60 protein-coding genes and 1 riboswitch (1 of these 61 running past the window's edge) are annotated in these 55,622 nt (G+C 46.8%); of the genes, 15 read left to right on the top strand and 45 right to left on the bottom strand.

All coding sequences use genetic code 11. The features are described 5' to 3' along the window. Nucleotides 1-283: 283 nt before the first annotated feature. Nucleotides 284-1,465, top strand: coding sequence for an NO-inducible flavohemoprotein (gene hmpA, locus HU147_RS03125; protein WP_224074845.1), 1,182 nt, complete (start codon nt 284-286; stop codon nt 1,463-1,465). 220 nt (nt 1,466-1,685) lie between these two features. Here hmpA and HU147_RS03120 read toward each other — a convergent pair whose 3' ends face one another. Both HU147_RS03120 and HU147_RS03115 read right to left on the bottom strand, forming a co-directional pair. Beyond that, on the bottom strand, nt 1,686-3,647 hold the full coding sequence (locus tag HU147_RS03120; protein WP_224074844.1) for an iron ABC transporter permease: 1,962 nt from the start codon (nt 3,645-3,647) through the stop codon (nt 1,686-1,688). Next, entirely contained in the window at nt 3,647-4,624 is a 978-nt protein-coding gene (locus tag HU147_RS03115) for an ABC transporter substrate-binding protein (RefSeq protein ID WP_224074843.1), read from the bottom strand. Before HU147_RS03115 ends, HU147_RS03120 begins: the two co-directional genes overlap by 1 nt. A 194-nt stretch (nt 4,625-4,818) precedes the next feature. Here HU147_RS03115 and HU147_RS03110 point away from each other — a divergent pair, with 194 nt between their 5' ends. Both HU147_RS03110 and HU147_RS03105 read left to right on the top strand, forming a co-directional pair. Beyond that, on the top strand, nt 4,819-5,646 hold the full coding sequence (locus HU147_RS03110) for an ABC transporter ATP-binding protein (protein WP_036805584.1): 828 nt from the start codon (nt 4,819-4,821) through the stop codon (nt 5,644-5,646). A 1-nt stretch (nt 5,647) separates the two neighbouring features. Beyond that, a complete protein-coding gene (locus HU147_RS03105) occupies nt 5,648-6,292 on the top strand; it encodes a hypothetical protein (protein ID WP_224074842.1) in 645 nt (214 codons plus the stop codon). Nucleotides 6,293-6,333: 41 nt separating this feature from the next. Here the strand turns inward: HU147_RS03105 and HU147_RS03100 are convergent, their stop codons facing one another. Next, the gene (locus HU147_RS03100; RefSeq protein WP_036805580.1) at nt 6,334-6,705 is read right to left on the bottom strand and encodes a VOC family protein; all 372 of its coding nucleotides are present in this window, start codon (nt 6,703-6,705) and stop codon (nt 6,334-6,336) included. Between the two features lie 144 nt (nt 6,706-6,849). Here HU147_RS03100 and HU147_RS03095 point away from each other — a divergent pair, with 144 nt between their 5' ends. After that, nucleotides 6,850-7,530: a hypothetical protein gene (locus HU147_RS03095; RefSeq protein ID WP_224074841.1), complete on the top strand. Its 681-nt coding sequence runs from the start codon at nt 6,850-6,852 to the stop codon at nt 7,528-7,530. Nucleotides 7,531-7,569: 39 nt separating this feature from the next. Here the strand turns inward: HU147_RS03095 and HU147_RS03090 are convergent, their stop codons facing one another. Then, entirely contained in the window at nt 7,570-8,409 is an 840-nt protein-coding gene (locus HU147_RS03090) for a VLRF1 family aeRF1-type release factor (RefSeq protein ID WP_224074840.1), read from the bottom strand. A 160-nt stretch (nt 8,410-8,569) separates the two neighbouring features. Here HU147_RS03090 and HU147_RS03085 point away from each other — a divergent pair, with 160 nt between their 5' ends. Continuing rightward, nucleotides 8,570-8,878 (top strand): DUF3243 domain-containing protein, encoded by a 309-nt coding sequence (locus HU147_RS03085; RefSeq protein ID WP_036805574.1) that lies wholly within the window; start codon nt 8,570-8,572, stop codon nt 8,876-8,878. A gap of 14 nt (nt 8,879-8,892) precedes the next feature. Here the strand turns inward: HU147_RS03085 and HU147_RS03080 are convergent, their stop codons facing one another. The 4 genes from HU147_RS03080 to HU147_RS03065 all read right to left on the bottom strand — a co-directional run bounded on the left by HU147_RS03080 (nt 8,893) and on the right by HU147_RS03065 (nt 14,255). Beyond that, on the bottom strand, nt 8,893-10,161 hold the full coding sequence (locus HU147_RS03080) for an MDR family MFS transporter (protein ID WP_224074839.1): 1,269 nt from the start codon (nt 10,159-10,161) through the stop codon (nt 8,893-8,895). A gap of 76 nt (nt 10,162-10,237) precedes the next feature. Further along, entirely contained in the window at nt 10,238-12,319 is a 2,082-nt protein-coding gene (locus HU147_RS03075; RefSeq protein ID WP_224074838.1) for an ATP-dependent helicase, read from the bottom strand. A gap of 197 nt (nt 12,320-12,516) precedes the next feature. After that, nucleotides 12,517-12,723: a YwbE family protein gene (locus HU147_RS03070; RefSeq protein WP_220628690.1), complete on the bottom strand. Its 207-nt coding sequence runs from the start codon at nt 12,721-12,723 to the stop codon at nt 12,517-12,519. A gap of 89 nt (nt 12,724-12,812) precedes the next feature. Then, nucleotides 12,813-14,255: a DUF2382 domain-containing protein gene (locus HU147_RS03065; protein ID WP_224074837.1), complete on the bottom strand. Its 1,443-nt coding sequence runs from the start codon at nt 14,253-14,255 to the stop codon at nt 12,813-12,815. A 250-nt stretch (nt 14,256-14,505) separates the two neighbouring features. Here HU147_RS03065 and HU147_RS03060 point away from each other — a divergent pair, with 250 nt between their 5' ends. After that, nucleotides 14,506-15,081 (top strand): hypothetical protein, encoded by a 576-nt coding sequence (locus tag HU147_RS03060; protein WP_224074836.1) that lies wholly within the window; start codon nt 14,506-14,508, stop codon nt 15,079-15,081. Nucleotides 15,082-15,109: 28 nt separating this feature from the next. Here the strand turns inward: HU147_RS03060 and HU147_RS03055 are convergent, their stop codons facing one another. From HU147_RS03055 to HU147_RS02980, 16 genes are all read right to left on the bottom strand, one after another. Further along, complete coding sequence (locus HU147_RS03055) at nt 15,110-16,075, bottom strand: glutaminase (RefSeq protein WP_224074835.1); 966 nt, start codon at nt 16,073-16,075, stop codon at nt 15,110-15,112. A gap of 59 nt (nt 16,076-16,134) precedes the next feature. Then, nucleotides 16,135-16,737, bottom strand: coding sequence for an alpha/beta hydrolase (locus tag HU147_RS03050; RefSeq protein WP_224074834.1), 603 nt, complete (start codon nt 16,735-16,737; stop codon nt 16,135-16,137). A 182-nt stretch (nt 16,738-16,919) separates the two neighbouring features. Continuing rightward, nucleotides 16,920-17,798, bottom strand: a complete 879-nt coding sequence (gene hslO, locus HU147_RS03045; RefSeq protein WP_224074833.1) for an Hsp33 family molecular chaperone HslO — start codon at nt 17,796-17,798, stop codon at nt 16,920-16,922. Nucleotides 17,799-17,863: 65 nt separating this feature from the next. Continuing rightward, nucleotides 17,864-18,088: a DUF896 domain-containing protein gene (locus tag HU147_RS03040; protein ID WP_074508672.1), complete on the bottom strand. Its 225-nt coding sequence runs from the start codon at nt 18,086-18,088 to the stop codon at nt 17,864-17,866. A gap of 21 nt (nt 18,089-18,109) precedes the next feature. Next, entirely contained in the window at nt 18,110-18,592 is a 483-nt protein-coding gene (locus HU147_RS03035) for an RrF2 family transcriptional regulator (protein WP_036805547.1), read from the bottom strand. Nucleotides 18,593-19,302: 710 nt separating this feature from the next. Further along, a complete protein-coding gene (locus HU147_RS03030) occupies nt 19,303-19,836 on the bottom strand; it encodes a chromate transporter (RefSeq protein ID WP_224074832.1) in 534 nt (177 codons plus the stop codon). Beyond that, complete coding sequence (locus HU147_RS03025; protein ID WP_224074831.1) at nt 19,833-20,411, bottom strand: chromate transporter; 579 nt, start codon at nt 20,409-20,411, stop codon at nt 19,833-19,835. Before HU147_RS03025 ends, HU147_RS03030 begins: the two co-directional genes overlap by 4 nt. Nucleotides 20,412-20,422: 11 nt before the next feature. Then, a complete protein-coding gene (locus tag HU147_RS03020) occupies nt 20,423-22,027 on the bottom strand; it encodes a gamma-glutamyltransferase family protein (protein WP_224074830.1) in 1,605 nt (534 codons plus the stop codon). A gap of 42 nt (nt 22,028-22,069) precedes the next feature. Continuing rightward, nucleotides 22,070-23,089, bottom strand: a complete 1,020-nt coding sequence (locus tag HU147_RS03015) for an ABC transporter ATP-binding protein (RefSeq protein ID WP_224074829.1) — start codon at nt 23,087-23,089, stop codon at nt 22,070-22,072. Next, complete coding sequence (locus tag HU147_RS03010; protein ID WP_224074828.1) at nt 23,055-24,068, bottom strand: ABC transporter ATP-binding protein; 1,014 nt, start codon at nt 24,066-24,068, stop codon at nt 23,055-23,057. Before HU147_RS03010 ends, HU147_RS03015 begins: the two co-directional genes overlap by 35 nt. 7 nt (nt 24,069-24,075) lie before the next feature. Next, nucleotides 24,076-25,632: a glutathione ABC transporter substrate-binding protein gene (locus HU147_RS03005; RefSeq protein WP_224074827.1), complete on the bottom strand. Its 1,557-nt coding sequence runs from the start codon at nt 25,630-25,632 to the stop codon at nt 24,076-24,078. Nucleotides 25,633-25,650: 18 nt separating this feature from the next. Beyond that, complete coding sequence (locus HU147_RS03000; RefSeq protein WP_224074826.1) at nt 25,651-26,538, bottom strand: ABC transporter permease; 888 nt, start codon at nt 26,536-26,538, stop codon at nt 25,651-25,653. Nucleotides 26,539-26,551: 13 nt separating this feature from the next. Next, nucleotides 26,552-27,493 carry a nickel ABC transporter permease gene (nikB, locus tag HU147_RS02995; RefSeq protein WP_224074825.1) on the bottom strand — a complete coding sequence of 314 codons (942 nt, stop codon included), beginning with the start codon at nt 27,491-27,493 and terminating at the stop codon, nt 26,552-26,554. A gap of 297 nt (nt 27,494-27,790) precedes the next feature. Next, nucleotides 27,791-28,240 carry an Lrp/AsnC family transcriptional regulator gene (locus tag HU147_RS02990; RefSeq protein ID WP_224074824.1) on the bottom strand — a complete coding sequence of 150 codons (450 nt, stop codon included), beginning with the start codon at nt 28,238-28,240 and terminating at the stop codon, nt 27,791-27,793. A 104-nt stretch (nt 28,241-28,344) separates the two neighbouring features. After that, nucleotides 28,345-28,791 carry a GNAT family N-acetyltransferase gene (locus HU147_RS02985; protein ID WP_224074823.1) on the bottom strand — a complete coding sequence of 149 codons (447 nt, stop codon included), beginning with the start codon at nt 28,789-28,791 and terminating at the stop codon, nt 28,345-28,347. Between the two features lie 83 nt (nt 28,792-28,874). Beyond that, entirely contained in the window at nt 28,875-29,723 is an 849-nt protein-coding gene (locus tag HU147_RS02980) for a pirin family protein (protein ID WP_224074822.1), read from the bottom strand. A gap of 158 nt (nt 29,724-29,881) precedes the next feature. Between HU147_RS02980 and HU147_RS02975 the strand changes: the two genes are divergently transcribed. Further along, nucleotides 29,882-30,205 (top strand): PadR family transcriptional regulator, encoded by a 324-nt coding sequence (locus HU147_RS02975; RefSeq protein ID WP_224074821.1) that lies wholly within the window; start codon nt 29,882-29,884, stop codon nt 30,203-30,205. Then, complete coding sequence (locus tag HU147_RS02970) at nt 30,198-31,241, top strand: DUF4097 family beta strand repeat-containing protein (RefSeq protein ID WP_224074820.1); 1,044 nt, start codon at nt 30,198-30,200, stop codon at nt 31,239-31,241. Before HU147_RS02975 ends, HU147_RS02970 begins: the two co-directional genes overlap by 8 nt. A gap of 536 nt (nt 31,242-31,777) precedes the next feature. On the opposite strand, the gene HU147_RS02965 is transcribed toward HU147_RS02970, so the two are convergent. From HU147_RS02965 to HU147_RS02955, 3 genes are all read right to left on the bottom strand, one after another. Beyond that, a complete protein-coding gene (locus tag HU147_RS02965; protein ID WP_224074819.1) occupies nt 31,778-32,626 on the bottom strand; it encodes a patatin-like phospholipase family protein in 849 nt (282 codons plus the stop codon). Between the two features lie 53 nt (nt 32,627-32,679). Beyond that, a complete protein-coding gene (locus tag HU147_RS02960) occupies nt 32,680-33,357 on the bottom strand; it encodes an SOS response-associated peptidase (RefSeq protein ID WP_224074874.1) in 678 nt (225 codons plus the stop codon). 69 nt (nt 33,358-33,426) lie between these two features. Further along, nucleotides 33,427-34,119, bottom strand: a complete 693-nt coding sequence (locus tag HU147_RS02955; protein ID WP_224074818.1) for an aspartate/glutamate racemase family protein — start codon at nt 34,117-34,119, stop codon at nt 33,427-33,429. A gap of 263 nt (nt 34,120-34,382) precedes the next feature. On the opposite strand from HU147_RS02955, the gene HU147_RS02950 reads away from it, so the two are divergent. The 3 genes from HU147_RS02950 (at nt 34,383) to HU147_RS02940 (ending at nt 36,530) form a co-directional block, all read left to right on the top strand. Next, the gene (locus HU147_RS02950) at nt 34,383-34,814 is read left to right on the top strand and encodes a hypothetical protein (RefSeq protein WP_224074817.1); all 432 of its coding nucleotides are present in this window, start codon (nt 34,383-34,385) and stop codon (nt 34,812-34,814) included. A gap of 120 nt (nt 34,815-34,934) precedes the next feature. Next, the gene (locus HU147_RS02945) at nt 34,935-36,134 is read left to right on the top strand and encodes an MFS transporter (protein WP_224074816.1); all 1,200 of its coding nucleotides are present in this window, start codon (nt 34,935-34,937) and stop codon (nt 36,132-36,134) included. A 204-nt stretch (nt 36,135-36,338) separates the two neighbouring features. Then, the gene (locus HU147_RS02940; RefSeq protein ID WP_224074815.1) at nt 36,339-36,530 is read left to right on the top strand and encodes a hypothetical protein; all 192 of its coding nucleotides are present in this window, start codon (nt 36,339-36,341) and stop codon (nt 36,528-36,530) included. On the opposite strand, the gene HU147_RS02935 is transcribed toward HU147_RS02940, so the two are convergent. Next, on the bottom strand, nt 36,527-36,718 hold the full coding sequence (locus tag HU147_RS02935) for a hypothetical protein (RefSeq protein WP_224074814.1): 192 nt from the start codon (nt 36,716-36,718) through the stop codon (nt 36,527-36,529). The two genes, HU147_RS02940 and HU147_RS02935, sit on opposite strands and share 4 nt — an antisense overlap. A gap of 66 nt (nt 36,719-36,784) precedes the next feature. Next, nucleotides 36,785-37,264 carry a metal-dependent hydrolase gene (locus HU147_RS02930; protein ID WP_224074813.1) on the bottom strand — a complete coding sequence of 160 codons (480 nt, stop codon included), beginning with the start codon at nt 37,262-37,264 and terminating at the stop codon, nt 36,785-36,787. Between the two features lie 94 nt (nt 37,265-37,358). On the opposite strand from HU147_RS02930, the gene HU147_RS02925 reads away from it, so the two are divergent. The 4 genes from HU147_RS02925 (at nt 37,359) to HU147_RS02910 (ending at nt 40,840) form a co-directional block, all read left to right on the top strand. Beyond that, nucleotides 37,359-37,985 carry a YfbR-like 5'-deoxynucleotidase gene (locus HU147_RS02925; protein ID WP_224074812.1) on the top strand — a complete coding sequence of 209 codons (627 nt, stop codon included), beginning with the start codon at nt 37,359-37,361 and terminating at the stop codon, nt 37,983-37,985. A gap of 111 nt (nt 37,986-38,096) precedes the next feature. Beyond that, entirely contained in the window at nt 38,097-39,380 is a 1,284-nt protein-coding gene (locus HU147_RS02920; protein WP_224074811.1) for a hemolysin family protein, read from the top strand. Nucleotides 39,381-39,513: 133 nt separating this feature from the next. Next, on the top strand, nt 39,514-39,873 hold the full coding sequence (locus tag HU147_RS02915; protein ID WP_224074810.1) for a YolD-like family protein: 360 nt from the start codon (nt 39,514-39,516) through the stop codon (nt 39,871-39,873). Between the two features lie 118 nt (nt 39,874-39,991). Next, nucleotides 39,992-40,840 carry a YihY/virulence factor BrkB family protein gene (locus tag HU147_RS02910; protein WP_224074809.1) on the top strand — a complete coding sequence of 283 codons (849 nt, stop codon included), beginning with the start codon at nt 39,992-39,994 and terminating at the stop codon, nt 40,838-40,840. 38 nt (nt 40,841-40,878) lie between these two features. On the opposite strand, the gene HU147_RS02905 is transcribed toward HU147_RS02910, so the two are convergent. The 16 genes from HU147_RS02905 to HU147_RS02830 form a co-directional block, all read right to left on the bottom strand. After that, nucleotides 40,879-41,649, bottom strand: coding sequence for a class I SAM-dependent methyltransferase (locus tag HU147_RS02905; protein ID WP_224074808.1), 771 nt, complete (start codon nt 41,647-41,649; stop codon nt 40,879-40,881). Continuing rightward, entirely contained in the window at nt 41,594-42,619 is a 1,026-nt protein-coding gene (locus HU147_RS02900) for a dipeptidase (RefSeq protein WP_224074807.1), read from the bottom strand. Before HU147_RS02900 ends, HU147_RS02905 begins: the two co-directional genes overlap by 56 nt. Next, nucleotides 42,620-43,342: a gamma-glutamyl-gamma-aminobutyrate hydrolase family protein gene (locus HU147_RS02895; RefSeq protein ID WP_224074806.1), complete on the bottom strand. Its 723-nt coding sequence runs from the start codon at nt 43,340-43,342 to the stop codon at nt 42,620-42,622. It lies immediately after the preceding gene. Nucleotides 43,343-43,494: 152 nt separating this feature from the next. Further along, nucleotides 43,495-45,036 (bottom strand): D-alanyl-D-alanine carboxypeptidase/D-alanyl-D-alanine endopeptidase, encoded by a 1,542-nt coding sequence (gene dacB, locus HU147_RS02890; protein ID WP_440137281.1) that lies wholly within the window; start codon nt 45,034-45,036, stop codon nt 43,495-43,497. A gap of 153 nt (nt 45,037-45,189) precedes the next feature. After that, nucleotides 45,190-45,750, bottom strand: a complete 561-nt coding sequence (ssuE, locus tag HU147_RS02885) for an NADPH-dependent FMN reductase (RefSeq protein WP_224074804.1) — start codon at nt 45,748-45,750, stop codon at nt 45,190-45,192. A gap of 103 nt (nt 45,751-45,853) precedes the next feature. Next, nucleotides 45,854-45,961: riboswitch (SAM riboswitch) on the bottom strand. Nucleotides 45,962-45,980: 19 nt separating this feature from the next. Continuing rightward, on the bottom strand, nt 45,981-46,586 hold the full coding sequence (locus tag HU147_RS02880) for a DedA family protein (RefSeq protein ID WP_224074803.1): 606 nt from the start codon (nt 46,584-46,586) through the stop codon (nt 45,981-45,983). A 16-nt stretch (nt 46,587-46,602) separates the two neighbouring features. Next, on the bottom strand, nt 46,603-47,712 hold the full coding sequence (locus HU147_RS02875; protein ID WP_224074802.1) for an MGDG synthase family glycosyltransferase: 1,110 nt from the start codon (nt 47,710-47,712) through the stop codon (nt 46,603-46,605). 1 nt (nt 47,713) lies between these two features. Continuing rightward, nucleotides 47,714-48,283: a hypothetical protein gene (locus tag HU147_RS02870; RefSeq protein ID WP_224074801.1), complete on the bottom strand. Its 570-nt coding sequence runs from the start codon at nt 48,281-48,283 to the stop codon at nt 47,714-47,716. Nucleotides 48,284-48,513: 230 nt separating this feature from the next. Further along, on the bottom strand, nt 48,514-48,783 hold the full coding sequence (locus tag HU147_RS02865; RefSeq protein ID WP_224074800.1) for a hypothetical protein: 270 nt from the start codon (nt 48,781-48,783) through the stop codon (nt 48,514-48,516). Nucleotides 48,784-48,869: 86 nt separating this feature from the next. After that, nucleotides 48,870-49,793 carry a ribose ABC transporter substrate-binding protein RbsB gene (rbsB, locus tag HU147_RS02860; protein ID WP_224074799.1) on the bottom strand — a complete coding sequence of 308 codons (924 nt, stop codon included), beginning with the start codon at nt 49,791-49,793 and terminating at the stop codon, nt 48,870-48,872. Between the two features lie 13 nt (nt 49,794-49,806). Continuing rightward, nucleotides 49,807-50,751 carry an ABC transporter permease subunit gene (locus HU147_RS02855; protein ID WP_224074798.1) on the bottom strand — a complete coding sequence of 315 codons (945 nt, stop codon included), beginning with the start codon at nt 50,749-50,751 and terminating at the stop codon, nt 49,807-49,809. Continuing rightward, entirely contained in the window at nt 50,732-52,234 is a 1,503-nt protein-coding gene (locus HU147_RS02850) for a sugar ABC transporter ATP-binding protein (protein WP_224074797.1), read from the bottom strand. Before HU147_RS02850 ends, HU147_RS02855 begins: the two co-directional genes overlap by 20 nt. A 17-nt stretch (nt 52,235-52,251) precedes the next feature. Beyond that, nucleotides 52,252-52,638: a D-ribose pyranase gene (gene rbsD / locus HU147_RS02845; protein WP_224074796.1), complete on the bottom strand. Its 387-nt coding sequence runs from the start codon at nt 52,636-52,638 to the stop codon at nt 52,252-52,254. After that, nucleotides 52,635-53,516, bottom strand: a complete 882-nt coding sequence (gene rbsK, locus HU147_RS02840; RefSeq protein WP_224074795.1) for a ribokinase — start codon at nt 53,514-53,516, stop codon at nt 52,635-52,637. The genes rbsD and rbsK overlap by 4 nt, the downstream gene beginning before the upstream one ends. Beyond that, nucleotides 53,513-54,496: a LacI family DNA-binding transcriptional regulator gene (locus tag HU147_RS02835; protein WP_224074794.1), complete on the bottom strand. Its 984-nt coding sequence runs from the start codon at nt 54,494-54,496 to the stop codon at nt 53,513-53,515. The genes rbsK and HU147_RS02835 overlap by 4 nt, the downstream gene beginning before the upstream one ends. 172 nt (nt 54,497-54,668) lie before the next feature. Next, nucleotides 54,669-55,622, bottom strand: the 3' portion of a protein-coding gene (locus tag HU147_RS02830) for a M4 family metallopeptidase (RefSeq protein ID WP_224074793.1). The gene runs 675 nt beyond the window's last position; only the last 954 of its 1,629 coding nucleotides appear in the window; its start codon lies beyond the right edge, outside the window; the stop codon is at nt 54,669-54,671.

Here is a 55,622-nt window from a genome sequence, read left to right as displayed (position 1 = left end):
TTCATGACGATGGTTTTTGACGGGACCAATCATGAGACCTCGCTCCTTCATTTTCTTTTAGTGTACATCGGAAAAGTAGTAAAATAAACAAAAAAACAGGCTGTCGAGAGAGTTTCTCGACAGCCTGAGGAGTTGTCCCAAATTACTTTTGGGACAACTCCTTTATTGTGGCTTTTCTGTGAATTCAAAATGTGTCTAAATTTTAAAGATGTATTTTAAATATATCTTTAACTCTTTTTTAGGAATATAGTAAAGCTATAGAAAACAAAAGGAGCGATTGACAATGTTATCCCAACAAACACGATCCATTATCAAATCCACAGTACCCGTTTTAGCAGAACACGGAACAGCGATCACCACCGTTTTTTACAAGAACATGTTTGAAGCGCATCCTGAACTTTTAAATATTTTTAATCATGCAAACCAGAAAAAAGGACGCCAGCAAGCAGCACTTGCCAACACCGTCTATGCGGCAGCCGTTCATATCGACAATCTTGAAGCCATTCTGCCGGCCGTCGTACAGATTGCCAATAAACACGTAAGTTTAGGCGTAAAGCCGGAACATTACCCAATCGTCGGGGAATATTTGCTGAAAGCCATCAAAGAAGTATTGGGCGATGCCGCAACAGACGACATCATCAATGCCTGGGCTGAAGCCTACGGCGTAATTGCAGATGCCTTCATCGGCGTTGAACACAAAATGTACGAAGAAGCCGAAGCCCAGGAAAACGGCTGGAAGTTCTTCAAAGACTTTATCGTTGCCCGCAAAGTAAAAGAAAGCGAAAACATCACTTCGTTTTATTTAAAACCAGCGGATGGATCGAACGTTCCGACTTACCAGCCTGGCCAATACATTTCTGTACGCCTTTCGATTCCTGGCGAGAAATATTTGTTCAACCGCCAGTACAGCTTATCGCAGGCAGCAAAACCGGACGAGTTCCGCATTTCTGTGAAACGGGAAGCCGACAACGACCCGAACGGCCGCGTCTCTGTTTACCTCCACGAAGAAGTAAACATCGGCGACGCCATTGAAGTCAGCGCACCAGCAGGCGAATTTGTTCTGGATGCCGGCAAGAAATCACCGGTTGCCTTTGTCAGCGGAGGTGTCGGCATCACGCCGATGATGAGCATGTTCGAAACCGTGGCAACGCTCACTCCTGAGCGCCCAACCGCTTTCTTGCACGCTGCGCGCAACGAATCCCTGCATGCCTTCGACCAGGATATCCAAAAATATGCGGCTTCTATGGAAAATGCAGCTTACAAGACCTTGTACTCCGACCAGCCAGACGGCTATATTACCCGCGAAGTATTAAAAGAAATGGTCGATGTGACCGGCGACGTCTACGTATGCGGCCCTGTGCCTTTCATGGAACAGATGATCCAGGAACTGCGCGGCCTCGGCATGGCAGAAGAACAGATCCACTTTGAATTCTTCGGCCCTGCTGTCGCTTTGCAAACCGTTTAAGCAATCAAAAAGCTGTCCGCTTTCTGTAGCGGGCAGCTTTTATTAATTAAGTGATTAAGTGATCATAAAATCCTTTTAAATGATCATAGAACCTGCGTGAACGCTCATAGGATCCTTTTGACCGCTCATAGACTCGAGTTGAGTGATCATAGAACCTGTTCGACCGCTCATAGCCACTTTTAATCCACAAGAAAAGGCCTGCCGCACCGGCAGGCCTTTTCTATTTCATTTTCCGCAGCAAATAAAGCAAGTAAGGAGTTCCGATCAATGCCACAATCAACCCGCTCGGAATGTCTTTCGGCGCAATCAGGATGCGGCCGATAAAGTCAGCGGTCACGAGCAGCAGCCCTCCGATCAAACCGGATGAGAGCATCAGCGGCAAGTGGCGGAAGCCAACAATTCGGCGGGCGATATGCGGCGCCACCAAGCCGATAAAGCCGATGGTGCCTACAATTGATACAGCCGCGGTGGAAATAGCAACGCCGATTACCAGCGCCCACACCCGGGTCGAACGCACATTCAAGCCAAGTCCGGCTGCTACATCGTCTCCAAAAGTTAGCGTATCCAGGCTGCGTGTGATGTAAATGGCGGGCCAGATAAACAGCGCAAACAACAGCAAGGCGAGCTGCACATCGTCCCAGCCTTTCGCGTAGGTGCTTCCCGACAGCCAAACAAGCGCACTGGCCACAGCCAATTTCGCTTTGACGACAAATACCTGCGTTGCGGCCGAACCAAATGCTGAAATCGCAATCCCCATCAACGCAACAAGCATCGGCTGGAAATTATTTTTCCAGGCGGTGATTAAAATAATGCCCAGTGCCAAAGAAGCGCCAAGCGTCGCACCCAGCGGCAAAAAGGCCGGCGGAACAGCCGGGAAAACAACGAGCAATAGCATCGCCCCTGCTCCCCCCATTGAAGTGACGCCAAGGACGCCAGCATCTGCCAACGGATTTCGGAGCACGCCCTGCAAAATAACGCCGGTCAGCGCCAGCATGACGCCAACGATAAAACTTGTCAGAACACGCGGAACCCGGAAATTCCAGACGACTGGCTCCAGCCACGCGAAGTTCCACGCAGTCCCGTTAAAGCTCAGCGCCAATACGGTTATCCCCAGGATTAAAAGGATTAAAATCGGCACCAAAACCGTTAAGCGGACCGGTTTTGTCGTTCCTCCTACTTGGCGGTCGCCGCGTTTCAATGATTTAGCTGTCTTCCATGCCAAGTACAATAGCCACGGGCCGCCGATCAGCGCCGTCATTGCGCCTACCGGAACTTCCTGGCCCGGCTGGATCAAACGGCCCAATACATCGGCACCGATCAGCATGACGCTGCCCCATAAAAACGAATGGATGAAAATCTGCAAATGGCCGCGTATACCCATCATGCGGACAATATGAGGCGCCATCAGCCCAATAAAGCCGATCGGCCCCACTACACTGACAACGGCAGCGGAGAGGATGATTGCCACTCCCCACGCCGCGAGTTTTACTGCCTGGACATTCTGGCCAAGAGATGATGCGATATCTTCTCCAAGCGATAAAATATCCATCGGCTTTGCCAGCAGCAACGATCCGATAAAAAGCACCAGGACCACTGGCGCTGCAAAACGGACCCCTTCCCAGTTCAACTGAACGAGCGTGCCCGATCCCCATAGGAACAAGCCGTTCGTTTCATTCTCAAAAAGAAGCTGCATCGCACCGGTTAAAGAAGAAAATAAAAGCGAAATAATCATTCCTGTCAAAGCCACCCGCACAGGCTCCATCGCTTTGCCTGCGAGCCCCACTACCAAGACAGAAGAAAGGACGGCTCCAAGCAGCGCTGTGATGAAAGGGAAAGCCCCCAATACATTCGGAAAGAAAATCATCGACAGGACGACGAAGAAAAAGGCTCCTGCATTGATGCCCAGCGTCCCTGGAGACGCCAGCGGATTGTTCGTCAAGGTCTGCAGAACCGCACCGGACACGGCCAATGCGCCGCCCGCAACAATTCCGATTGCCAGCCGCGGCAAGCGCAGCGACGTCACGATATCCTGGATGCGGCCTTCGGTCCAGACGCCGGTCAACAGTTCTGAAATTGTGTAGTCTGCCTGCCCTTGCGTCAAATGAATAACTGACAGCGCTATAAGCAGGAAAAAGCCCCCTGTCAGCGAGACAAAGGACTTCTGTTTTAACTTCCCGGGCATTATTGATTCACCATCACATCTGTAATCTGGTCCATTAAGGTTTTCGCTGACAGTGGACCGCCGTATAGCCATGTATCAGCCCCTAGGTCATAGGTGCGGCCTTCTTTTACGAACGCCAGGTTTTCCCATACCGGATTGCCTTTCAGCTGGTTTTCGTAAATATTGTCTTCGTCAGGAACCGTGTATAAATAATTGGCATTCTCATACTTGACCAAGCCTTCTACGTTGAATGTGCTCGAACCGAACACTTCAAACTGATCCGGCTGGTGGACGTTTTTCAGCCCGATCCGGTCTAAAATAATCGAAGCCATTGAATTCGGCGTAAATACCCGGATTTCAGGAGCTTGCGGACCGGTGTATGCCAAAGTCAAAATTACATCTTTGGTCTTCAAGTTGGCAGCTTCAATTTCAGCGGCGCTTGCTTCGTATTCTTTTTCAAGATCAGCCAGGACTTGATCCGCTTCAGCTGTCTTATCTACCGCTTTTGCAATTTCCTTGAACGTTGTTTCCATTTCCTGATAAAGGTCAATGCTTTCATCTTCCGGATACGGATTGAAGATGACCGTTGGAGCAATGGTTTCCAGTTCCGAAAGCATCGCGTCGTGTCGGAAGCTTACCCCGATGATCAGATCCGGTTCAATCGCGGCGATGGCTTCCAGGTTCGGTTCTTGCCGTCCGCCAACGTCTACTACTGTTTCATCCAATTGCGGTTCAATATTCACGTAGTTGCCGTATTCCACGATATCAGCCATTCCTGCCGGCTGAACGCCTACAGCCAATAAGTCTTCAGCATATGTCCATTCCAGCACCACCACTTTTTTAGCAGGTGCATCCAATTTCACTTCCCCGTTCGTTCCGGTAATTGTAACCGGTTCTCCGGCGGCCTCTTCGTTAGTGGCCGTTTCTTCATCAGCAGACGAACAAGCTGCCAGAACCAGCAAAATCATTGCCGTCAACAACATCCATTTCTTTTTCATATAGGTAAGCCTCCCAGCTATTTGATAACCGTTCTCAATAAGTATAATTTTAGTGCTTGTACACTTTATTGTAAAGGATTTTCGTGAAATAAGATGAAAATCGTTCTCATTTATCATGAATTTATGATATAGTAGCCGTAATAAGATTTTGCATTGAGTTCGACTTATGGAAAAAGATGCGGAGGAATTGCACAATGGCGACGGCTGTTCAAACCAACAACTTGTCAATTGGCTATAACGAAAATTTATTATTTGAAAATCTGAATCTATCCATTCCGCGCGGCGAAATTTCAGTATTTGTCGGCAGCAACGGCTGCGGCAAATCCACACTGCTTCGTTCGATCGCGCGTTTACTTAAACCTCAAGAAGGTTCTATATTGCTTGAAGGCAAAGAAGTGCACAAGCTGTCTTCACGGGAGGTGGCGAAGAAAATGGGCATCTTGCCGCAGTCCCCTGTTTCACCGGAAGGCTTGACGGTGCATGATTTGGTCAAGCAGGGCCGCTATCCCCACCAGTCCTGGCTAAAGCGCTGGACGGAAGAAGATACCGAGAAAGTTGAAGCTGCCATGAAGGCAACGCGCGTTGATGAATTCCGCGACAAACCGGTCGATGAGCTGTCCGGCGGCCAGCGCCAGCGTGCATGGATTGCCATGACGCTTGCCCAGGATACCGACATCATTCTTCTGGATGAGCCTACCACTTATCTAGACATGACGCATCAAATTGAAATTCTGGATCTGCTGTTTGAATTGAACGAAGTGCATGGCCGCACGATCATTATGGTGCTGCATGACCTGAATCTGGCTTCCCGGTATGCACACAATATCATCGCCATTAAAGACGGGGCGGTTTTCGGCCAAGGAACTCCGGAAAATGTCATCAATTGCGACCTTGTGCGTTCTGTTTTCGGAATGGAATGCCAAGTTTCCAAAGACCCGTTATTCGGCACGCCGCATTGTGTTCCGTTCGGCAGAGGACGCTGCATCGTACCGGAACTCCGCCAAGCAAAGAGCGGAGCTTGATATGAAAGAACTTGAGCTTTTCCAGGTGAAAGTCCGGGAAGATGCGCATGGTTTTATGACCATGCAGCAAGGCATTGACAGCCATTCTGCTGAACTGGCCGCTGAAATTAAATTACAAACCGGAGCACCCACTGAAGCAGTAGCCTCGTCTATCTTCATGCGGCGCTTCGGCTTTTTTATAACCGCCCAGCTCTACCTGCTCGCCCACGGCAAGATGTGGGAAGGGCCGCTTGATGCCGTTCACCTTGTTAAAACGGAAGGCGGCCTAGCCTTCGAAATTGACGAGCGCTTTGTCCGCAGCCGCGAAGAAGGCGATTTGGAAAAAGTCTTAAAGGATTATGCATTTCCTGTTGTGGAAGCCTTTCGGAAATCCGGGCACGTTTCAAAATTGATCCTGTGGGAAAATATCTGGGGATACGCCATTTGGATGTATGGCATGCTCGAGTCGGAGCAAGCGGAACAGGATGTAGCTGCTCTTCTCGATTCTGCCATCTGGCAGCCCGAGATGCGCAAATCCCCTTTCCGGCAGTTTCTGGGCGGATACAGCTTTGAAGAATCGAAAGCGGATTATCAGCGCATTACATGTTGCTTGTATAAAGAACTTCCTAACACCGACAAGTGCCCTTACTGCCCTGTAAAAAAATGAACGCTCCGCTGATGCGGAGCGTTTTTATATTTCGAGCAGACTCATGATTCACCGTTAAGGAATTCCAGACGGTTGCCGAATGGGTCGGAAACAAAAAAGCGCTGAACCCCCGGGATGCTGGTGTCGTTTTTCACTTCGTAGTGGTTTGCAGCCAAATGGTCCTGAAGCGCTTGAAACCCGTTCACCCTAAAAGCCGGATGTGCTTTTTTGGCCGGCGAAAACGGTTCTTCCACACCGACATGCAATTGGTAAGAGCCAAACTCAAACCAGGCACCGCCTCTGCCTTTTAAAGCATCCGGTTTTTCGATTTCGTTCATGCCGAGAATGCCTGCATAAAAACCAATAGCTTCCTGTTCCTTGCCTTTTGGTGCTGCCACTTGTACATGATCAATTTTGCCGATTGTAAATTCCATTTTCCCACCCCTTCTTTTCTATAGAGTAGCCAACTTCTTCTATAAAGAAAAGGTGATAGTTTTTATCGATTTCTATAAGACCAGCTTATCACTTTGCAAATGCTTCTTTTTGCCGTAGCATGAAAAATAAAGGAGGAAGGACTTGTGGAATTCCCTATTCAGCTAAAACACCAATTAGCCGCTCAATCCATCGCTGTGGATCGTCCCTCCGCTTCCCGTTTGTCTTCCGACTTCAAAACACTCATCGAAGAAACCAAGCAATGGAGCGGCACGGACAATAACGGCGTAGCCGTCTCTTACTTTTTCCGCCAATATGCACTTTTCATTTCTGCGCAATTCGACTTGCTTACTCATCACAATGGCTACTTCGCTTGTTCATGGAAAGAGATCGAATTTAGCCGCGTACATAATTACGGGTTCCAACTGCTTCAAACCCATGTTGATTCCCGCTACTTTACACCGGTCTCTCCTGAAAAACGGCATGAGGCGATGCATTTCATTTTAACGGAGCAAGTGGATAGCCTCATCAAGGAATTTCGGAAATATGTAAAAATCTCGCCCATTATTCTTTGGGAAAATGTGCTCGGATCCGTCGTCTGGTTTTATGCCACTTTGGAAAAAAGAGAACCGAGAAGAACCGCTGAAGATCTCGACTGGCTGTGTGAACCGGCAAATTGGACGCCGATTAAAACTTCTTATCTTCAAAAACTGTTGGGCACTACTTCTTTGGATCGAGCTGTTTCCGGGCCGTTGCGGAAAACCTGCTGCCTATACAAGGAACTGCCTGCTTTTGCCACTTGCACATTTTGTCCGCAGCCCCGTTAAAAAAGAAAGGCCCCAGCACAGTGCTGAGGCCTTTTGATCTTATTTTTCAAATACTTCATGGATAATCTGGCTCGGATTGGCATTTGCCAAGTTTTTGTAGATGCAGCTTGCCGGTTTTTTCGGCAATCCCTTCGCAAAAGCTTTAGCCTGTTCGGTTTCGCCAACAATGTGAACTTCATCCCAATGGCGCTCTTTTTTCATTTTCTCAATTTTGCCCGCCATGTCCTTGTAGAAGCGCTCCAGGTTTTCTTTCATGCGCCAGTTAAAGTCGTCTGCTGCACTTCCTGAGTTCCCTCCGACATGGCTTCCGGCATTGAAAGATCCTGTGCTCCCGCCTGCTGTATGGGTTGCGGAGTGCACGCCTTTCTGTTCATTCCAGACATCCAGTCCTGAATCGAATTCTTCGAAGACTTCTTCATTGATAATTCCCATCGAAGTATCCAGAATCCGAACTCCTTTAAAGCTTGGCAGCACAATGCCGGCATATGGATAGGCTTTATACATATATCTCAATTCATCCAATGCAGGCGCGTTTTCCCAGTGGAAACTTGTTTTAACCGGCACTTGCACATAATGCACAAACCACAGATTATCTTGTGGAGACGCAAAAATGACAACGCCCTTATTCAGGTCATCTCGATGGTCATTAATTTCTCGTTCAACTTTTTTTCTTAAGGTTTGGTAGGTTTTAAGTTCTTTCTCATTTTGGGAGGCTGTTATATATTCCTCAATCCGCTTCAGTCCATTTTTAAGGTGTATTTTCCATGCCCCGTTCTGTGCATTTAAATCTGCGGGGTTCGTATTGAGATACACACTTAAAACACAGCGGTCTTCACAATTGAAAGCTTTGAGTTTCTGAATTTCGTCGTATAATGTCATACATTCATCATCCTCCTTAAAATCCATCCTACTTATCTCAATACCCTAAGTCTTTTTCGTTAAACAGTCAACTAATTACTATTTTAATTATTCTGACGTTTAAAAGTAGGCACGCGAGGTAAACAGGTAGTGCAAGAAAAATATAAGGAGTGTGACTAAAATGGAAAATATCGATAAAAAAGTAGATGACAAACTAAAGTCCTTCGACAATGAAAAAAAGGAGGATATTTTAGCGAATTTTGAACACTTCAAACAATACTTAAGCTCGAAAGTTGAGCTGGGCGAGAAAATGGGATTAAGCGAAGAACGCTTAGCACAAATCACTGAAAAAGTCGCCGATTACTTGGCGAAAAATGAAGATCCAAAAAACCGCGAAGAATATGTTTTGCAGCAATTATGGAGTGTAGGGGAAAAAGAAGAACGCCATATGTTAGCCCACATGCTTTTACGATTAGTGAAAAAAGAATAATGAAAAGGCCTTCCTCAATGGGAAGGCCTTTTTTCAAACAATCGAAACATCGCTAAGTAGACGAATCCGCTGATTACAGCCAAAGCCGCCAAGATGGCGAATGTCCAACCGAATCCAAACCACGCCGTCATCGGGATGGAAAGTGGTGCAATCATCCGGCCAATTGTATAGCGCAAACTGGCTGCTGCAAAGTACTGGCCCCGTTTGTCTTCTGGTGCTAGTTTCGAGATAAAGCTTTGCTGTACTCCCACAACCATCAGTTCGGCAAAAGTGAAAATCCCCATCGCGACGACAAACATCCAGAACCACGACGTAACCGGAAACAGCAGCATGGCCGCTGCGTAGAGAAGAGTGGATATGAAAAAGACCCATTTCTCCGGAAACTGCGTCATCCACCGCGTTACGATTACAGTCAGCAATGCCACCAGCAAGCCGTTTTCAGACAGCAGGAAACCGAAAGAAGTTTCGCCGGTCACCGTCCATTCTCTTCCGAAGAAAGAAGCAATCGTTTGGACATCGATGGTTTCTTTCAAATAAACCGGAATCAATAAGTCCAGCTGCATGAACGTTTGTGCCACCAAAACGCCAGCAATGACAAAAAGCAAAAACAGGCGGTCATTGAAAATAAGGCCGTATTCCTTAAACTGCTTAGCTACAGCTGAAGCCCACCCTGTTTTTTCTTCTGTTGCCCATTGGCCAGCCAATTCCTTGGACAAAGTTTCGTTTGTATAAAGCCGGAGAATCAGGCCCAGCACCATCGAAATGACTGCTACAATCAGCAGCAGTTCAAAACGGTATGTGAAAAACAGCACCGCTCCAAATAACGGCCCGACGACAACTGCAATATTCAAAGTCGTGTAAAAAATAGCAAATACATCGCTTCTGTATTTCTCTGGAATAACATCTGCAATCATCGCTTGGCTGGCTGGCCAGTAAAGCGAACTGCACATGCCTGCCAAGGTGAAGGCGATAAATCCAAGCTCAGGCGATTCAAGCCACGGCGAATTGGCAAATGCGAACAGCAAAAATGCCCCGCCTTGGGCAATCGAGGCAAATACGAGCATTGTGCGCCTGCCGAAACGGTCTGCACAATAACCGCCGACCAAGTTGGCCGCTACTGAAAAAACTTGCGAGATGACGAGCAAAAGCCCCGCCGTCCCTTTTCCGAATTCATCTGCAAAATATATCGCAAGAAATGGAAATACCATCCAATAACTTGTGTTCATAAAAAATTCGCCTACCAGGCGAACTTTTAAACTTCGATCCCAATCCCTAATCCTCATTGTCCCATCTCCGCGTCCTTAAACTCTTGTTGTTAATCCAACACTTCCAATAACTTATAGCTCAAACAAATATCAATCAGCAATTCTTTTCGCTCTTTTGCAAATTGGATCGAAATCCGTTCATGATCCCGTTCAATGATTTTGCCCGTTCCAAAAACACGATGGCGAACTCTGGCCCCTTCCAAAAGTTCATCTTCCCTTTTAGCGGCATTCGGGTTATCCGGAACGTCCACTTTAATCGGTGTCTTAGCGACCGTCCGTTTTTTTTGGCTACTGGCTTCTCCGGCACCACAATATCCCGCACTTCATCCACAAAGCGGGACTCGCTGTCATAGCTGATCAGTTCCAAATGCTTTTTGGCACGCGTCATGCCGACGTAAAACAACCGACGTGCTTCTTCCAAAGTGTCCGGGTTTTCTGCATCTTCTTCGGTCGGAATAATCCCTTCCACCAAATCGATCATATACACACGTTCAAATTCCAAGCCTTTGGAACTGTGGAAAGTGGATAAGGTCAGCATATCATCTGTTTTTTCCGCTTTTGCATTTTGGGTGACTTGCTCCAATTCCTTCAGCCTTTTCGCAAATTCAGTCATGCTTGAAAGCGGTTCGGCGATTTGCTCAAGCGTAATCAAGATCTGTTCCAAATACTGCAGGCGCATACCGAACTTTTCCGCGCGGCTTGCAAGCATTTGATCGTATCCCAAATCCGCCCGGATTGTCCGGATCACTTTTAGGGGTTTCATGCCATTCAATGCATCAAACCATTTTTTCTGCTCGGCAAGAATTTTGAGTTGATAGTCCTTTAATGTAATGTTCAAATTGATTTCATCGAAAGCATTTTTTACAGTCGGCTTCATGCGGCTCAACTGCTTCAATTGGCTCCCCGACCAGTAGGCATTTGTTTTCGAAGCGATTTTCGCGTAAATGTCGACGCGTTCCGGCTTCAAGCTGAATCGCATAAAATTCAGCATATCCTCCACAATCCAGTGCGAGAAGAAGCGGTTGTCCGCGTCTTTCATATAAAAAGGAATGCCCAGTCGGTCCAGCTCACTCATCAAAAGCGTCGAAGAGGAATTGTTGCGGTAAAGAATGGCCACGTCGCCGAAATGCTTCAATTCCTTCAACTCTTTCATGACGTACTTCAGCTGCGCTTCTTCTGAAGCGAGGCGCCGGATGACAATCGGATCTCCTTCCGGCTGCTTGGTGAACATATTTTTGTCATGCCGCTTTTTATTGGTTTTAATGAATAAATTCGCGGCCTCTACAATATTCTTGGAGGAGCGGTAATTGCGTTCCATTTTCATCACATAAGCATCCGGATACACATTTTTAAACTTCAGCAAATACGTCGGTTCTGCGGCGCGCCATGTATAAATCGACTGGTCATCATCTGCGACCACACACAGGTTGTTGTGGCGGGCCACCAGTTTTTCCACGATGGCATGCTGAATCATCGAAGTGTCCTGGCTTTCATCGGTCATGACATAGTCCCAGCGATTCTGGTACTTCGCAAGCAAGTCCGCATCTTTCTCCAGCGCTTCATTCGCGAGGGAAAGCATGTCATCAAAATCGACCAAGCGGACATCGTAGTTTTCTTTAAATGCCTCGTACGTCTTTAATATCTCAATTGCCCCTTCAAAAGGCGCATCTAACTTTTTCCATTGTTCCCTTGGCGTCATTTTGTTTTTCACAAAACTGATGAACGAAGTCAATTCATCCAGTTGGTCGTCGGTAATCGGTTCTCCGACTTCCGTTTCGAACATTTCACGCAGCAGCCGCTTTTTGTGAAGACCATGCGATTCGCTGCCTTCAATCATCACGTAACGGGACTCTGCAAAGTATTCCCGTGTGATTTGAAAAGCCAGGCTATGGATCGTTGAGAAATCAACCGGTGCAAGCTTTGGGAAAAAACGTTTGTAGCGCTCCTGCATATCGATAGCAGATGCCTTGCTGAACGTGATGGCTTTTATGCGATGCGGCTGCACTTTTTTCTCTTCAATCAAATACCCGACACGCATAATCATTGTTGTTGTTTTGCCCGATCCGGGACACGCCAATAGGAGCAGCGGCCCTTCTGTCCGCTCCACAGCTTTGCGTTGAATTTTGTTCAGTTCCACTCCGAGTTGTTTTTGTTTGCGTTCAAAAAAATTGCTCATACGATACTCCTTCGCATTTTCAGTGCATGATCTTATTTAAACAGACAGTATGATTATCGCCGCATTTATCGGGAACTGTCTGGCAGGTTCAATTGGCAAATTGAAAAAAATTTTCTTCAATAAATAAACGATACTCTATTCTAGCATAAAAAAAGGATAAAAAAGGACCCGTTAATCCGGGTCCTTTAGCTTATGATTTATTTGTCAGTGCTGCTGAGAATTTCGCTTACGCGTCCAACCTGGCCGTCTTCAAGCCTTACTTTAATGCCATGCGGATGCGTAGCGGAATTCGTCAAAAGGTCTTTGACAATCCCCCGTGTTTTCTTGCCGGTTCGCTGATCCTGCTTTAACACAATATTGACTTCCAAACCCGGTTTAACGTCGCTTCTTTTTTTGCCGTCCATCTTTACCCCTCCTGCCTTACTTTCATGATACGCTATTCCCGCTTTTTTTCCACACAAAAAGGCGGGGAAATCCCCGCCCTGATTTTGCTTTAGCGTCGATCTGTCCGGTTGCGGTCAAAATCGTCTGTACCCAAATCACTGTCATCATCTATATCCGCTTCTTCTTTGCGGACGGTTTCATTGACGACTTCAGTGTCCTGTACTTTTCGTTTGCCTACTACAATTTCTTCACTGACAACATCTGTTTTCGAGACATTTACCCGCTCTTCCGTCAATGGAATATGGATGTTGTCTCCTTCTTGATAAGCATCTCTGCCAATATTGGAATCTCCATCAACTTCTTCGTTTACCGGGCGGCGTTCTACATAGACTTCTTCCCGCTCAACCGGCACTTCAATTGTCTGATTGTCTTCAACAACACGTTTGCCGACATTTACTTCACCGGTCTGCACACGGTCCTTGTTGACCTGCAGGCGTTCTTCATGAAGGCGCAGCCGCTCTTCATCGGAATCTGCAAAATCATGATCGGTATCCATACGGTCCCGGTCGGTGTCCGTGAAATCGCGGTCGGTACGGTCACGGTCTAGCATGCCGCTATCTGTCCGGTCACGATCTGAATCTAAAAAGTCGCGGTCGGTGCGGTCACGATCCGTAAAATCTCCTGTAGAACTATGAGTGTCACGGACGCCGCCAGTGCCTCCGCCAAGGCCGCCTGCTCCCAAGCCACCTGCATTAGTTAAGCCTCCGCTTGTACTGGTCCGGTCCACGCCATCTGCCGCTCCGCCGCTTGTACCCATTCCGCCTGCGCGGTCAGTATCGCCGTACCGGCTTTCGTTTGTAGCAGTAAAATCTCCTGTATCCCGGCTAGGAGAAGGAACGTCGTCGACATTGCTTCCGCTTCCTAAGCCAAATCCTGTTCCGGACTTCCGGCCCACTCCTGCTGATTCACTGTCGTCCAGCCGTGAAGAAGCAGAAGTCTCGTCAGAATCCACTAAGTTGCGTCCTGAGTGGTAATTCACATCGTTCGCTTCATTGGTATCCACCGTCAAGCCGTCACGAGCCACCATACCGGAATCTTCTCCTGTATAGCGGGAAGTATCTTCAGCGCCTATAATGCCTGATGCTGCACCTGACGAAGTATTTCTTGTTGGATCGCCATATGCAGAACTGCCGCTTCCCGTTCTGTTGTTATAGGAATCACCAATTTCCTTGTCTACAAACAGCAGGATTTTTCCGTTTTGCACTTCCTGATAGTAACGGTCTGCTTCATTGCCGTCTACACCCATGTCGTTGAAAGCTTGGCGGATAGGCTCATTCCCGGACATAAAGCCCATGAACTTATCCATCCAGCCGCCGCCTTCAGTAGACTTGTAATCTACATCCGTACGCCCCCGGACCATAGAAATCTGGTCTTTGTCATGAGCCATGACGTACATATGGTCTTCCGATATTCCTTGCGATTTCAGTTCTTCGATTTTTCTCAACACTTCTGTTTCGTTATCAAACGTCCCCATAAAGTTATTGCTGGCCATTTTTGATACCTCCAATTTTTGATGTGTATCGTTGAAAAATCTTACTACTCAAGAAATACCCGACCCGTATATTCTCAAACATTTTTGGCAAATGAATAGGCCAAAAAAACCATGAAAGCCAGACAGAAAATCATTGATTTATATCTTGCTTTCGTATTTATAAAATATTTTGAAAATATTCTTCATTTTTGTAACTTTATTTCCAATCTAACGTCTATCATCATAATAGATTTTGAAAGGAGGAGAAGGTATGGGAAAATTGGCAATGGTCCTTTTTGTCTTGTTTTTTACCATGGCACTTGGAGGCTGTGCACCCCAGCCTGTTTCTTCCGAAAGCATTCCTCCTTCAAAAGCCGTTAACTTGAAAACTCCACCCGTGGATTACAGCTCGGTGCGTGTGGTGCAGCTTGCTTCCGATCAGGCCATTTTAATCGACGGCACTTATTATGAAGTGACAGCAGCATCGACATTCACGACTGTTTCAGGCGCCTCTCTTCAGCCGAAAGAACTGCGGCCAGGAGACCTCGTATTCCTGACAGCCAGCAAAACAGCGACCGGTCAGCTTCCGGAAAAAGGCGTCCTGTTGTCTCTTGTCAAACACGAGGACGAAACAAGCCAGCGAATCAGCACCGCAATTGCCCAGGTACTCGAAAATCAGGAAACGGGTGACATCATTGCACCGGAAATCAAATCGGTCAGCTCCCATTTGGTCACTTTGCAATTTAGGGATTGGGCAAACGAACACAAATATGAATGCATTGTAAACCTTAAAAGCTTAGCATTTCACGTAAAAGAAATTACCGGTTCGGTACAAAAAAGCCCGTGAACGCTTCATCGTTCACGGGCTTTCCATATTAAAATATGCTCAAATCCCACTCTTTTGAAATTTGGCGGAGCATCATCGTTCCTGCCGCACTGTTTCCAGTAGCATCAATCGCCGGCCCGTAAACACCGATGCCTGCCCCCGCCCGGAATTCATAAGTTTGGGAATGCAGTTTCGGCGGCACCGCCGCCAAGATTCCGCCGGACACACCGCTTTTTGCCGGAATGCCGACATGAGCTGCAAAATTCCCTGATGAATTGTACATGCCGCAAGTTACCATCAGCACTTTTGCCACCTGGGCGATTTCTTCCGAGAAATGCTTCACTTTTGTAATGGGGTTATATCCATCGTAAGCAATGATCAATCCGATCAACGCCAAATCCTTCACACTGATTTTAATGGAGCATTGGCTGATGTAAATATCCAGTGCCTCTTCCACTTCAATCTCCAAAAAGTTCGCTTCTTTTAAGTAATAAGCCAATGCCCGGTTGCGGTGCGAAGTTTTCCATTCAGAATCATACACTTCCTGATCCATTTCTAGCGGATGGCCGACGAGGCTTTCTAAAAATGACAGCAAGTATTCGTATTTCTTCTGGCTGGTGGGCCCAGGCAATAGCGCAGAAACAGTGATGGCACCTGCATTGATAAACGGATTGAACGGCTTGTTCGGCCGATGGATCTCAAAAGGGATGATTGAATTGAAAGCTTCACCCGTCGGTTCCACATCTACCCGTTCGAGGACAAATTCCAATCCGTAATGACAGCTTAAAGCGATAAACGTCAACGCTTTTGAAATGCTTTGAAGCGTAAATTCCTTGTCAGTGTCTCCGGCGCAGTAATAATGGCCGTCTTCATCGACCATGCAGATGCCAAGCAGACTCGGATCGACATTTCCGAGTGCCGGTATATACTGCGCAGTCGTCCCCAATATAGCGTGCCCTTTGTTTTCCTGGATCCAGGCCTCGAGCTGTTGTTGAATCATTGGATTATTTTGCATAGCGCCTCTCCTCCTAAACTTCAAAAAAATCCCCTTGTTTTTACAAGGGGAATGGATTTTTATAGTTGATCATACCAGGCTTTTGCTGCTTCCACTTCCGGCATAGTCAATTGATGGCCGTAGTTTTCCCAATGCAGTTTTACCATTGCGCCTGCATTTTGAAGCAGTTCCTTCAAATCAGTCGATTCCTCGGCCGGGCAAATGGGATCATTCGTCCCTGCTGCAATGAATACCGGCACCCCTGACAAATTAGGCAACTGCGTATCGCGGTTCGGCACCATCGGATGATGCAGAATTGCCCCTTTCAATGCATCCGAATAAGTAAACAATAAATTGGCCGCAATGTTAGCGCCGTTTGAATAGCCGATGGCAATGACATTGCTGCGGTCAAAGCCATGTTCTCCAGCTGCTGTTGCAATAAATTGGTTCAGTTCTTCTGTACGCGCTTTTAAATCTTCCATATCAAACACGCCTTCCGAAAGGCGTTTGAAAAACCGCGGCATGCCGTTTTCCGATACATTGCCGCGAACACTTAAAACGGAAGCTTCCGGGTCAATATGCGTAGCAATCGGCATGAGGTCATGCTCATTGCCTCCTGTTCCGTGCAATACTAGAAAAGTCGGTTTTGACGGGTTAGAACCTTGCTGAAAAATATGTTTCATAAAATATACCTCCTAATAGTGGAGCTGCTTCACGGGTTTCTTTTCCCTAAATCACAGCAGCTAAAACTTATCTCGAATTCAAGATAAATATATCATAATCTAGAAGGAATACCAATCAAAAGCTTTTTTTGAAGATAACATAAAAAACCATCCGCTTTTACTTCCAGCGGATGGTTCTCTTATCAGTTGATTGTTTCCAGCATGTCTTCCAAATTTTCTTTTGTGAAGAGGTAGTTTTCATTGCAGAAATGGCATTGTGCTTCTGCCTGGCCATCGGTGTCGATCATGTCCTGGATTTCTGCCGTACCAAGGCTCACGATTGCATTGTGGATGCGGTCTCTTGAACATTGGCACTGGAACTGGACAGGCATATTATCGAGCACTTTTAAATTGTTATTGCCGAGCACTTTTTCCAAAATCTCTTCCGGCGTCATTCCATCACGGACCATATTGGAGATCGTCGGGATTTCCGACAAACGCTGCTCAATCTGGCTGATCACTTCTTCGCTTGTCCCCGGCAATAGCTGGATGATAAAACCGCCTGAAGCCTGGATAGTGTTATCCGGATTCACAATAACTCCAACGCCGACAGATGACGGCACTTGTTCAGACGTTACGATATAATGCGTAAAATCTTCTCCAAGTTCACCGGATACAATCGGCACTTGTCCGACAAACGGCTGCATTAAGCCGATGTCTTTTGAAACCGACAGTGTCCCTTCGGTGCCGACTGCCCGTCTGACATCGAGTTTCCCTTGTTCGTTCAGGTCAAAATGCGTCTGCGGATTCGAAACATAGCCCCGGACTTCGCCTTTAGCATTCGCATCCACCAGAATCGTCCCCAACGGACCGCCGCCGTTGATTTTAATCGTCAATTTTTCTTCGCCTTTCATCATGGCGCCAAGCATCACACTGGCAGTCATCGAACGGCCAAGAGCGGCTGAAGCGGTCGGCCACGTATAATGGCGGCGCTGCGCTTCTCCTACCGTTTGCGTTGTCCGCGCCGCATAAGCACGTACTTGTCCATCATAAGCCAAAGCTCTTACTAAATAATCATTCATCTATTTTCACATCTTTCTTTAATTAGTTTATGGGATTAAGAAGCTTGTCTGTGTATAATTCCTTCTTATTGCTGGCGGAGCTTCTTTTCGTTCTTCACTTTTTCAGGCGTTACATCATCGCCTAAAGGATCCAGTACTTTCAAGCTGGTGACCGTATTTTCGATTTGCCCGCGGATTTCCCGGAGGTAATCTTCCCGGAGCACTTGCTGCTCCACTTTTTCAGCTGGCGTCAAGCCGGCTTCTTTAGATTTTTTTGCCAATTCATTAATGCGGGAAATGCTTGCAATCATGACCTTCACCCTTCCGTTATCTCAGGCAACCATTTTTTCCTGGAGCCATTGCTTCAATGTTTCTGTTTTTGGCAAAAAACGTTGTTCTGTCATTTTCTCAGCCAAGGTGGCAATCGTTTCTCGCTTCATAACCGACTTCCAGGCAGTCTCCGCTTCTTCCATCAAGTCAGACAGCAAACAGCAATCTTCCTCTTGTTCAAGCTCCAGCATGTCGCCTAAAATGCCGCTCGGCGAATAAAGCGACTGCCGCCCTTCGATTGCCAAATATATATCGTACACACAAATGTCTTCGGGTTTTTTCTTTAATTTAAAGCCGCCTTTTACTCCAGGCACGGAGGCAATCAAATCCGCACTGACCAGCTTGCGCAGCAGCTTCTGGAAATAGCTCGTGGAAACATTCAATTGCTGGCTGATCGCTTCGCCTGGCAACACAGCCTTTTCCGGAAGCATATTCAGTAAAAGTATGGCGTAAACCGATTGTTCAACGCCTGTTTTCATGTGCATGGAGTTCACCTCAATCCTGATAACCCGGACAATCTTTGTCCGCATTACCCCATAATAAGGAGTCGGTCAATTATTGTAAAGAAATCTGCTCTAAACAAAAAACCATCCGCATCATGTGCGGATGGTTTTCAGCTTGTTGAGAAAGATATAGAAAAATTCCCCCTTAGAATATCTCCGATATTCCGCAAACCAGCTGCGCTTGCCGCGGGCGAGCGCCAAGCCTCCTCAGCCGCTTTGCGTCTTGCGGGGTCTCGGCTGTCTCGCTTTCCCGCAGGCGTCTTCGCTGGTTTGCTCCATATCGATAGAGAGCAATGAATAAACAGCATACATACTCTTCAACTCTTTCTAATAAAAAGAAAACTTTATGAAAGGAGGGAGCCGAATGTAGCGGAAAGTGGCGAGGGCAAACATTGTGTTCCTGTTTCTGCATCGCTTCGCTAGCTTCGAAACATGAAAGAGCGTTGCATCGCTGCGCTAGCTTCGTCGCAAACAAGTCTAAGTCTTCTTCGCAGTCTTGTTTCCTGCGTGAACAGTGACGGAGCAAAGCGCCGGAGCGACACGAGCTGAAGACCCTAGACTAAGCAGCGCGATGGAAGCGACTGAAGCCGGGCCCGCGGAAAGCGTCCACTTGGAGCGAAATGCCTTAAAGAATGGAATGTTTCTCGACAGCCTGAAAACCATCCGCATCATCTACGGATGGTTTTCTTCTCTTATAAAAATCCTGATATTCCGCCGTAGGCAAGTGCCAGCAGAATGACAAATGCAGGATGGATTTTACGGATTTCAAGCATCCAATAACTGATCACAATCAGAATGACGGTCTGCACGCTGCCTGATGTATCGACCGACGTCATGAAAAATTGGAGCGTCATGGCGCCGAGAAGCACTGCAATCACCGGTCGGATCAATTTCGTTATATTTTTTACCTTTGGCGAATCTTTGTATTTCAGTAATGTCACCATCAGCAAAATCATCAAAATCAGCGAAGGCGCTACGGATGCAAACAGGGCAATGACAGAACCCAGAACGCCGCCTTCCATATAACCGATATAACCGGCCATTTTGGTCGCAATCGGACCGGGCAAGGCATTCCCAAGCGCCAGCACTTCGCCGAATTCCTGGGTGGTCATCCATCCATACCGGTCAACCACCTCTTTTTCAACCAGCGGAATTGAAGCCGGCCCTCCGCCATAGCCTAAAATGCCGGGAATGAAAAACGCCAGAAAAATATACCAGTAAATCATGACGCTCCCCCTTTCTTAAAGGACAGCAAGGAAACCAGCAAAATAGCGATAATCAAAAAGACAGGATGTACATTCAGCACTTCCATTAATACCGCCGCAATCAACACAAACAATACGGCACGGGCCCAACCAAGCGACTGACCGGATTTTTTCAAGAAATCCCATGTCATGACTGCGAGCATCACGCCGACCACCGGCACGACCGCCGCTGACATATTGTTGACCCATTCCACTCCTTTGAATTGTTGCAAAGCACCAAGCAGCAAAATCATCAGCAGGACGGTCGGAACGGTTACAGCCACCAAGGCGACTATACTGCCGATGATGCCGTTCACCCGATAGCCAATGTATCCGGCCATCTTCGTCGCTATAGGGCCGGGCATTGTATTGCCAAGCGCCAATGTATCGCCGAATTCATCGTCGGTCATCCATTTGTATTTTTTGACAGCTTCCGTATGAAAAAGCGGGATTGCAGAAGGTCCTCCTCCAAAACCTAACATGCCGACGCGGAAAAAGGCGGCAAAAATATCGGCATTCACCTTAAGACTGGAGGTTCCGGACGACTTTTCCCGCATTTTTTTATCTGTTACCAAGCAGCAACCGATCCATCCGTACGGGATTCTGTGCCGCCAGCCAGTACCCCCGTCTCCGGATTACGCCAAATGATCTGCCCGCGGCCGAAAGCGCCGCCGTCGGTTGCCACTTGGATAGCATGGCCTTTGCGGGCCAATGCCTGAGCCAAATAATTCGGGAAGTTCGGTTCCACTAAAATCGTTTTCCCTTCCATCCATTGCCATCTTGGCATATCAAGTGCCGCTTGAGGATTCAATAAATAATCCACTGTGTTTGTCACCACTTGGAAATGCCCTTGCGGCTGCATATAACCGCCCATTACGCCGAACGGGCCGACAGCCTTGCCCTCTTTTGTCAGGAAACCGGGGATAATGGTGTGATAGGTGCGTTTTCCGCCTTTTAATACATTCGGATGCTGCGCTTCCAACGAGAAATCAGCTCCGCGGTTCTGGAGTCCGATACCGGTGCCCGGAATCACGATGCCCGAACCAAAGCCCATATAATTGCTTTGAATATACGAAATCATATTTCCTTCTTCATCCGCAGCTGCCAAATAAACCGTACCGCCTTTTGGCAATTCATACGGAACCGGATCAGAAGCTTCCGTCCCGATCGTGGCTGCCCGCTGCTTCGCATAATCGTCTGAAAGCAGGTGTCCAACACTTACCGGCATTGCTTCCGGTTCAGTAATGAACTCTTTGCCGTCCGTGAAAGCAAGTTTCATCGCCTCGATTTGTTCATGGTAAGTTTCAGCCGACTGCCATTTTGGTTCATTTAGGTTCTTGAAAATATTCAACGCCATCAGTGCCACCATGCCTTGCCCGTTCGGCGGAATTTCCCAGACGTCGTAGCCTCTGTAGTTCGTGGAAACCGGATCCACCCATTCCGGTTTGAAGGCAGCTAAATCTTCTTTTGCCAAAAAGCCGTTATGCTGCTTCATGAACGCATCAATTTTGTCTGCAAGTTCTCCTTCATAGAAAGACCGGCCATCGGTTTCAGCAATTGCCTTTAATGTCGAAGCATGTCCAGGAGATGACCACATTTCACCGATTTCGGGAGCTTTGCCATTCGGTGCAAACGTATCAAACCATGATTGGTACTCTTCCGTAGTAAAGGATGTTTTAAATTTGTCATAAGCCAGTTTCCAATACTTCCCGAGTATCGGCGTCAGTGGATACCCTTCCTCTGCGTACCGGATCGCGGGCTTCAAGGTTTCCGAAAGCGGCAGTTTTCCGAATTTCTTCGACAGTTCCGCCCAGGCTGCCGGAACTCCAGGAACCGTGACAGGCACCACTCCGTGCACCGGCATCTTGTCATGTCCCATCGCTTTCACCGCTTCTACCGAAATATTTTTCGGCGCAGGTCCTGAGCTGTTCAGGCCGTGCAATTTATCTTTTACCCAAACCAGTGCAAAGGCGTCTCCGCCAATGCCGTTGGAAGTCGGTTCGACAACCGTCAAAGCCGCAGCCGTCGCGATGGCCGCATCGATTGCGTTCCCGCCGTTTCGCATTACTTCAATTCCCGCTTGTGCTGCGAGCGGCTGGGAAGTTGCCACCATGCCTTTTTTTGAAAACGCTGTGTGCCGTTTGGCATCGAAAGGGTGCTGTAAATAGTCCATTGAAATTCCTCCAGTTTCAAAATAATAGCCGACTGCTGGGACTTATCCCAACACCCGGCTCAATGATTCTCCTGCAAAATGGCATGCCGCAAAATGATCTTTTTCATGCTCGATGAACGCCGGTTTATCGACGCTGCAGATTTCCTGCGCCATTGGGCAGCGCGTGTGGAATACACATCCACTTGGCGGGTTCGACGGATTCGGCATATCGCCGACCAATCGGATCCGTTCTCTTTTCGTTTGCATCGTCGGCCTAGGAATAGCTGACAGCAATGCCCGGGTATAAGGGTGGAGCGGGTGATTAAAGATTTTCGTCACATCGCTCATTTCTACTGTATGCCCCAAATACATTACGAGAACCCGGTCACAGAAATAACGGACAACCCCTAAATCATGTGAAATGAACAGGTAAGACAAATTATACTTTTCCTGCAAAGTCTTTAATAGTTTTAAGACCTGCGCTTGAACGGATACGTCCAAAGCGGAAACGGCTTCATCGCAGATAATGAACGAAGGGTTTAAAGCTATTGCCCGGGCAATACCGATTCGCTGCCGCTGTCCGCCGCTGAATTCGTGGGGATAGCGGTCATAATGTTCCGCTTTCAGCCCCACTTCTTTCAGCAGATCGAGTACGGCATCTTTTCGTTCCTGCGCCGGCATATTGGTATGCATCCGGAATACTTCATCAAGTGCATTTCCAATTCGCTGGCGAGGATTTAAAGAAGCATAAGGATCCTGAAAAATCATCTGCATTTCTTTTACGAACTTCTTCTTCTCTTTTCGCTTTAAATCCTGGATTTCCTGCTCATTAAACTTTATTTTTCCGTCCGTCAGTTCTTCAAGGCCAAGAATCGTGCGGCCGAGCGTGGATTTCCCACAGCCCGATTCCCCCACTACTCCAAGGCTTTCTCCCTTATAGAGCTTTAAAGAAACTGATTCTACGGCTTTCACATTCCCTTGGACACGCTTTAAGATGCCGCCTTTAATTGGGAAATACTTTTTGACGTCGTTCAATTCCAAAAGGACTTCAGGCTTTGATGGTGACTCTTCCACTGTTTTCATCTGTTTCAGCCTCCTTTTCGTTCAGCCAGCATGTTGCAGAATGGCCATGAGATAAGTGAAATTCAGGAGGCGCCATGACTTTGCACTTGTCCATCGCAAATTTGCAGCGGGGATGGAATCGGCATCCCGGAATATCTTCATTCAAGCCGGGCATGTTTCCCGGAATCGGTTCAAGTTCGAATTCAGGATCGTCCACATTCGGCACCGAATTCAACAATCCAATTGTGTATGGATGGCTCGGGTTATTGAAAATCTGTTCCACCGGTCCTTCTTCAATTTTCAGTCCGGCATACATGACCATCACCCGGTTTGCCACTTCCGCTACAACGCCCATATCGTGGGTAATCAAAAGAACGCCCATATCCAGCTTTTCCTTCAAGTCGTTGATCAAATCAAGGATTTGCGCCTGAATGGTCACATCCAGCGCCGTCGTCGGTTCATCCGCAATCAGCAAACTCGGATGGCAAGCGAGGGCCATTGCAATCATGACCCGTTGCCTCATGCCACCGCTCAATTCATGCGGATATTGGTTCAAACGCTTTGCCGGATTTGGAATCCCTACTTGGTTGAGCAATTCCACTGCCTGCTTCGTTGCTTCGCTCTTTGACAATTTATGATGGAGGATCAACGGCTCTCTCAGTTGATAGCCAATCGTCAAAACCGGATTGAGTGCTGTCATCGGCTCCTGGAAAATCATGGACATCTGATTGCCGCGCAGCTTTCTCAATTGTTCCTGTGAAAGATTTTGGAGAGGCTCATTGTTCAGCAAAATCTCTCCGCTTTCAATCGAACCGTTCGAAGGCAGCAACCCCATCACAGACAATGACGTTATACTCTTCCCACAACCCGACTCCCCGACGATGCAAAGCGTTTCTCCTTTTTCAACGTGAAAAGATATTCCTTTAACTGCCCGTACTGTTCCTTCAGCTGTACGAAACGAAGTCACTAAATCTTTTACTTCAAGTAATGTCTGTGCCATATTCTCCCTACTCTCTCGATACGTTTGCTAAGCTCCATTGGCCGTTCGGATCTACTTTTAAGCCTTTGATGGATTTTTCAGTAGCGGAAGTAACCACGCCGTGGTACATCACGATTGCTGCGTTATCATCCATCATAAACTGATTCGCTTCGGCTAAGAATTTTTCACGTTCTTCCGGCACAATTGTCGTGCGTGACGCTTCTACTAATTTATCGAATTCCGGATTGCTGTACTGCGCACGGTTCGAGTTGCCGACGTTGTCAGAATGGAAGTTCGGGTAGAACATTTCAGAACCATCGCTCGTTACGTTTGACCAGCTCAGGAATGTCATGTCGTATTCGCCGCCGCGTGCAGTATCCAGGAAGGTTGCCCATTCCATTGTTTCAATTTCAACTTTAAATCCGGCTTCAGTTAACTGCGATTGAACAATTTCAGCCATCAAGATGAAATTATCACGGTTAGCAGCAAGCAACTTGATCGGTTCATTGCCAAAGCCGTTTTCTTGCACTAATTGTTTTGCCAATTCCGGATCATACGGAGTTCCCGCATTATCCGCTTCTTCTGTGTAGCCAAATACTTTCGGCCCTAAAATGCTGTCGCTTCTGACACCTAAGCCATTCAATTTTTCAACGAATGCATCACGGTCGACCGCACTTGCTACTGCTTTGCGGAAATCCGGATTTTGGTTGCGTTCTCTTGAGTGGTTGAACGTCAAGTAGTAGACAGGAGTCCCTTCTTGCTTCGTCACTTCTACATTTTCAAGTCCTTCAATACGGGAAATCTGTTCCGGCGGCAATGCATCCAGGAAGTTCACTTCACCGGTTTGCAGCATAGAAATGGCGGTTGAGATTTCAGGAACCACTTTAAATTTCACTTGGTCAAGTGCAACTTCTCCATCCCAGTAGTCCGGGTTCTTTTCAAGAACAATTTCGTCGCCTTGGTTCCAGCTGACAAACTTGAATGGTCCCGTTCCTACCGGATTTTGCATCAAATCTTGTTTTTCGTCTGCTGTCGGGCTGATAATTGCAGCGTTGGAATGTGACAGTGCTGCAAGCAACGGTCCGTATGGGTATTTTGTTTTGATTTCTACAGTCGTTTCATCAATTGCCGTTACTGTATCCACCGGCTCTAAAAGAGAAGCACGCGGTGCTGCAGTTGCAGGGTCGCGCAATTTATCAAATGAGTATTTTACAGCTTCGGCATTAAAATCCGTGCCGTCTTGGAACTTGATGCCTTCTTTCAGTTTAATCACCCACGTCAGATCATCGGGGTTTTCGTAGGATTCAGCTAGTTTAGGCTCCAATTCCATTGTTTCAGGGTTTCTTTCAAACAAGTTTTCATAGATTTGTGTCATGACGTTTGAAGACACCGAATCATTTGTCATCGTCGGAGAAAGCCCTACTGCATCTGAAGTAGAAGCATATACTACTTCGTTTTCTCCATCCGAAGCCGGTGCATCGTTTGCTCCGCTGGTTTCCGCTCCTTCAGGAATGGTGCTTCCTGAACATGCGCTTAAGATCAGCATTCCAATCAATACGAGTAAAAAAAGCCACTGTTTCTTCATTTAAATTCCCCCAATGTTTTATTGTTCAACATCCATATTCGGATCAAGCGCATCCCGCAAACCGTCACCAAGTACATTAAAAGCAAAGACCGTCAGCATAATTGCAATACCGGGAACAATCGTCAAATGCGGAGAAGTCCACATAAAATCCTGTCCCTGGGAAATCATGGCGCCCCATTCCGGTGTAGGAGGCTGTGCGCCGAGCCCCAAATAACTTAATGAGGCGGTGGAAAGAATGGCTGTTGCCATCCGCATAGTGGCAAAAACAATAATCGGTGCTGTTACGTTTGGCAGAATATGTTTGACCATAATCCGCAAATTGGAAGCTCCCATTGAACGCATCGCCATAATGTATTCTTTTTCTTTGACCGAAAGCACCGATCCTCGCACAATTCGTGCACATGTCGGAATCGACCAGATGCTGATTGCAATAGCTACGTTTACCAGGCTAGTACCTAAAATTGCAATAATGAGCATTGCCAGCAAAATGCCGGGAAATGAAAACAATAAATCAACAAAACGCATGATAATGGCATCCAGTTTGCGGTAGTAGCCGGCTAGCATGCCGAGTATCACTCCACCCAATAATCCAAGTGAAACGGCCACTGCACCTACCACCAATGAAATCCTTGCACCATAGACAATGCGGCTCCAAACATCGCGGCCATAATTGTCTGTTCCAAGCCAATGCCCTTCACTGAACATCGGCAGTTCACTGCTGCCGAGATTCTGCCGGATGGGATCATGCACTGTAATGACCGGCGCGAAAACGGCCAACAGGATTTGGAGAAGTACAATGATCAAGCCGACTATGGCCATTTTGTTTCTGAACAAGCGCCTTAATGTGATTTGCCAGGCTTTTTCCTTTTTCTTCGGTTTTGCATTTACCGCTTCAGCCGTTGTCATAGCATTCCCCCCCTTAGTCGTATTTGATGCGCGGATCAATATAGGTATAAATGATATCAACAATCAGATTGACGAGAACAAATAAGGTGGCAACCAGCAGCACCGACCCTTGGACCATCGGAAAGTCCCTTGCGGCGATGGCATCGATCATCAATCGCCCTACTCCGTTGATAGCAAAAACTTTCTCGGTAATGATGGTTCCGCCAAGCAGAAAGCCGAAATTCAAACCAATCACCGTAATGATCGGGATCATGGCATTTTTCAGTGTATGAATCCAAATGACATTTTTTTCTTTAACGCCTTTGGCCCGCGCTGTCCGCACATAATCTGCCCGGATTACTTCAAGCATCGAAGAGCGGGTCATACGGGCAATCATGGCTGCAGAACCTGTCCCAAGCGTAATTGCCGGCAATATCAATTCCTTGATGCCGGCCACCGTATAAAACGGATTTGACATCCCTCCCACTGGCAGCCACTGAAGATTTACCGCAAAAACGAGAATCAGCAAGGCTCCCAACCAGAAGTTCGGGATAGAAATTCCAGCAAGTGCAAACGTTGTAGCCGATACATCGAGCAACGAATTTTGTTTAAGTGCCGATACAAGGCCTGTAATGATTCCAATAATGACCGCTACAATCATGCTGGCAATGGCCAGTTTCAACGTGTTGGGGAAGCGTACCGCAATGGCGTCTCCCACCGGCTGGGACGTTTGATAAGAGTAGCCGAAATCCCCTTGGACTGCGTTGCCCAGATAATTGGCATATTGGACTAAGAAGGGTTTGTCCAATCCCAGATTGGCTTCAATTGCCTCAATATCCGATGCGGTTGCCGTCGGTCCTCCAATAATCGAAGCCGGGTCTCCCGGAGCAATATACATGGAAGAAAACACAAGGAAGGAAATTCCGAGAAGCAAAAACACTAATTGAAAGGCACGACGAATAATTAAAGCAACCATCTTTACACCTCCTGTTAACATTTGTTAAGCATAAAATAAAATACACTTAACAAATGTTAGTTGTTTGATAATTTTGATTATATGTTAATACAATATAAAAATCTATAAGAATTTTCAAAAAAGTACTTTTTACTCATTTGAAGTTAACAAAGTTCCTATTAATAATTATTTCCACTTTCTTTTTGTCGTCGATAATCCTTTTTTTAATACTTATTGTTCATCCAAATAAAATTTATGAACTTCCAAAATTCAACCAATAAGAAAAAGCCTGCAGCAAATTTTCATTGCTGCAGACTTTTATAGTTTTAAACCGTTTCTGCTTTTGAATCGCCGAAGCAGAATATGGCTTTCTACGCGGGTAATGCCATCAAGAGCGTATAATTCTTCGTTTATGAATTTTTCCAAGCCCATAAAATCGTCTACTAAGACATGCATGTGCAAAGTGGAAGGTCCTGTCATTTGATAGCAGCTAGCTACATTCGGATTATCTGCAAGAGCTTGAGCTACTGCAACAAGAGAGGAAGGTTCACAATCCACTTCGAAAAATCCTGATACTTGTTTTCCGACTTTTTCGCTGTTGATCACTACTGTAAATTTCTCGATGATGCCCGCTTCCGTTAATTGATGAACACGTTCACGAACTGCCACACGGGACAGATTCAGCTCCTTGCCGATATCAACATACGAACAACGCCCATTCGCTGTCAGCAACTCCAAAATCTTTCTATCCGTTTCATCTATCTTCATAAATCCGCCTCCGAACTATAATAAAACATTTTAATGCACCATTTGCTTCCGTTTTGTAATACCACCATTATATTTACTTTCTTTTCGAAATTAAATAGTACTTTTTACTTTCTTTTAAAAAATTTACTGCACATGATTCCGGGTGCTACTTCAAAACGCTTTTGTTCGGTAAAGCCCATTGATTCATATAAATTCACTGCCGGCTGATTAGCCGTGCCGGTGCTGACCACAAAATCATGATTGCCATATTGCTCTATCAAATGCACGAGCAATCTCTTCCCGAGGCCTTGGCGAAAGGCTGCTGGGTCAACTACGAGCCGGTGGATATCAATGGTCTTTCCTATTTCTTTAAAAGAAATGAATCCTTTCAGCCGTTCTTCCACAATGCCCATGAAAACCTCATCGCTCTTCTGGATTTCTTCAACCGGTTCCTCGATTTGAGGAATTCCATCGAATCCAATTAATTTTGCTTCCACTTCATATGCCGGCTTTTGAATCCTCTGAATTGCTTCAGCCGTTTCTTTTTGCCAATGGTCCAGCTTGATAATCATGTGAATCCGCCCCTACTCATGTTAGCTACTCCTTTTATTTAAGTGGTTCTTTTATTATAAATGAAAACTTATGGAAGTTTATACTAAAACTTTCCATCCCAGTAATCCTGGAATGCCTGATCCAATTCCTCTTTTGTATTCATCACAAAAGGTCCCCGGTGGGCAATCGGTTCACCAAGCGGCTCTCCGCTCAGGACAAGCAATACCGTTTCCTGTTTTAAAGCTTTTACGGTAAAATCCTCGCCGCTGTTTTCGAAAAGAATGAAATTCCCTGAGCTTACCGCGGTTTCTCCGTTGACGCTCACTTCGCCTTTTACGACAAACGCCCCGGTGTTGAAATGAGCCGGAAACCCGAATTCCGCTTGCCCGTCTTTTTGCAAGCGGACATCGAAAAGATGGAGCGGCGAAAATGACACAGCTGGACCTGCAGTCCCTGCATACTCACCCGCTATAACGCGGACGTCTCCACCGTGAACCGGAACTGTACGGATTTTGTCCTGAGTCAGGGACTGATACTTCGCCGGCGACATTTTCTGTGACTGCGGAAGCAGCACCCATAATTGAATCATTTCGGAAACGCCGCCTTCCGGAAGCTCAGGGAATTCGGTGTGCTGAATTCCGGCGCCAGCCGTCATCCATTGCGCTTCACCTTGCTGTATTGTCCCGCCATTCCCTTGGGTGTCGTAATGGGTAATGGCACCTTCGTACACAATCGTGACCGTTTCCAATCCCCGATGCGGATGCAGTCCATCGACTCTTCCTGCTCCTGAAATCGCCGGGAATGTTTGCGGAGATTCATGGTCAAGCATAAAGAACGGGCTCATCCGCTGGTAATCCGAAAACATCGGCAAATAGTTCTTCACTTCCATATCAATCACCGTAAACGGTTCCGAACCGGCGAGAACCGCTTCGATCTGCTTCACTTTCACCATGTTTCTTCCAACTCCTTTTCATCTCTTAAACTCAACGTATGCCATTGAATTTATAAAGTCAATTCTTTAATACCTTGCTATGAACAGTAGTGGATGATATAGTACTTATTAAGCAGTACTGTTTTATGAGTAGTAGTGAAGAAAGAGGTGAGTTTCTGATGAATGTCCAGTTTAAAAAAGGAGTTCTTAATCTTTGTGTTCTTGTTCTTCTAGAAAAACAGGACCGCTATGGCTACGAATTGGTACAAAAAATCTCTGACCGCATCGCCATATCCGAAGGCTCGGTTTATCCGTTGTTGCGGCGGCTGACAAAGGAAGGCTATTTCAGCACCTACTTGCAGGAATCCAGCGAAGGTCCTCCCCGCAAATATTACACGTTGACTGAAAGCGGAAGAGAGTATTTGCACGAGCAATTGGCTGAGTGGAAAAGTTTCACAAATGGGGTTAACCAACTAATCGAAGAGGGTGTGCACAATGACTGAAAAACAGTTTATCCAAGAACTTGAACAGGCGTTAACTCGTCTTCCTGAAGAAGAACGCAAGGACATCCTTCAGGATATCCAGGAATATTTCTCTAACGGGCGAGACGACGGCAAGAGCGAACAGGACATTGCAGCTGAACTCGGATCCCCTTCTAAAATTGCGGATGAATTGATCGGATCGTTTGATTTCAGCCAAGCCCAAATGCCGGCAAAGCCAGTAAATTTAGCAAAGAGCGAATTTGACCACGACGGATTTGACCATGTCGATATTCAACTGGACAACGGGTCTTTGGAAATCGGGCCTTCAACTGATGGCGAAGTGCATGTCGACATCGAAAACAAAAGTTATAACCAGCTGTTCCTTACAGAAATTATTGACCGCAAACTGGTCATTACGCTGAAAGACGAAGTAAAGAAATGGGGGATTTTCAGTTTCACGATCAGCACCAAATCCCCTGTCGTCACTGTGCAATTGCCGCCAAAAATGTATGAGTCCATCAAAATCCTGTCGGACAACGGGCAGATTAAGGCTGAACAATTGAAAAGCACCATTTTTGATGCCAAGTCAGACAACGGTAGCATCAAATTAGAAAGCATCGCAGCCTCAACTCTCATCGTTAAATCGGACAACGGTTCCGTTAAGTTAAGAGAAATTCAAGCCGATGCCCTTTCAACAAAAAGCGACAACGGCAAAATTGTCTTAAAAGGTGCAGAGGCGAAAACCATGAAACTAAAATCGGATAACGGCAGTATTGTCATGGAAAATGCCGCTGGAGATATAGAGGCGGAATCGGACAATGGAAAAATCCATTTGCAGACACCCGATCTTGAACGGAACATCGACTTGAAATCCGACAACGGCAGCATCACACTCGAAACTTTGAAAGACCCGGTCAACGTTTCCATTCGTGCCCATAAAGATAACGGAAAAGCTTCCATTTTCGGTTCTAAAAGCAACACCGCCGTATTCGGCGACGGGCTCCATTCCGTAGTCCTGCAATCGGACAATGGCAGTTTAACGGTAAAACGGCTATAAAAAAAACTGCTGGCTTCAGCGGTTTTTTTCAGGCTGTCGAGAAACCCTGACAGTCTGAACCATTCCGCTTCAGGCGGACGCTTTTCGCGGGCTCGCGCCGAGCCGCTTCGTCGCTTTGCGACTCCAGGGTCTCGACTGCTTCGCTGTCCCGCAGAAGTCGTCGCCTTCCGCTTCATTCTATTTTCCCGCTTCTTTACAAGATGTCACGTGTAAAGAAGCGGGAAAATCAAGCAATCTGTAGTTTCCTACCCTCTCTTGATATGAAGCAAAACAGCGGAGACTCCCGCGGGACAGCGCAGTGCCGAAATCCACTCGGCTGCTAGGCCGAGTTAGTTCGGCGCAAGCCCGCAGGAAAGACATTGGGCGAAGCCTGCGAGCCCAAGTCTTTGCGACGAAGCTAGCGCAGCGATGCAGGAGCATATGTTTTTAGCGCAGCTGTTTTGCGGAATATCGTAGATATTCTAAAGAAATTTTTTTCTATAGCTTTCTCAACAAGCTGAAAAAACCGCTGGCTTCAGCGGTTTTTCTTATGACTACTAAAGTGAGATGAATTTCATGATTTCTTCTATACGTTCTTCCGCATCCCGGTAGCCTTGGTCATACAGCTCCGTCAACTTTTCAATATCCCGCTCCATGCCGTTGATCTTATAGACTTTGGAAGGCTGGATCACGAGGGCTTTCCCGTCCGCTTCCAGTTCTTCGATGAATTCCATTGTTTCGTTATAGCGCAAATACCAGCTTTCCATACTTTTGACAATGCCGGGGAATTGACGGTAAAGCGCCGGCATCAGCCGGGCAAAGGAATTTTTCTTTTTTCGGTATCCTTTTTCTTTTGTCAGCACAATGATGGGTTTTGTGACTCCGTCTGCCATGGCCTTTCGGATCGGAATCGGGTCAGCTACGCCTCCATCCATCAGCAAGCGGCCTTCGAATTCTACCGGCTTCGCCATAAAAGGCAAAGAACTGGATGCCCGCACAATCGCCAGCACATCCTTGGCATGGTCCCTTTTTTCAAAATAGACAGCCTCTCCGGTCACGCAATCTGTAGTTCCAATGACAAACTCTTCCGTTGCGTCGTGAAAACTGTCGTAGTCAAAAGGCACGAGCCGATTCGGGATTTCATCGAAAATCAAATTCATCCCAAACAGTTCTCTTCTCAGCAGCAGGTTCTTGACGGATATATAATCCGGATGGTGCACAGAACCGATGGTCACTTTGTGGTTGCGGCCTGTCTGGCGCGAGACATAAGAAGACGCATTGCAGGCCCCGGCCGAGACTCCGATAATATAATCTACAAAAATCTCTTCTTCCAGAAACTTTTCCAGGACGCCTCCGGTATAAACACCGCGCATCCCTCCACCTTCTAATATTAGCCCGCTTTTCATCGCCACTCCCCCCGTCACTACAAGCTGGACGGATCAATTCCACCAGCTCTTGGTCACCCTACTTTTTTAATGAGTTCAGGACCATTATTTTTTGGCGAGTTGACAGCATCGGACACTTCATACGCTTCAAGCTCATTAGAATCAAAAGGCTGAAGCAGTCTGCCCAGTTCTTCTGCATCCTGCACGTTCGGATCGAGCCAGATTTTCTCCGCTTCTTTCGTTAAAATTACGGGCATACGGTCATGGATGGTGTCCATCAATTCATTCGCTTTCGTCGTTAAAATCGAGCAAGTGTTAACGGTCTTGCCTTCCGGCGACTTCCATGACTCCCATAAAGCTGCAAAGGCGAACGGTTCACCTGATTTCAATTTGATGCGCATCGGCGTTTTTCCGTCATCCGTCCGCTTCCATTCATAAAAGGAATCAGCTACCACCAGGCAGCGCTTTTTCTTGAAGGCATTTCGGAAGCTCGGCTTTTCCGCCGCGGTTTCCGACCTCGCATTGATCATTTTATAACCGATTTTTTCATCCTTGGCCCAAGGCGGCACCAGTCCCCATTTCAAAAATCCCAAACGGTTTTTCTTGCCGTCATTCACGACCGCGACTACTTGCTGAGAAGGTGCGACATTGAAGCTTTGCGCGTATTCTTCTTCCTCAAAGCTTACTTCATCAATATCAAAACGCTCCAGTATCGCCCGGTAATCTGCATACAATGAGTACCTTCCACACATGAAAACCACCCTTTCTGCACATGGTTTCTTATCCATTTAAATATATCAGAATTTTCCTCTATATAGCATTTAATTACTCAAAGCATAATCTACTGCCACTTTAACGTGGATTCTCGTTGTATCAAACAACGGAATATCTGTATGCCCTTCCTGAACCAATAATCCAATTTCGGTACACCCAAGAATAATCCCTTCTGCTCCTTCGGCCACCATGCTTTGAATGACATCCAGAAAAAAAGTCCGTGATGTTTCACTCACAGTGCCCATACACAATTCTTCGAAAATAATCCGGTTGATTTCCGTCCTTTCCTGTTCACCCGGAATTAGCACTTCCAAACCGCCCGCAGCCAATCGGGATTTGTAAAAGTCCATTTCCATCGTGTAGCGGGTACCGAGCAATCCTATTTTTTGAATCTGCTTTTCCTTGATTGCAGCGGCAGTAGCATCTCCAATATGCACTAGCGGGATGGAGATATTTTCTTCCACATCCTGTATCACTTTATGCATCGTATTGGTGCAAAGAATGATAAAATCCGCTCCTGCCATTTCAAGGCTTTTGGCCGCTTGCCCCAGCAGTTTTCCAGCCTGGTGCCAGTCGCCACTGGCCTGCAGCTGTTCAATTTCTTCAAAATCCACGCTGAAGAGAATGGATTTTGAAGAATGCAGCCTGCCCAAACGATTTTTCACTTCTTCATTGACCAGCCGGTAGTATTCAGCAGAAGATTCCCAGCTCATGCCGCCAATCATCCCAATCGTTTTCACAACTTTTTCCTCCTTACGGTTCGCAGCTGTATTTCGTATGCACTTCCTGTACTGTTTCTATTCGATAATTTTTATGTATATCCTTGTTCTGAATTGCTTTCATTGCTTCAATTACCTTGTCTTTTCTTTCATCCATTTATATGGTTATTTTCAAAAATCTTACATCCTTGTACATGTATAAAGACCGAGAACGTTCCAACGCCCCTTTATTGGCGGAAGAGTGCTATAATAGAAGTATAATATGTTTCATTAGGAGGAATTACATGGCTACTGCGCGAGAAATGAGTCTGGTTAACAAGGATTTTCTGGTCGAAGAATTAGGGCTGAAACAACAAGGCAATTCTGCAGTTTTTACGAATGAAGATTGTTTTGTGCTGTCCCCATCGGTACAGCGGTACGAAAAAGGATTCGATATCAGCGAATTCACTTTGGCGAAGTTTGATCCTGAGCGTCAGCAAGGCTTTTTGATCGTAAGGTATATGGATACCTTTTTAATGGCTAAACTGGAAAGTTTCACAAAAAAGATGATGCCCCCTGAACTGCAGATCCAAAAGAAAAACATGAAGCCGCATTGGAAGTTTACGGTTGCCGAGAATCCGGCATACCACCTCGTAAATACGCAAAACAAAGAATTGCGCTACCGGCTTCAAGAACCTTCAAAAAAACAAATCATCTCTTTCTTCAAAAAAATATAACCGACTCCCGCAATGATTGCTATTGCGGGGTTTTTTTTGTTCGGAAATTAACCTCCTCAGAATTTCTGCCTTTCCTTTTTAGTGGTAATATAAGGGTATCTATGAAAAGGAGGTGGCCTAATGCATACAGAAAAGTACACGACGGAACATCGCGAGTTCTGGAAAATCATGTTCAGTTTGCTGTTGGCTTCTCTTTTCATTTTTGCCAATTTGTACGTAGTCCAGCCGCTGTTGCCATTGTTTGTGGATGAATTCCAGGTATCGGTCTCTGCCTCCAGCCTCGCTATGTCGCTGACCATCATCGGGCTCATCATTGGGCTGATTGTACTTGGATTTTTCTCGGACCGCAATGGCAGAAGAGTTTATATCATCTATTCTTTGCTGGGTTCGGCACTCCCCTTTTTCCTTCTTCCCATGGTCGAATCCTACACCTGGTTTCTAATTCTTCGTTTTATCCAAGGTTTCGCGCTTGCAGGTGTTCCTGCTGCGGCACTTGCCTATATAAGCGAAGAAATTGCCCCTAAGAATATTGGTTATGCCACGGCCTTATATATCTCAAGCAATGCCCTTGGCGGCATGATCGGCCGGGTGCTTTCCGGCTCTTTGACTGATCTGTTTTCCTGGCAAACCACATTTGTCATTTTTGGCGTTACCGGACTTGTCTTGTTTGCTGCTGTGCTTTTTCTGTTGCCAAAGTCTCGCTATTTCGAGGCCGGCGATCTGACGTTTGCCAAAGACATTGAAGGCTTTTGGTTCCATTTAAAAAACCCTTCCCTGCTGGTGGTTTTTGGGTTAGGCGCCGTTCTTCAAATTTCGTTCACCGGCATGTGGACTTATTTGCCGTTCCATATGGAAAACCCGCCTTTCTCCATGTCCCTCCAGGCGATTTCCTATCTCTTCTTTGCTTATGGAATCGGGGTTGTCGGCTCTCCGTTGGCTGGACGGGCGGCTGAGAACTTCGGCTTGCGGAAAGTGCGCAGAGCCGGCGTCGCCATTTTGTCGCTGGGCATTTTGTTGACCTTGAGCCCTGTCACTTGGCTAGTCGTTGTTGGCTTGTGTGTCACTTGCCTTGGCTTTTTCACCGCCCACTCACTGACTGCCGCTTCAGTCGGACAGCAAGCTTCCCATCATAAAGGAAGTGCTTCAAGTCTTTACCTGGTTTCTTATTATATCGGCGTAGCTGCCGGAAGTTCGCTGCTGAGCCCGTTATGGACGAATGGCGGCTGGACCGGCTTGGTTCTTTTTACCGCTTTGTTGCCGCTGCTTTACTTAGCCGCTGTCAGTCTCTATAGAAACGCAGAAAAAAGGAAAGGCACCTGAATGAACAGGTGCCTTTCCTCAGCTTGTTGAGAAAGATATAGAAAAAATTACCCTTAGAATATCTCCGATATTCCGCAAACCAGCTGCGCTTGCCGCGGGCGTCTCCGCTGGTTTGCTCCATATCGACAGTGAACTGTGAATAAAAAGCATATATACTTATCCACTCTTTCAAATAAAACAATCTTTATTGAAAGAGTGAGCCGAATGAAGCGGAAAGTGGCGACTCCAGCGGGAACAGCACGAGCTGAAGACCCTGGACTGAGCAGCGCGAAGGAAGCGGCTGAAGCCGTGCCCGCGGAAAGCGTCCACTTGGAGCGAAATGGCTTAAAAGAATGGAATGTTTCTCGACAGCCTGAGGAAAGGCACCTGAATGAACAGGTGCCTTTCCTTTTTTAATTTCCTTCTTTTTCTTCAACCGTGTTTTGTTCGTCGCCAATTCCAAGGTTGCTGTGGGCGCCTCTTTTTTCCATCTCGGCTCCGTCTTCAGCGGATTCCTGATCAATGCTTTCGAATTCTTCCCGCTGGCGGCGGCTTTCTGCAGGGGTGTCCGGCTGTCTCTCAGTTGAAAAATCGTCTTTTCCCACAAAATCTCCCTCCCTTTACTGTGTTTAAGGAAGATATTCCCCGAATCCCTTTAACAAAACCACTCTTTAAAAGTAAACAGCAAAAGCTTCATAGCCAAAATAAACGGAAAGCAGTGAGAGTGCGGCGAATACAAAGTATTCCACGGTTCCTCCCGTGGTTGTCGTTATTGGAAAACGTACGTTGAGTTTAAACGGAAACAATAATTTAATCCCTCTTTTTGTCGCCATATCCAAAAGAAAATGGCTGGCCATCCCCACCAATATGCCAGCAACCGCTGCTTCATGGAGCGGTGTTGCATTCAATAATGCTCCAATGAGCAATAAGAACAGCAAGCTGTGCGTGAACGTCCGGTGGCCAAACAAGGTATTGATGATTTTCGATAGAAGCGGAAGCGCCCGCCCGATTTTGCTGCCGCCGTGGCAAATGTCCGGAAGGATGGCGCCGACTACTCCCGCACTTAACAAAATAACGGGATCGTAATTGGTAATTTGGGCAAAAGCAAGACTTGCTGCAATTCCGCCTGTGATGTGTGTTTTCCCTGTCATGCGAATTGTGCTCCTTTTTTAATGATCTCTTTTTTATTATACGCAAAATGGGGTATGGTGTTGGTAGAGAAATTATACTAAAGGAGTCGAGGGAATGGGAATTCATAAATTTTTTACTTCACTGAACGATTTGGAGCGGATTATCCGTGCTCCTGGAAGATTTAAATTTGAAGAACACAATGTGGCGGCCCACTCTTGGAAAGTCAGCCAATACGCATTGTTTTTTGCAACGATTGAAGAACGGGCCGGGGAAACCATCGATTGGAAGTCGTTATATGAAAAGACCATCAACCATGACTTTGCGGAAGTTTTTATCGGAGACATCAAAACACCGGTCAAGCACTCCTCGCCTGAACTGAAAGAAATGATTGCCAAAGTCGAAGAAGGCATGATGGAAAAATTCATCATCCGGGAAATTCCTGAAGAGTTTCAGGAAGTCTTTTTTGACCGGATGAAAGAAGGCAAAGATGCCACTATCGAAGGACGGCTGCTGGAGATGGCAGACAAACTGGATCAGTTCTATGAATCTTTCGCTGAATTGAAGCGCGGCAACGCCGACAAGGAATTTGTCGCCATGTACCGGATTGCACTGAAAAAACTGCTTGCCCTTCCGTTGAAAGCAAGCGTCACTTATTTCAGAGAAGTGATGCTCGATGACGTCATCAATGAAGATACCATCATTGATATCAAGGAAATTACGCGCGCTGTACTTGAAGACTGACAAGAGTTGCCTGTAGGTTTTCCCTTTAATTTATGGTAAATTTAAAGGTATATAAAATAACCCGGAGGTGAATCCCTTATTTAAGGGAATTTATTGGACCCCATACTTTTAGTGAATTTAGCTTTACTTGTCTTATTAATCGCGTTAACCGCCTTTTTCGTCGGCGCAGAATTTGCCGTTGTCAAAGTCCGCATTTCGCGCATCGAGCAGTTGATTGAAGAAGGAAATAAAAAAGCCGTTCTTGTAAAGAAAGTAGTCAGCGATCTCGATTATTATTTGTCGGCTTGCCAGCTTGGCATCACGGTAACCGCTCTTGGCCTTGGTTGGCTCGGAGAACCGACAGTCGAACGCCTCCTGCATCCTTTGTTTGAACTTCTCGGCGTTCCGGACTCTGTGTCGTTAATCATTTCGTTTGTGCTGGCATTCTCGCTTGTGACTTTTTTGCACGTAGTAGTCGGAGAAATGGCGCCAAAATCGCTCGCATTACAGTTCGCCGAGCGCATGACACTGCTTTTGGCTCCACCACTGTACTGGTTCGGCAAACTGATGGCTCCGTTCATCTTCCTGCTGAATGGATCGGCACGTGTATTTCTTCGGATTTTCGGCGTACAGCCAGTCAAAGATGAGCAAGCCCACTCGGAAGAAGAACTGAAAATCATTATGGCTCAAAGTTTTCAAAGCGGCGAAATCAATCAGACCGAATTGTCCTATATGCAAAATATTTTTGCTTTCGATGAGCGAAGCGCCAAAGATGTGATGGTGCCCCGTACGCAAATTATCGCATTCCCGCAGGATTTGAGCAGCGAGGAATTGCTGACCGAGCTCCGCGAACATCGTTATACGCGCTATCCGATAGCAAATGACGGCGACAAGGACGATTTGATCGGGTTTATCAATGCCAAAGAAATTTTGACCCATTATGCAGTGAACGGCGAGGTCAATATGGCTGACTTTATCCATGAACTTCCCTATTTCCATGAAACGACGCCGCTTCAGACGGCTCTCATGAAAATGCAGAAAGACCGGACACACATCGCCTTAGTTATCGATGAGTATGGCGGCACATCCGGTATTATTACGATGGAAGACATCCTGGAAGAAATTGTTGGCGAAATTCGCGATGAATTTGACGATGAAGAAGAAGCTGAAATTATTAAAGAAAGCGAGAACCGCTATTTGATAGCGGGCCGTGTCCTGTTAAAGGATTTGGAAGAGCGCTTTAATATGGAGTTTGAAGACAGCAACGATATCGATACGATTGCCGGCTGGATCCAGCATCAGCTGATTGAGGCTGAAACCGGCGACATCGTAGAAAAAGAAGGATATCGCTGGTCGATTATCGATATGGAAAACCACCATATTCTAAAAGTGGCTGTTGATATTTTTAAAGACTGATGAAAAGACTTTCCTATGCGGAAAGTCTTTTTTCGTTATGCAATCGTTGTTCATTGATTAGCGATTGACCCTGCCCGATCCTTTCTATAGAATAGGAACAAATGTTCCTACAAGAGAAAAAGGAGGGCTATTCATGAAATTGAATAAACATATGTCGGTAAAGGGCCAGATCAAGGACCGCGGGCGCATCAAATGGACCGCGATGATGCTGACAGAGCATGTGGACATGCTGAAAGAATGGCAGGAGGAAGACCGTTACAACAGCCGCCCTGCATTGAACGAGTTTGATCTGGAAGCGATTTTCGAGGAAATCCAACTCGCTTACAAGCGGCAGTGCGACGTTGAAATCCGCATCTGGCGGGAAGGTCCCCAAACGTTCACCGGGTTGATTGCAGCTGTTGATATGCGCCTGAAAAAGCTTCATCTCGACACCGGACTTCATATGCAAAAGCTTTCATTTGAAGAAATTATAGGGGCAAAAACATTGGAATAAGCAGTCAAATGGAGCGGCATGTCAATTTGCATGTGCGCTTCTTTCCTTTTAAAGGATTAAAACCTGCCTTTACGGGGCATATAAAAGATAAGCAACATTAACTAAGGAGGTTGGGTTTATGAGCAAAGCGATGGGCGTCGCCAAAGATCTGGTCGGCGAAATCAAAAAAGACAGAGCCACGACATTGGCTGCTGCACAGGCTTATTATTATCTACTGGCCATTGTTCCATTATTGATCTTATTACTAGCAATTTTACCTTATTTACAGCTTGACCCGCAGCGTGTCATGGACTTTATCGCTACGATTCTTCCAGGAGAAGTAGCCAACACATTCCAAGATACGATTGTCAGTGTAGTTACAACCCCTTCAGGCGGTTTGTTGACATTCGGTATTTTAGGGACTTTATGGTCTGCATCCAATGCCATGACAGCTTTTATCGAAGCTACTAACCAGGCCTATGATGTAGAAGAAACGCGTTCTTTCATCAAGTTGAAAGGGATGGCAATCATCCTGACTCTCTTTATGTTGGTAGCGGTCATCATTGCACTTGTGCTTCCAATTTTCGGCGGAGCCATTATTGACATGATCAGTTCATTTTTAAACTTGCCATCGCAGACGGAAATCATTTTCCAAGTGCTTCGCTGGGTCATTTCGATTGCCGTGATGAGTCTCGTCTTGGCATTCCTTTATAAATTTGCACCGAACAAACATTTTCCATTCAAGGAAGTGATCATCGGGGCAGTTATTGCCACGGTTCTATGGCAAGTCGTATCACTTGGCTTCTCATTTTACGTGTCAAATTTCGGTAGTTATTCTGCCACTTACGGCAGCCTTGGCGGTTTGATCGTTCTGATGCTTTGGTTCTTCCTAACCGGCTTAATCCTGGTTGTCGGAGCCGAAATCAACGCCATCTTGCATAAACGAAAGCATACGAAAAACGCCCCTGCTCAAGTATACGAAGAATGAAAAAAACCAGCACGCTGACAAACGTCAGCGTGCTGGTTTTATTTTTTGGCCATAACCATCCACTCATCGATAACAAAAGACTGGACTTCTCCGTTTTGGACATCGATTTGGAAATACTCCTGTGCTGCTGCACCGGCTCCCAACAAATGCTTCTCCACCCGCTGGATCTGCTCTTCGCTTTCAGCCGTCCTTCTCACCCACGTCGGGTACTGGAAGGTCTTTTTGCGGTCCAGCGATTGGATTTCCTTTAAGTCATTCTCTTGTAGCAGTTGGCGCCATTCATTTTTTGATAAGCAGCGCGCATGGCTGGCGTCCCGCAGCTTTTCCGTTGTATTCATAAATAGCGCCAGTTCGTTTTCTTCGGGCGCAATATTATCAATTAAAATAAACTTGCCGCCGGGTTTCAGGACGCGTGCTGTTTCCCGGATAAACTTTTCCGGATGTGGAAAATGATGCGGTGCAATCCGGCAGACAGCCGCATCAAAGCTTTCCGGCAAAAAAGGCAGCCCCTCGGCATCTGCTATGACGTACAAGATATTGCCAAAGTCTTCTTTCAGATGCTTCGCTGTATTTTCCAGCATAGCCTCTGTCAAATCCGTTGAAACGACGGTGCCGGCATGCGGTGCAAGTGCTCTTGACACATGACCGCCTCCGGTTGCGATGTCCAGTACCGATGATTCCTTTTCAAGCTGCAGCCACTCAGCAAGGAGCGGAAGGTCATCGCCTTTTGCATGGATGTCGCTGGTGACATACTTATCCGCGTTTTTGCCAAATACCGACTTCACTTTTTCTTTCAAACTGTCTTCCATTATCAATCGCCCCTTGTCTTAGCCCTGGCCGGTGCTCCAGGAAATTCCGGTACGCAAAGCCTGCGACTTCGTCTTCCGAGTAATGCTTTTGCAGCTCATTGATCAGATTCTGAAATTTCGAGGCATTTTCCAAATCGTTAATGTGGGAAACGATGCCGTCAAAATCCGAACCGATGCCGATCTGTTTAACTCCGCCTAGCCCGCAGAAATGGTCGATGTGCTTGATCAAATCCGGAATCTCTACCCGAGATGTATCTTCTTTGATGAAATCAAGGCAAAATACCACATCAATCAGGCCATTCTTCGCAAACATCGCTTTCGCCTGTTCGTCGTCAAGGTTGCGTGGATGATTACGAAGTGCCCGTGCATTGGAATGGCTCGCAATCGGATAATCCGCCAGTTCCATGACCTCCCAGAAGCCTTTTACGGACAAATGTGAAACGTCCGTGAAAACCCGGTGCTCATTGTTCAGCTGCACCACTTCTTTGCCAAGCAGCGTCAATCCGCCTCCGCGCGGCTCCCCGGCGCCGTCCGCACACAGATTGGCGTTGTTCCATGTCAAACCGACGGATAAGACACCAAGACGGTATAATTGGCGCAGCTTCATCAAATCATTGCCGAAGGCATCTGCCCCTTCAAGTGTAAGGACCGCGCCGATTTCATCGTCTTTCAAACGGTCGATGTCTTCCCATTTTTTAATATGTTTCATGGCCGGGTTTTTCCCGAGCACTTCTGTATAGAACAAATCCACTTGTTCGAGTGCGTGCTGCCATTTTTCCTCTGATGGCACATCCGGATACAGGAAAATGGCGAAAAACTGCACTTTCACTCCACCTGCCTGAAGACGCCTGAAATTCGTATCCAGCACTTCCGAATCGGTGAAATCGAGCGGTTCCTGTTGAAAGAACCTGCCTCTTTTAGCTAATTGCAATTTTAATAAGGCGTCACAATGGGTATCGATGATATGCATTTATTCATCTCCTTCTTCTGTACACGCCTCGATGAACCCTTTAAAGATGTTTTTCGAAGCTTCATCCGTGGCAATGGCCATGTTTTCAGGATGCCATTGGAGGCCCAGGACAAAATGATGTTCTTTGCTTTCGATCGCTTCCACTACACCGTCGCTCGCAGTTCCACTGATCAAGAAAGGCTCCGGCACATTGCGGTTGGCCTGATGATGGCGGCTGTTGACTCTTAATTTTTCAGTGCCCGTCAAGCGGTGAAGCAGTGACCCTTCCGCTACATGGACAAAGTGGCTGCCATGCTCTACAGGGGACTGCTGCTGGTGCTGCAGCAAAGCGCCTTCTTTTTGCGCAGCAATATCCTGATACATGTCTCCGCCAACCGCTACATTTAAAATCTGCGCTCCGCGGCAGACACCCAAAATCGGTTTTCCGAGTTCCAGAACTTTCTGGATCAATGCCAGCTCAAACGCATCCCGTGATGGAATGATCGTTCCGAGATTCGGATGCGGCTCTTCCCCAAAAAGCGTCGGGTCGACATCATAGCCTCCGGCTGCAAACAGCCCGTCAATGCGCTCTGCTATCTGTTCGATGTCGCTGTCCTGCAGCAAATGCGGCAGCATGATCGGCAGCCCGCCAGCTTGCAGAATAGCTTCCGTATCAGCCTGCTGAATATGGTATTTTGCTTTTCCTAATTCTTTTGATGACGTCACACCGATGATTGGTTTCATATGTATTGCCTCCTAGAAGTATTTGTCCGAATATATTAAACATACAGAAAAAGTGCAAGAATTGCTAGATAAGCAGAAGGAATAATTCGTATGGCCTTCCATTTTTCTATAAGAAAAACCCCGAAAAGAACTTGCTTTTCGGGGCCTTTCTTTTATTCGCCTTCGTATTCCGCAATCGCTGTGGCAATTGCATCTTCAATCGGCGTCACTGTCGTTAAATCGTTATTGATGACAATTGAAAAGATTAATTTTTCCCCGTCTTTTGTTGAAGCATAGCCAGACAAAGAAGATACAGCGGTCAAGCTGCCCGTTTTAGCTGTGACATTGCCGGTTGCCGCTCCCGTCTTCATGCGGTTGCGGAGCGTTCCGCCTACCATGCGGTCCGCAGCTCCTGCTACAGGAAGCGACGTGAGGAATGTATCGTACCAGTCTTTGCCTTGCGCTGCATAAAGCAGCTGCGAAATTTCATTGGCCGGAACCAAGTTTACATGGGACATGCCGGAAGCATCGCGCAATTGAATCGTGTCCGTGTCGACTCCCAGATCAGCCGCTACCCCTTCCATGACTTCAATTCCTGCATCCCAGCTGCCTTCACCGGATACGACCCGGCCCATCTCTTTTGCCAGAATTTCTCCATGGCCGTTATTGCTCAGTTTCATAAATGGAATGAAAAGCTCACGCAGCGGCATGGATTTGCGTTCCGCAAGCAAAGTGCTTCCTTCAGGCGTCTTGCCCATGGCCATTTTATGTTTGCCGATCAACTGGATGCCTTCAGCCAATAACGCGTTTTCAAACAAGTCCAAGGCATAACCGGATGGTTCCCAAACTGCAATCCATTCACGCGTGCGCGATCCTTCAAGCGGCATTTCCCCTTCAATGATGATGTCATTGCTTCCGTGCTCACGCGTAATGGAGACGGTTTTTTCCTTTCCTGCCGCTACAGTCGTCGTTTTATTGATGATATTGACGTAATCGGTATAAGGCGTAAGCGTCACTTTTGTTTCGCTTCCTGCCCGGTCTCCCGGATTGACTTCCACAATGACTGACCCTGCGTCATAGTCTTCATTCGGCGAAGCCGTCAATGCGGATACTTGCCCGCCGTAGTAGTAAATTTCATCTTTCCACGTCAGGTCTTCAGACAAGCGTTCATCGTCGTACCACGTATCATCGCCAATCAAATCGCCTTTTACTTTTTGGATGCCCTGGCTTTTCAATTCGGCAGCAAACTGCTCAAAATCTTCCTGCAGCAAAGTCGGATCTCCCTTGCCTTTCAAATACAAATTTCCTTGCAGGACTTTCCCTGCCAGTTTTCCGTCAGTAAGCACTTCTGTGCTGAATTGATAATCCTCACCCAATGTCTCAAGGGCCGCTGTACTGCTGAACAACTTCGTATTGGAGGCCGGTTTCAGCCGGACATCTCCAAAATGGTCGTAAACCACTTCACCTGAATCCGCTTTCCGGATGCTGACGCCAGCCAGTGCCCCGTCCAGCCGCTCGTCCTGTAAAATCTGATTCACTCGATTGGCCAAGCCGGCATATTCTTCATCCGCACCGGCCGATTGATTGGTCTTTCCCCATTGCACCGGTGAAAAAGCCAATACCGCTGCTAAAAACAACAAAACTCCCCACTTCCAAGACCGCTTCTTTTCCACTGTTCCATCTCCCTCAATTGCGTGATAACAGAAGCGTATCATAAGAAGAAAAAGAATATTCCGATTTTTATGTAAATGAATCTATAAACATAGTAATTTTTATATCATATGATAAAATTATCCATTTATTAATAAAATAAAATTAGGTTGTTGCAAATAAAAAAGGAAGGCTCCATAGCCTTCCTTTTTCCTCTTCTATATTTCCTGTTTCACCACCAAATTGGCGGCTCGTCTATCAATAATTTCTGCGAAATACTCCAATTGTTTTTGAATCCGCTGTTCCACTTCTTTGTCGATGATCGGCTCTGCTGCATTCAATTTGTCAATTTGGCTGTCCACCAAGTAAACGCCTTTTAAATTTTGTCCTTTTAATGTGGCAAGCAAAGGTTTTAAGGTGTATTCAAGCGCCAATAGATGGGCGGAACTTCCGCCTGTCATCAGTGGCAATACCGGTGTATCCTGCAATACGTCTTGCGGCAAAAGGTCAATCAATGCTTTCAGAACGCCCGAATAAGCTGCTTTATAAACCGGGGAGCCTACAATAACCCCTTTTGCCCCGTGGATCAATGTGCTGATCTCCGCGATTGCATCACTGTTGTATCTTCCCAAAAACAAATCTTCCTGCGGTACGTCTCTTACGGACAGATGGCTGACCGAAAAGCCTCGTTCTTTCAGCAGTTCCCCTAAATGCTTTAATACTACTTCCGATCGCGAAGCCTCAGAAGGGCTTCCTGACAAAATTACGATATCACTCATTGCACTCTCCCTTTCTTGTTGAAACTAAGTACTACTCGTTTACTGGAAACAAAAAGCCTCCTTTCCTCATAAAAAGAGAAAAGAAGGCTTTGAATCCGTCCTGTTCTTATCTCTCAAGAATAAATTCTTGCTGGAGTTAGCACCTTCCTGACAAATGTCAGAGGTTGCTGAAGCGTCAACGGGCCAGTCCCTCGGCTTCTCTCGATAAGGTTATGAAGTTAATGTCTATCTTAATACTCGGATTTAGATTTGTCAATAAGACGATTGACTTTTCTGAATCTCGCGTAAAGAACTAAGCCAAGTGCCCCGGTTGCTGACACTGCTCCGTATACATAAAGCTGGTGGTCACTATAGAGGGATTGGAATACTTCATAATTGCCGTTCACATAAGCACCGATGCAAAGCATGGCCAAACACCAAGGATAGATGCCCACAAAAGTCAGCAGCAAATATTGGACAATTCCTATCTTACTCATGCCGGCGACGTACGAAATATAATTCCCGATTCCGAATGGCCGTGACAGCGCAATGCTCCAGATTCCATAACGCCGGAACAAATCAGATGCCCGCTGCAGGCCTTTCGTGAAGCTCTTCGGCAATAACGCATGCATTTTTTTGCCGAGAAAGTAGGGAATCAGACTGGCTGCACTGTATGTCGCGGCTAAAGCAATTGATAAAAGCGCCGCTTCTCCGAAATTGAGATTCAATAATCCTCCATAAGCAATAACGAGTACCACCCCGGGAAAAGGAAGTGAAGAACCTTCAAGAAACATAGCCGCAAGCAACCCGGACAGCCCAAGACTCTCAAGAAACGCCAGCAATTGCTCTACCAACATAGCCACTCTCCTTTCCTCAACTGATCAGCATCAGTTCAATGGCATTCGTTATTTTATGGGGAGAGGTGTATAAAAGCGATTGTTTGTGTTTTTGGACAGCTGCTTGATGGCGCTTGATTTGTTTGGTGTCTTCCAAGGTTCTCGCAATAAATTCCAGCAAATTTCCACTGCTTGGCAAAGCAAATGCCAGATTCTGTTCTATTAAATAACGGAGATTGATTTCTTCCTGCCCTGGAAGCGGAGCAGATACGAAAATTGGCAGCTCTTTTTCCAGCGCTTCACTGATCGTCACACCGCCAGGCTTTGTGACGAGCACGTCCACTTCGTTGTAAAGCCGGTTCATTTCTTCTTTTGAGGAAATATACGCCAATGGTTTAATAGCCGGATTGTTTAAAGCAGTAAGCTGTTTAAAAAGACGCTTGTTAGTGCCGCAAAGTACTCGGATTTCCCATTTGCTGCTGTCGATTCCTTCTTTCAGCTGCCCGATGATGTTTGACAATCCCGTGCTTCCTCCTGAAACTAAAACGGATACCGTTTGAGGCTCTTTGCTTCTTTTGCCTTCCCGGAATCGTCCGCTGACCGGAATGCCTGTAACAAATATGCGCTCTCTTGGAATTTGATATTCCTGTTGGAGCTTGTCTTTCATCGCTTCGGTTGCTGCAAAGTGAAATTCAATCCGGCTTCTGCCCCATACATCGTTGATAAAAAAATCTGTGTAGATATTCAAACATGGAACTGGACACCTTCCGCTTTCTTTTAATTTATTGATGAAGAAGGAAGGAAACCCGTGCGTACAGACAATCAGATCCGGTTTTTCTTCTGAGATAATTGTTTCCACTTTTTTCATGAACAGCCACTCAAAATATTTTGCAGAATGCTTTTCCTTTGAGCGAAAAGCAAATTGCCGATAAATCCAGCCATAAGAATGAGGCGACCGTCGGATCCACTGCAAATAAGCTTTCACTGTCACCATTTCGGCTTTGGCATTCCATTCGCTCAACAGGTCCACTTTTTTGCATTCCACTTCAAAAGAATCGCCCGCTACGTATTCAGAGAAAGCATCGGCAACTTGGTGATGGCCGGACGGCATACTGTTTAGAAGCGGAAAAATCAGGATTTTCTTCATGCTAAAGCACCTCCGCTAAACAATTCTCTTCTTGCAAAGACAGATGGACCTTTTCGAAAAAAGGGTAATCCTCCATTGCACCCCGATACAATAAGTCGAATTGTTCTGCATCGAATAAATCACTTGGCATCGTCAGGGAAGACGGTTTTGTTGAAACTTGGATGCCGCCGCATTGCAGAACTTCTGAGACAAATTGGGAACAGAAAAAAGCTTTTTCCCGTTCGAAGGCTTTCTGAAGTGCTATACCGAACAAGCCAGCCAAATTATACTTATACTGCTCATGGCGCTGCTCCATTTTATGGATAAACGCCCTCATGGCCGCATAGCCCTCCTCGGATACCTGACATTTGAATATTGCACAGTGCGCACGTTGAAATAATGCTCCATGCAAATCTTCTTTGACGAAACCTCCACTGAATGCTTTGTTCGCATTTTTCCTGCCAAAACTGTACACTTCATTCAGTTCCCGGTTGAATGACAGTGATACATGGCTGTATGGATGCCGTGTATACAGTTTGATCATTTTTGACAGCGGAGTCTTCGTATCGGTAAACACCATATAGACCTCCATTGTTTCATCTCCTCACCAGCCGCCTCTTGCAGCCCTGCGTTTTTACTTGTCTTTATTGTAGCCGGGTGCAAAAACTGCGACATCAGGCGCAGGACTTTTTATTGATAAGACTTGAGGTGTAGAAGATTCTAGGCCATTTAATTGTTGAAAACCGGGATTCCGACACAATTGGTTATAATATCGGCAAAATTAAGCATAAAAAGAGAGGTGCAAAGTATGCACCTCTCTTTTCAGCCTTCCCACTGGATATCCGTCGAATGGACAAGCCGTTCCCCTACGAAAATGCGGCATTGCACTTTAAAAAGACGCCAGCCGATCGATACTTTGATGTTTTCCGTTTCTCCGTCTTCATTCTTCACTTTGCCGAACAGCCGTGAACTCAGGTGGAAACCGAGTAATTCGTCCTGCAGCACGCCATCGACAAAAAGCTTTTCTCCTGCTATCGTTTTCTCCACTTGAATCGTGTGCGCCCCGTACTTCAGCTTCCAGACATCTCTCATTCCATCGCCTCCTGCACTTAGCTATTGAAGATAGTATAGCAGATAAAAGAAAAGACATTGCGTTTCCGCAATGCCTTCCTTTCTATTTACTGTTTAATCAATTCCAATTCAACCGGAATCGATGCTTCCACTTCTTCGCCGTCCAATGATTTCACAGCGGCTTCGACTGCAGTCTGGCCGATCAATTCAGGTTTCTGAGCGATCGTTCCAGCCAAACGACCTTCTTCCACTGCTTTTACAGCATCGTCTGTTGCATCAAACCCAACTACTGTAATATCTTTTCCAGCTGCTTCGATTGCTTCAAGAGCACCCAATGCCATTTCGTCGTTGTGCGCGAACACTCCCTTAATGTCAGGGTTTCCTTGCAGGATGTTTTCCATAACCGTCAAGCCTTCTGCACGGTCGAAGTTAGCAGTTTGTTTTGCTGCTACATCTAGGCTTTCAGCAGCCACTTTGTTAAAGCCTTCTCCGCGTTCACGTGCCGCTGAAGCTCCCGGAACACCTTCCAGTTCAGCTACTTGTGCACCGTCGCCAACCAGTTCCAACAAGTATTCTCCGGCCATTTCTCCGCCGGCAACGTTATCAGATGCAATGTGGGAAACCACTTCTCCGCCTGCTGCACTGCGGTCAACCGTGATTACCGGAATGTCTGCAGAGTTTGCAGATTCAACAGCAGCAATTACCGCTTCAGAATCCACAGGGTTGATCATGATCAAGTCTACGCCTTGTTGAATCAAATCTTCTACATCACTTGCTTGTTTTGCTGCGTCGTCCTGTGCATCCACTACAGAAATTGTTGCACCTAATTCTTCTGCTTTCGCTTCCGCGCCTTCGCTCAAAGTGACGAAGAACGGGTTGTTCAAGGTAGAAATAGAGAACCCGATTTTGTAATCGCCGCCGGACTCAGAGCCGCTTCCTGCATCTTCAGAATCCGAACCTGGAGCTTCCATCGAACAAGCTGCCAAAACCATCATTGCCATCAATGCCAATAGTAAGAACGTTTTTTTCATTTTCCAACACCCCTTATGCTGTTTTTTTGCGGTCCAAGAGAACCGCTAGTAATATGACTGCACCTTTAACCACTTGCTGGAAAAAGGATGAAACCCCGATTAAGTTCAAACCATTATTTAACACTCCAATAATCAACGCACCGATCAAGGTGCCGACAATCCAGCCGCGTCCACCGGTCAAGCTGGTGCCGCCAAGAACAACCGCTGCAATGGCGTCCAGCTCGAACATTTCCCCGGCAGTCGGCTGGGCTGAATTCAATCGTGAAGTCAAAATCAATGAAGCAAGCCCTGCCAGCAATCCAACCAGTGCATAAACGTAGATCTTTACGCGGTCGGCATTGATGCCGGAAAGAATTGACGCTTCTTCATTGCCGCCTACCGCAAATACACGGCGGCCAAAAGTTGTCTTTTTCAAGATGAAGTACAAAATCGCGAAACTGACCAGCATCGTGACAACCGGAACCGGAATTCCAAGGAAATAGCCTTTGCCAAGCATCTGGAAAGCCATATTATCCCCAAGTCCGGAAATCGGCCGGCCTTCTGTGTAAACGAGCGTCAGGCCACGGTAAATCGTCATTGTAGCAAGCGTCGCGATAAACGGCGCCACTTTCCCTTTGGCAATGATGATCCCATTAATAGCGCCTAAAACTGCACCCAGCAATAAGCCGAGCAGCATCGCCAAAATCGGATCCATGCCGCTTGCCATCATGCCGGCAGTGACTGCTCCGGTAAGGGCTAAAATCGAGCCGACCGACAAGTCGATTCCTCCGGTTAAAATAACAAATGTCATCCCGAATGCGATTAAGGCATTCATTGAAACTTGCCGCAAAACGTTCAGTAAGTTGCTCGTAGCCAGAAATCTTGGCTCTAAAATGGAAATAATAAGAATGATAAGAATCAGCCCGATAAACGGAGCAATTTTTTGTATGATTGACTGGTTAGCTGTTTTCAACTGCAAGTTTTCCACCTCCTGTAGCAAAATGCATAATTCGTTCCTGTGTCATTTCCTGTTTTGGCAAGTCAGCCGTCACTTTTCCTTCGTGCATGACGATGACCCGGTCCGCCATTCCGATCACTTCCGGCAACTCGGACGAAATCATTAAAATCGCTACGCCGCGTTCTGCCAATTCGTTGATGATCGAGTAAATTTCTTTTTTCGCCCCGACATCCACTCCGCGGGTCGGTTCATCCAGAATCAGCAGTTCCGGCTCAATGCCGAGCCATTTCGCGATAACCACTTTCTGCTGGTTCCCGCCGCTCAAAGATTTTGCCGTCTGGGTTGGTCCGGATGTACGGATTCCGAGACGTTTGACCATCCCTTCATAGAGCGAGCGCTCTTTATCTTTGGAAATCAGGCCATTTTTCGAAATCGATGAAAAATTGGTCATGCTGACATTTTCTTCTACGGTGAAATCAACAATCAGCCCTTCGGATTTGCGGTCTTCGGTTACATAGCCGATGCCCAATTCCTTCGCTGTTTTCGGTTTATCGATTTTTACTTCCCGCCCGTCCAATACGACAGTTCCTGAATCCGCTTTCTTATAGCCGAACAGCGATTGGGCCACTTCGGTACGCCCGGCCCCCATCAGCCCTGCAATCGAAAGCACTTCGCCTTTGCGGATTTCAAATGAGACGTCTTCGAAACAGTCTTTCCGCGACAAGCCTTTGACGGCCAATTTGACATCGCCAATTTGTGCATTGCGCTCAGGGAAACGCTCTCCCAGTTCGCGGCCTACCATCATTTGGACAATTTCTTCAAAAGAGGTTTCTTTGATATTCCGGTCTCCGACGTATTGTCCGTCCCGCAAGATTGTAATGCGGTCACATAAAGCGAAAATCTCTTCCATACGGTGAGAGATATAGATGAACGAAACGCCCTTGCTTTGCAAGCCTCGTACGGTATCAAACAAGGTATCAATTTCCCGGTCTGTCAAAGCCGCTGTCGGTTCATCCATGACAATCACTTCAGCATTGGCGGACAAAGCCTTTGCAATTTCCACAATCTGCTGCTGGCCAACCGACAATGTGCTTGCCGGCTGGGACGGATCAACGTTCAAGCCGAGTTCCGCTAAAGCTTTCCGTGTCTTCTCGCGCATCGCTTTGGTTTTCAGGATTCCGCTGCGGCCGAACGTTTCTTCTTTACCAAGAAACAGGTTATCGGTGATCGATAGATGCGGCAGGATGTTCAATTCCTGGTGAATCACTGCAATTCCCGCTTCTTCCGCTTGCTTGGGTGAAGTAAACTCCACTTCTTTCCCTTTTACTTCAATCGTTCCGCTGTCGCGGGAATAAATGCCGGTCAATATTTTCATCATGGTCGACTTGCCGGCACCATTCTCACCCATCAAGGCGTGAATTTCCCCTTTTTCCAAAGAAAACTGGACATCTTTCAGCACCTGGTTCCCACTGAATGATTTTGATATATTGGTCATTTTAATCATGGCGGCTCACCTCCCAGTTAAAAAATCACGCCAGAACGAAGGACAATATTTGCGTAAGGTGTCGCTTCCCCTGTACGGATAATCAGTTTCGCTTGTTTGCTTTGTTCTTTTAATTCCTCGTGTGATATATAATCCGCTTTAAGCTGCTCCAGAATCTTCTTTTCCACTTCCGGATTGCCTTCGGTTATTTCCCGGGCAATGAAAGCCGCTTCCGCTTGAAAGTCATCCAGCACTGCCTCAAGAACCGTTAGGAACGAAGGCTCACCAATGCGGTAAGATAAATCGATACATGGAACGCCTTTTGGAATCGGCAGACCGCAGTCACCGATAACCAGCAAATCCGTATGGCCGAAAGAAGCAAGAGAAGCAGCGATATCGCGGTTGATCATTCCCAACTTTTTCATAGCTCTCTTCCTCCTAATCGTGCCAGAACTTCTTCACGTTTCGGCATGCCGCCTTGGGCACCGAATTTTTCCACTGATAATGAAGCTGCCGCGTTGGCAAAGCGTACGGCTTCTTCAAATGGCATGCCTTCAGCCAATGCAACACCGAGCGCTCCATTAAATGTATCGCCTGCGCCCGTTGTATCAATTGCTTCGGTAGCAAATCCTTCTACGGTCACGTGGCGGGAGCCATCAAAATAGCGCGCGCCTTTTTGGCCGATTGTGACGATTAGCCGGTTTGGGTATTGTTCGAGCGCAGTTTCCCAATCCTCTCCGAACATTTCCTCTGCTTCGGTTTCATTCGGCGTTAAGTACGTCGCATAAGGCAGGAATTCATCGGTGAAGCCTGTAGCTGGAGCCGGATTTAAAATCGTTGGAACTCCGTGCCGATGGCAAATTTCCAAGGTGCGCTGAATGACTGGAATCGGGATTTCAAGCTGCATGATCACCATACGGCTGTTTGCCAGCCGGGATTCAAATGCATCCATCTCCTCTGTTTCCAATTGATGGTTCGCACCCGGCACAACAATGATCCGATTGTCGCCTTCAGACAATAGAATATTGGCAATGCCGCTTGTTCCATCAACCCGTTTCACTGCATCGACCTGAATGGATTCCGCTTTTAGGCCCGCAAGCAATTCGTCTCCGAAAGCATCCGTCCCCACAGCGCCGATCATTTGGACTTTGCCGCCAAGCCTCGCTGCTGCAACAGCCTGATTGGCGCCTTTCCCTCCAGGAACTGTCGTATACAAATCACCGAGCGCCGTTTCGCCTTGTTTCGGAAAACGGCTGGTGCGTACGACCAGATCCATATTTATGCTTCCTACTACTGTAATCATTTTTCCACGCTCCTTGTGGTTCCACGGATTTTCAACTGGACCGGCACTTCAAAGAAATGCTGCTCTTCCACTTGATTTTCGATCCGTTTGATCAAAACACGGGTGGCAATGGCCCCCATTTTATAAACATCCTGTGCGACGGTCGTCAAGCCCGGTGTCAGCATTGCACCCATCGCGATTCCATCAAAGCCGACAACCTGCAGTTCATCCGGCACATTGATGCCTAGCTTGCTTGCAGCTTTTAAAGCACCCGCTGCTGACACATCGCTGCTGGCGAAAATGCCGTCGATGTCTTTGTGTTCCCTCAGGACTTCATCCACTATTTTTTCCGAGTCGGCAAAATGGAAAGGGCAAACCACTATCTGATAATCCACACCGGCATCTCGGATGGCATCCATAAAGCCCTCGTAGCGGTCGTTTGCCGGATTCAGTTCTTCCGGCCCGCGCAGGAAAAGGATTTTTTTGCAGTTCCTCTCCAACAGTACACGGGTCCCGATTGCAGCGCCTTCTCTGTTATTCGAGGCAACCGTTGGAATGTGCTCGTTAATTGCCCGGTCAAGCGCCACGATCGGCAGCGCCATATTGGCGTAATGCGGCGCGTCGAGCTGATTGGATGTCACAATAAAACCATCGATGTATTTTTTCTTTAACGTCTCAAGGTAATTTTTTTCTTTTTCTGGATTTTCATCCGAATTGCACAAAATGACGGTATAGCCATAGGTCAAAGCCACGTCTTCCACTGCCCGGGCCAATTCCGGAAAGAATGGATTGGTGATGTCCGGCACTATGAGACCGATTAAATTGGTCTTTTTCGTGTTGAGGGACCGGGCAACAGGATTCAGCTCATACTTTAATTCTTTTACAGCAGCAGCCACTGCTTTCGCTGCATCTCCGCTGACATATCCGCTGTCGTTTAAGTAGCGGGATACTGTCGCTACGGAAACTCCTGCTTTTTTCGCCACGTCTCTAATCGTCGTCATAAATATGCTCCGTTCTGTCCGAATGTGTAACCGGTTACACAGAATATACAACGCTGTTACACCCCTTGTCAATGTGAAGATTTTCCATATTAAAAGGATTTTCATCAACAGATGAAAATCCTTTTATAAACTATTTATAATATTCCAAGCACATATTTGTTAGATTACCGATTTATTCGTAAATGCCGACACTATCAAAACCTTCAGCGGTGGCTTTCACTTCAGCGCTCTCTTCTCCATAAATGTCTGCTGCCGACTGAATAATAGCCTGACGCGCATCACTGAAATTAGAAGTCGGCGTTAAATACACTGTAAGCGCCCGATAAAAAATTTGGCCCAGCTTTTCTTTTCCGATTTTTTCACCGATCAAATACGCCGCATGGTTGGTAATGGACGAGTTGATGTGCACACCGCCATTATCAAGACTTCTTGGCAGGTCGTAGTATTCGTCCATATGCGAAGGGTAGTTGCCTTCTCCGTTTCCGTAAGGAACGTAATCCGCCTTAACCGGGTATTTGCTTGGGTCGCTCAAACTGCGGAGCGATGCGCGGCCATCCGCTTTCGCCCCTGGCCCCATAATATCTTCTCCGACTTCCCAGTCCTCACTGTCGATCAATGCCCCGAAGATGTCAGCAAACGATTCGTTCAATGCACCTGACTGGAAGCGGTACTGAAGGTTAGCAGAGTTTGTGATGACCCCGTGCGTCATTTCATGCGCAGCGACGTCAAGCCCTGCAGATAATGGCACCATGTAAGAACCATCCCCGTCGCCGTAAGTCATCTGGCGGCCATTCCAGAAGGCGTTATTGTAATTTTCGCCGTAATGCACGTAAGAAACGATGGCCATTCCTTTGTCATCGAGTGAATTCCGCCCATGTTCCTCTAAGTAATAATCATAGACGACTTCCGAGTTGTAATGCGCATCCACTGCTGCACGCTGGTAGTCGTCTTTCCATGATGCACTGTTGTTGGAAAAGATTTTGCCGTCATTTGCATCGTAAGTGAAAATCCCTTCCAATCCCGCATGCGAAGTATCCGACAAACTGAAAATCGTTCCTTGGTTCGGAAGTTTGGTCCGTGTGGTATGTATTTTCCGCTGTGCACCAAGGACGCCTGTTCCAACCGA

It is taken from the genome of Planococcus chinensis, from assembly GCF_020071995.1.
Taxonomy (GTDB): Bacteria; Bacillota; Bacilli; order Bacillales_A; family Planococcaceae; genus Planococcus; species Planococcus chinensis_A.
Note: the sequence above shows the minus strand (reverse complement) of the source record. Positions and strands in the feature narration are given on the sequence as shown.

What these genes read in the sequence shown, in the direction of transcription:
- HU147_RS03000 (WP_224074826.1), bottom strand. Translation starts at nt 26,538, where the DNA reads ATGACAACGGCTGAAGCGGTAAATGCAAAACCGAAGAAAAAGGAAAAA.
- HU147_RS03070 (WP_220628690.1), bottom strand. Translation starts at nt 12,723, where the DNA reads ATGGACGGCAAAAAAAGAAGCGACGTTAAACCGGGTTTGGAAGTCAAT.
- HU147_RS02940 (WP_224074815.1), top strand. Translation starts at nt 36,339, where the DNA reads ATGAAGCGGAAAGTGGCGACTCCAGCGGGAACAGCACGAGCTGAAGAC.
- HU147_RS03105 (WP_224074842.1), top strand. Translation starts at nt 5,648, where the DNA reads ATGAAAGAACTTGAGCTTTTCCAGGTGAAAGTCCGGGAAGATGCGCAT.
- dacB (WP_440137281.1), bottom strand. Translation starts at nt 45,036, where the DNA reads ATGATACGCTTCTGTTATCACGCAATTGAGGGAGATGGAACAGTGGAA.
- HU147_RS02990 (WP_224074824.1), bottom strand. Translation starts at nt 28,240, where the DNA reads ATGAAGATAGATGAAACGGATAGAAAGATTTTGGAGTTGCTGACAGCG.
- HU147_RS02930 (WP_224074813.1), bottom strand. Translation starts at nt 37,264, where the DNA reads ATGACAGGGAAAACACACATCACAGGCGGAATTGCAGCAAGTCTTGCT.
- HU147_RS02880 (WP_224074803.1), bottom strand. Translation starts at nt 46,586, where the DNA reads ATGTTGGTAGAGCAATTGCTGGCGTTTCTTGAGAGTCTTGGGCTGTCC.
- ssuE (WP_224074804.1), bottom strand. Translation starts at nt 45,750, where the DNA reads ATGAGTGATATCGTAATTTTGTCAGGAAGCCCTTCTGAGGCTTCGCGA.
- HU147_RS02975 (WP_224074821.1), top strand. Translation starts at nt 29,882, where the DNA reads ATGAATGTCCAGTTTAAAAAAGGAGTTCTTAATCTTTGTGTTCTTGTT.
- HU147_RS03025 (WP_224074831.1), bottom strand. Translation starts at nt 20,411, where the DNA reads ATGCGGGAAAAGTCGTCCGGAACCTCCAGTCTTAAGGTGAATGCCGAT.
- HU147_RS02910 (WP_224074809.1), top strand. Translation starts at nt 39,992, where the DNA reads ATGAGCAAAGCGATGGGCGTCGCCAAAGATCTGGTCGGCGAAATCAAA.
- HU147_RS03015 (WP_224074829.1), bottom strand. Translation starts at nt 23,089, where the DNA reads ATGAAAACAGTGGAAGAGTCACCATCAAAGCCTGAAGTCCTTTTGGAA.
- HU147_RS03115 (WP_224074843.1), bottom strand. Translation starts at nt 4,624, where the DNA reads ATGAAAAAGAAATGGATGTTGTTGACGGCAATGATTTTGCTGGTTCTG.
- HU147_RS03060 (WP_224074836.1), top strand. Translation starts at nt 14,506, where the DNA reads ATGGGAAAATTGGCAATGGTCCTTTTTGTCTTGTTTTTTACCATGGCA.
- HU147_RS02865 (WP_224074800.1), bottom strand. Translation starts at nt 48,783, where the DNA reads ATGAGAGATGTCTGGAAGCTGAAGTACGGGGCGCACACGATTCAAGTG.
- HU147_RS02965 (WP_224074819.1), bottom strand. Translation starts at nt 32,626, where the DNA reads ATGAAAAGCGGGCTAATATTAGAAGGTGGAGGGATGCGCGGTGTTTAT.
- HU147_RS03005 (WP_224074827.1), bottom strand. Translation starts at nt 25,632, where the DNA reads ATGAAGAAACAGTGGCTTTTTTTACTCGTATTGATTGGAATGCTGATC.
- nikB (WP_224074825.1), bottom strand. Translation starts at nt 27,493, where the DNA reads ATGGTTGCTTTAATTATTCGTCGTGCCTTTCAATTAGTGTTTTTGCTT.
- HU147_RS03065 (WP_224074837.1), bottom strand. Translation starts at nt 14,255, where the DNA reads ATGGCCAGCAATAACTTTATGGGGACGTTTGATAACGAAACAGAAGTG.
- HU147_RS03100 (WP_036805580.1), bottom strand. Translation starts at nt 6,705, where the DNA reads ATGGAATTTACAATCGGCAAAATTGATCATGTACAAGTGGCAGCACCA.
- HU147_RS02970 (WP_224074820.1), top strand. Translation starts at nt 30,198, where the DNA reads ATGACTGAAAAACAGTTTATCCAAGAACTTGAACAGGCGTTAACTCGT.
- HU147_RS03120 (WP_224074844.1), bottom strand. Translation starts at nt 3,647, where the DNA reads ATGCCCGGGAAGTTAAAACAGAAGTCCTTTGTCTCGCTGACAGGGGGC.
- HU147_RS03055 (WP_224074835.1), bottom strand. Translation starts at nt 16,075, where the DNA reads ATGCAAAATAATCCAATGATTCAACAACAGCTCGAGGCCTGGATCCAG.
- HU147_RS02960 (WP_224074874.1), bottom strand. Translation starts at nt 33,357, where the DNA reads ATGTGTGGAAGGTACTCATTGTATGCAGATTACCGGGCGATACTGGAG.
- hslO (WP_224074833.1), bottom strand. Translation starts at nt 17,798, where the DNA reads ATGAATGATTATTTAGTAAGAGCTTTGGCTTATGATGGACAAGTACGT.
- HU147_RS03035 (WP_036805547.1), bottom strand. Translation starts at nt 18,592, where the DNA reads ATGCACATGAAAACAGGCGTTGAACAATCGGTTTACGCCATACTTTTA.
- HU147_RS03050 (WP_224074834.1), bottom strand. Translation starts at nt 16,737, where the DNA reads ATGAAACATATTTTTCAGCAAGGTTCTAACCCGTCAAAACCGACTTTT.
- HU147_RS03090 (WP_224074840.1), bottom strand. Translation starts at nt 8,409, where the DNA reads ATGACATTATACGACGAAATTCAGAAACTCAAAGCTTTCAATTGTGAA.
- HU147_RS02875 (WP_224074802.1), bottom strand. Translation starts at nt 47,712, where the DNA reads ATGAAGAAAATCCTGATTTTTCCGCTTCTAAACAGTATGCCGTCCGGC.
- rbsB (WP_224074799.1), bottom strand. Translation starts at nt 49,793, where the DNA reads ATGAAAAAAACGTTCTTACTATTGGCATTGATGGCAATGATGGTTTTG.
- HU147_RS03020 (WP_224074830.1), bottom strand. Translation starts at nt 22,027, where the DNA reads ATGGACTATTTACAGCACCCTTTCGATGCCAAACGGCACACAGCGTTT.
- HU147_RS03110 (WP_036805584.1), top strand. Translation starts at nt 4,819, where the DNA reads ATGGCGACGGCTGTTCAAACCAACAACTTGTCAATTGGCTATAACGAA.
- HU147_RS03080 (WP_224074839.1), bottom strand. Translation starts at nt 10,161, where the DNA reads ATGAGGATTAGGGATTGGGATCGAAGTTTAAAAGTTCGCCTGGTAGGC.
- HU147_RS03010 (WP_224074828.1), bottom strand. Translation starts at nt 24,068, where the DNA reads ATGGCACAGACATTACTTGAAGTAAAAGATTTAGTGACTTCGTTTCGT.
- HU147_RS02835 (WP_224074794.1), bottom strand. Translation starts at nt 54,496, where the DNA reads ATGACGACGATTAGAGACGTGGCGAAAAAAGCAGGAGTTTCCGTAGCG.
- HU147_RS02850 (WP_224074797.1), bottom strand. Translation starts at nt 52,234, where the DNA reads ATGATTAAAATGACCAATATATCAAAATCATTCAGTGGGAACCAGGTG.
- HU147_RS03030 (WP_224074832.1), bottom strand. Translation starts at nt 19,836, where the DNA reads ATGATTTACTGGTATATTTTTCTGGCGTTTTTCATTCCCGGCATTTTA.
- HU147_RS03085 (WP_036805574.1), top strand. Translation starts at nt 8,570, where the DNA reads ATGGAAAATATCGATAAAAAAGTAGATGACAAACTAAAGTCCTTCGAC.
- HU147_RS02985 (WP_224074823.1), bottom strand. Translation starts at nt 28,791, where the DNA reads ATGATTATCAAGCTGGACCATTGGCAAAAAGAAACGGCTGAAGCAATT.
- HU147_RS03075 (WP_224074838.1), bottom strand. Translation starts at nt 12,319, where the DNA reads ATGAGCAATTTTTTTGAACGCAAACAAAAACAACTCGGAGTGGAACTG.
- HU147_RS02870 (WP_224074801.1), bottom strand. Translation starts at nt 48,283, where the DNA reads ATGGAGGTCTATATGGTGTTTACCGATACGAAGACTCCGCTGTCAAAA.
- HU147_RS02980 (WP_224074822.1), bottom strand. Translation starts at nt 29,723, where the DNA reads ATGGTGAAAGTGAAGCAGATCGAAGCGGTTCTCGCCGGTTCGGAACCG.
- HU147_RS02895 (WP_224074806.1), bottom strand. Translation starts at nt 43,342, where the DNA reads ATGAAACCAATCATCGGTGTGACGTCATCAAAAGAATTAGGAAAAGCA.
- HU147_RS03040 (WP_074508672.1), bottom strand. Translation starts at nt 18,088, where the DNA reads ATGATTGCAAGCATTTCCCGCATTAATGAATTGGCAAAAAAATCTAAA.
- HU147_RS02900 (WP_224074807.1), bottom strand. Translation starts at nt 42,619, where the DNA reads ATGCATATCATCGATACCCATTGTGACGCCTTATTAAAATTGCAATTA.
- rbsD (WP_224074796.1), bottom strand. Translation starts at nt 52,638, where the DNA reads ATGAAAAAGTTGGGAATGATCAACCGCGATATCGCTGCTTCTCTTGCT.
- HU147_RS02915 (WP_224074810.1), top strand. Translation starts at nt 39,514, where the DNA reads ATGAAATTGAATAAACATATGTCGGTAAAGGGCCAGATCAAGGACCGC.
- rbsK (WP_224074795.1), bottom strand. Translation starts at nt 53,516, where the DNA reads ATGATTACAGTAGTAGGAAGCATAAATATGGATCTGGTCGTACGCACC.
- HU147_RS02905 (WP_224074808.1), bottom strand. Translation starts at nt 41,649, where the DNA reads ATGGAAGACAGTTTGAAAGAAAAAGTGAAGTCGGTATTTGGCAAAAAC.
- HU147_RS02950 (WP_224074817.1), top strand. Translation starts at nt 34,383, where the DNA reads ATGGCTACTGCGCGAGAAATGAGTCTGGTTAACAAGGATTTTCTGGTC.
- hmpA (WP_224074845.1), top strand. Translation starts at nt 284, where the DNA reads ATGTTATCCCAACAAACACGATCCATTATCAAATCCACAGTACCCGTT.
- HU147_RS02945 (WP_224074816.1), top strand. Translation starts at nt 34,935, where the DNA reads ATGCATACAGAAAAGTACACGACGGAACATCGCGAGTTCTGGAAAATC.
- HU147_RS02925 (WP_224074812.1), top strand. Translation starts at nt 37,359, where the DNA reads ATGGGAATTCATAAATTTTTTACTTCACTGAACGATTTGGAGCGGATT.